We start from the raw sequence: 57671 nt of genomic DNA, 5'->3' as shown, positions 1-57671 counted from the left end.
ACGGGAACCGGGACGAAAGCCCTCACAAACCAACAGTAGAGCCTGCTGTCGAATGCTGATTTTCAGCATTCAAGGCTGCCCTGGCGGCGCTTTCAGCATCCTCGTCTGTGGCGACACAATAGACTGAAGCCTGTCTCGGAACAGGACTCGACCATGCTCAACAATCGCCTGAAAGACCCCAGCCTGCTGGTAGAACTCGCTTACATCGACGGTCAGTGGATCAGCGCCGACAACGCCGCCACCCTGGACGTTATCGACCCGGCCAGCGGCCAGTTGCTCGCCCGCGTACCCGCGATGCAAGGCAGCGAAACCCGACGCGCCATCGACGCTGCCGAACGCGCTTGGCCGGCCTGGCGCGCACGCCCGGCGGCAGAACGGGCGGCGCTGCTGGAACGCTGGTATCAGGCGATGATCGACAACCTGGACGATCTCGCGTTGATCATGACCTGCGAGCAAGGCAAGCCGCTGAATGAAGCCAAGGGCGAGGTCCGCTATGGCGCCAGTTTCGTCAAATGGTTCGCCGAAGAAGCCCGTCGGGTTTACGGCGAAACCATCCCGGCACCCAGCGGCGACCGCCGCCTGCTCACGCTTAAGCAGCCGGTTGGCGTCTGCGCCGCGATCACCCCGTGGAACTTCCCCAACGCGATGATCACCCGCAAATGCGCACCCGCTTTGGCGGCCGGCTGCCCGGTCATCGTCAAACCCTCGGATCTGACTCCACTGTCCGCCCTGGCTCTGGCGGTGCTCGCCGAGCGCGTCGGCATTCCGGCCGGGGTGTTCAACGTAGTGACCGGTATGCCCGCCGGCATCGGCGAAGAACTGACCGGCAACCCGACGGTGCGCAAGATCTCCTTCACCGGTTCCACCGCTGTCGGCCGGCTGCTGATGCGCCAGAGCGCCGAACACATCAAGCGCTTGAGTCTGGAACTGGGCGGTAATGCTCCGTTCATTGTGTTCGACGACGCTGATCTGGAGCAGGCAGTGGCGGGCATCATGCTCAGCAAGTTCCGCAACGCTGGCCAGACCTGCGTTTGCGCTAACCGGATTCTGGTGCAGGACGGGATCTACGAGCGCTTCGCCCAGCGCCTGGTGGAGGAGGTGGGCAAACTCAAGGTCGGCAATGGCCTGGACGCCGACGTCACCATCGGTCCACTGATCAATGCGGCGGCGGTGAGCAAGGTTGCCCGGCATATCGACGATGCGTTGAGTCAGGGAGCCCGTCTGCTCTGTGGCGGCGTCCCCGAGGGCGACAGCCAGTTCGTCCAGCCGACGGTGCTCGGTGAGGCCCATGCCGGGATGTTGCTGGCCAACGAAGAAACTTTCGGCCCAGTCGCACCGCTGATGCGCTTTACCAGTGAAGAAGAAGCGCTGACCCTGGCCAATGCCACGCCTTATGGCTTGGGCGCCTATTTCTTCACCCAGGATTTGCGCCGTTCATGGCGCTTCGGTGAGGCGCTGGAGTTTGGCATGATCGGTCTCAACACCGGGCTCATCTCCATGGAAGTCGCCCCATTCGGCGGTATCAAACAATCGGGTCTGGGCCGTGAAGGCAGCAAATACGGCCTGGATGAATACCTGGAAGTCAAAGCCTTCCACATCGGTGGGCTGTGATCCGGTCACCGTTTGAACAGGATATTGAGGAGCCACGATTGATGAGTAAACCATTCAGAATCGCCGCGATTGCCGGCGATGGTATCGGCAAGGAAGTCTTGCCTGAAGGGCTGCGGGTACTGGAGCAGGCCGCGAAGAAATGGCAGCTGGACTTGAGCATCGAAGTGCTCGATTGGGCCCACTGCGATTACTATCTGGAACACGGGCAGATGATGCCTGCCGACTGGTTCGAACAACTCAAGGGCTTCGATGCGATTTACTTTGGCGCCGTGGGCTGGCCAGATAAAGTGCCGGATCACATTTCCCTGTGGGGTTCGCTGCTGAAGTTTCGCCGTGACTTCGATCAATACGTGAATATCCGTCCGGTGCGGCTGTTTCCTGGTGTGCCGTGCCCGCTGGCCGGGCGCGAAGCCGGGGACATCGATTTCGTGGTGATCCGCGAGAACACCGAGGGCGAGTATTCGTCGGTCGGCGGCAAGATGTTCGAAGGCACCGAGCATGAGTTCGTGCTGCAGGAGTCGGTGTTCACCCGGCGCGGCGTGGACCGGATTCTCAAGTTCGCTTTCGATCTGGCCCAGACCCGGCCGCGCAAACGTCTGACTGCGGCCACCAAGTCCAACGGCATTTCCATCAGCATGCCTTATTGGGACGAGCGCACCGCGCTAATGGCGCAGCATTACCCGGAGGTCAGCTGGGACAAGCAACACATCGACATTCTCTGTGCACGCTTCGTGTTGCAGCCGGATCGTTTCGATGTGGTGGTGGCGTCGAATTTGTTTGGCGACATTCTGTCCGACCTGGGGCCTGCCTGCGCCGGGACCATCGGCATCGCCCCCTCTGCCAACCTCGATCCGGAGCGGCGCTTTCCCTCGCTGTTCGAACCGGTCCATGGCTCGGCGCCGGATATCTATGGACAGAACATCGCTAACCCGATTGCGATGATCTGGTCCGGTGCCTTGATGCTGGACTTCCTGGGCAATGGCGATGAGCGCTACCGTGCGGCCCATGACGGCATTCTCAAGGCTATCGAGCAGGTCATCTCCGAGGGGCCGATCACCCCTGATTTGGGTGGACAAGGCTCGACCCAGGATGTCGGTATGGCCATCGCTGCGGCGCTTTAACTCCAGATAACAACAGGTCGGCAGGAGAGCTCCACTCATTCCTGTGTATCACCCTTCTAGCCCGTCTCACTGCGGGCTTTTTTTATCGCGCGCAAATACCCCTCTGACAGTCTCTGCTCAAAGTGGCCTACCGGGCGCCTGCGCAGTGGAACCGCTTCGAACGGCTCTTTCCAGTATTGCGAAGGGCCAGCGAAGAGGGATCAAAGGAATGTGAAGGAAGTTGAGTATGCGGATGTTATTGATGGTTTTGGTGGGCTGCGCTATGCACGCCAAGAGTTGGGCGGGGTCCCCCATAGACGTGGTCATTCTCTGTGACGCCGGCTACCCGCCTTATAGCTATGCCGAGGGTGATGAGGCCAAGGGGCTTTACACCGATATTCTGCGCACCGCCTTTACCCGCATGCCGGAATATAACGTGCACATTCGTCCTGTGCCTTGGGCGCGCGGTCTGGCGGAAGTGGCCAGCGGCCGCGCCTTTGCTCTTTATCCACCCTACCATCGACCCAGCGCACGGCCCTGGATGGACTTCTCGCGGCCTATATTGAGGGAGAAGGTAGTCGTCTTTGTGCGAGCAGAATTGGCGCGAATACGACCGGTCGAACACTTCCCGTTCGGCTATAGCGGTCTGCGTATTGGCGTGAACAGAGGGTTCATGAGCATTGACGACCAGGACTACCAAAGCATGCTCGCTACAGGGGCCCTGAAGCAGAGTTATGCCAACGACAATCGTAGCAACCTGGCCAGGCTCTATCATGGACGAATAGATGTCTATATCAATGACCGCCTTTCGGTCCAATGGGAACTTGAGCAGATGCAACGCGAGGGCGTCTTTGCCCAGAACGATCTCAACTGGCTAGTCGAAGGACCTTGGCTCTCCGGTGAGGCGGGGTACCTTGGTTATACCCGGCTCAATGCTTCGGCTTATCCTTACAAGCCCCAGTTCATGCAGCGTCTCGATAAGGTTCTGGCGGAGTTGGAGCGTGATGGCAGCATCGAGCGCCTGACAAAGAATTACGATTTGGTTAACCCTTTGTACTCCTCGGGTGATGGCATCTAGCAGCGGTGGGGGGAACACACCCAAGCTGCCTTCAGGGGCCACTGCCTCTGCGGGTCTCAAGTGTATCCCCTGGCCCGCCGGGGTTACCTGCTTGCAACCACCTGCTTTAGCGCCTCAACAAAGCGGCTTAGATCGCTCTTCTTCGTGTAGATGCTCGGCGACACCCGAAGTCCGCTGATGTGCCTGATCTGGCGGAACTTGACATGCACCTGGTGGGTTTTTCGAAGCTCCTGTTCAACCCATCGAGCATCACATTGATCGATAGAGAACAGGCTTACTGCGCCCAGCTCGACGGTATCAAGTGGCGTGTGGAGCCTGAAACCAGGAATGTCTTTGGCGAGGTCAACCCAGTAGCGGGTCAGCTCCTGTAGGCGTGCGTGAATGACTCGCGTGCCGATTTGTGTATGGAAACGGATAGCCGGGGCAATGCCCGCCTGTATCGCCGAGTTATAGGTGCCGAGATTCCAGTGGTCGAATTTGTCGATTTGAAGCGGCGGCGGATCGAAAGGCCCCAGCAACGGCCAAGTGCTGTCGATTCGGTCGCGCCTGACAATTAGCATGCCATTGCCGACCGGCGCCCCCAGCCATTTGTGGAGGCTGGTGATGAAGTAGTCGCAATCCAGTTCGCGGAAGCTGAGCGGCATCTGCGCAAACGTCTGGGCACCGTCCACCACAGTGACAATTGCCCGCGCTCTGGCTAGCGCACAGATGCGCTTGACCGGCAGGACTCGCCCGGTCCAATGAAGCATGTGGGTCAGCTGGATCACCCGTGTACGCGGGGTAATTGCCTGTGCATACGCTTGCACGATGACATTCTCATCGTCCATCAGGTCGAAGTCGACGGTCACCACTTCGATGCCTTCGCGCTGCTGACGCTGCAACCATCCGGCTATTACGCTCGGATAGTCCCACAGTGAGACCAGCACTTGGTCGCCGGCCTTCAATGGAATGCCGAAGATGGCTGTCGACAAGCCTTCGGATGAGTTGCGGTTCAGGGCGATCTCATCGGGATCGCAATCGGCCATGTCAGCCAGCTGTTGCTTGATCGTGGGGAGCTCGGCGTCGAGCTTGCTCCACATATTGACGTCCGGGTTGTGGCTGATCAGCCGATAGGCATCAATCATAGCCTGCTCTACCACCAGCGGTGGCGGACTCACTGCCGCGTTGTTCAGGTTCAATAAGGGGCGCTGCTCAGGATAGGCTGCGCACACGCGCTCCCAGAATGCTTCCTCAGTGACAGACTTGTCTGACATCAGCTGCACTTCCATTCTCGCTTCTCACCTCTGTTTGAATTGTTTACTTGGGCTTGGGCATTCGCCACGCCGACGAGCTTCAATGGCACGATTAGTGATCTCTTCAGAGCTGTCTGGACCACCAATAGCCGTTCGCTAAAGACGATATAGATTAGGGGTTAGTATTTTTTTACCGAGTCTTCGAGCGTGCGTGCCTGAGCGTCAATGGGTGGGTCCCTGGGCTGCTCAGTGACTGGCTTATCGTCGCCCATGGATTTGCGGAACCCCCTTATCGTGTCGCCGAGATCTGACCCCAAGCCTTTCAGGCGCCTGGTTCCGAACAGCATGATCACGATCAACAGGATGATCAGGAGTTTTCCGGTACTGAAGCCACCCAATCCCATTGTCTGTACTCCGCAAGCGATTGATCTGTTTTGTGGTGGGCCGGTGAAGGAGAAATCCATCTGCGGCGCTAAGGCGGTTCGAGTTACTTGACGACGTAGAACTTGCGCACATAGGTGCTGCTGTTCCAGGCGCATGGTGCGCCTCGGGGCACGAACACTGTATCGCCAGTGTTGACCGTCAGATGCGTCCCGTCCGCTATCTGGAGGGTCACACTGCCTTCGAGCAGGTTCATCAGTTCATGCAGCATGTGCGGCCTCGCCTTGCGGGTATAGGGTGTCGAGTCCCAGACGCCGATACGCAGGTTGGTCGCTTCTTCGACAAACACATTGTGCGAGCGACATTGAGGTGCCGGGCTTAGCAGGATTTCTGCATCCGGTGCTGCCGAGGGAGATAGCAGGGTTAGCGGGGGGAGAGGCGTTAATCCGGGATTGCACGCGGCAACGAGCTGAGTATCGGCGCAGAATGCCCAGAGAGAGTTGGGTTGCGCTTCGACTTGAAGAGATGTACCCCGGGCAATCACTGCGCTATCACCGGGATTGAGTTGGAGCGTGCCATCCTGACTCTGCAGGGTGACTTGTCCTGTGTGTACCACGATCATTTCGCTGTAGGGATATTCATTGACGCTGAATTGTCCACTCGCCTGGACCACGCCGGCAGCAATGTCATCCGTCCCGACATATGCAATGTGTCTGTCGAACGGATCGTTGGCCCCTAGCGAGCCGGGGGTAAATTTTGTTGAAACGGGGCTGCCATCGGCGTGTGCCAGCAGCACTGCAGTGAGCTCTTGCATGAAGGAGTTGCTCCAGAAATATGCGTCGTGTGGCGTTGTATGGATTTGCGGGGGGGGGTAGTCAGCCGATGGCCTGAGTCACCAGCGCAAACTGGCGGACTGCGCCGATAGCCTGCGGTGGGGTGCCACGAACCATTTGCGCAACGGTGTCGACCTGCTTCAGCCCGGCTTCTTCCAGCCAAGGGGCCAGTCCGCTATCGGACGGTATATCCATGCGCACGAATGCGTCCGGAACTCGGGCCAACAACACCGCGATCAAGTGCTTGGCCTGCTCTGGACTTTCCGCGATGACCGGGCCGATGCAGCGACCACGGCCGAATGGGCGCAGCATGGCGAAGGCGCGTAGCTGACCCTCGCGCTCGATGCCGACCGAGTGTTCGACAACATCGAATAGATCATTGAGCACGGCGTGCCTGTTCAGGCCGCTGCCGTCGTTGGCCAGTACGACTTGATCGTTTCTATCGGCTTCGGTCAGCGGACGGCAGCGCTCATCGGCTGGAAGAACATTTGGTACAGGGGAGAGCGCATGCCCCTGATGTTGTTGAATATGTCCAAAGTCAATGAATCCCTGGCTGGCATAAAGTGGGGCACCGGCCAGCGTCGCATTGAGCATGGCGGTACGTGATCCGCAAGCCTCAAGTGCCAGTTCCATCAGCTTGCGACCGATACCCTGGCCCTGGTACTCATCACTGACGATCACCAGGCCGATAGTGGCGTAATCTCCCTGCGCACAGGTGAACGCGGTACCTATCAGGCGACCTCCATCTTCTACGACAAAACCCTGCGCGATGCGCTGCAACATGGCCCATTCCTCCAGGCGGTGGGGCCATTTCAGCTGTACGGACAAGGCGTGGGCCAACGGCACATCGGCCGTGGTCATGGGGCGATAGCTATACGTAGGGCGTTGCGAGTTGGACATGACAGATCTCCGTATACAGGGAGCGTGACCGGTCGGATTTCTCCGTGGAAAGTATTTGTATCTCACCTGCTGCGAGGCCTGACAAGAGGCCTCCATTGATTCGGTAGATTCTTTAAGCGATAGCTTTGCAGGCCACATTTACTGCTCAAATGAGAAGCAGTATCGGCAGCAAATACTGGATCGACTTTCAGGATGCGGAGCAAAGCAAAAGCCACTTCTGATGGGGAGATTGGAAAAAAAGGCGCCCGGATGGGCGCCTCAAGGTAAAGGGAGCGTGGAGCAGACCTTCAATAAAACCGGCCGGCCCACAGGTAAACCGGCCAGGACCTAACGTTACAGAATGCTCAGCGGGTACTCGATGATCAGGCGGACTTCGTCGATATCGCTCTCAAACGAGGTCGCGCGATGCGTAGCCTGGCGCACGCGGAAGGACAGGTCCTTGGCGGCCCCTGCCTGGACCACGTATTTGGCTTCCAGGTCACGCTCCCACTCCTTCTGGTCGTCGCCCACCTTGTTGGCATAGGCACCGTGCGGATCGGCCTTGGTGCCATCGATTTGATCACCTTTGACATAGCGGGCCATGAAGCTCAGCCCCGGTATGCCGAACGTGGCCATATTCAGGTCATAACGAGCCTGGATGGAGCGCTCGTTGGGGGCGTTGAAGTCGGAGTACTGAATCGAGTTGGCCAACCAGATCGAGTCCACACCGATGTAGTCGAAATACTCGTCGCCATCGATCTTCTGATAAGCCAGGGTGAACTTGTGGGCCCCCAAGGAATAGGCCGCCTTTGCCGACCAGCTCGTGGTGTCCAGTTTACCGGCACGCGCTTCGCCTTGGTCCTGGGTCTTATAGGCTGTCAAGCCAAAATTCATCGATTGCTGATCAGTCAGAGGGATCGTATAGGAGGCACTGCCGAAGTGCTGACGCCAGACATTGACTGCCTCACTGGTGTACGCCATCAGGCTGAGGTTGCTGTTGACTTTATAGGTGCCGCCAATGAAGTCGACGCTGTCAGCTTCGGTCCCACCGTAAGTGGTGAGCAGTTTGTCATCGGAGTTGGTCGAGGCTCGATTGTTGAATGCGGTGAAGTGGCCAGCCTCGAAAGAAACTGCGTCGAACTCTTTGCTCGACAGTTGGAAGCCGGTAGCGGTTTCCGGCAGTAAGCGGTTGTCGCCGGTGGCGAATACCGGAGCGGTCGGGCGTTGTTCGCCGTACTTCAGCACGGTAGAGGAAATGCGCATTTTCACTGCGCCGCCGATCTCGCCGTAGCTGTCCGGCACTTCAGCTTCGGCGGTGCGGTTGTTGCTGATCGGCAGCAGGCCATTGCCGGCCCGGCCGCGGCCAGTGTCCAGTTTGACCCCGCCGTACGCGTAGGCATCGGTGCCGAAACCGATGGTGCCCTGGGTGAAACCAGAGGCGAAGTTGAGCATGGCCCCCTGTGCCCACTCCTCGCGAAAGCCATTGCGCTCGCTGGCCGGCTTGGAGCCGTTAGTACCTTGGCTATTGCTGCCGCCATTGCGGAAGTCGCGATTCATATAGAAATTACGATTGAGCAACCCGAGGCTGCTGTCTTCAATGAAGCCATTGGCTTCCTGTTGCTGACCAGCTATTGCCAGTTGCGTGGTGGCGGCAATGACAGCCAAGGAGAGAGAGCTAAGTTTTGCGATGTTCATCGCTTACTCCATGAGTTCTTATTAGTGTTCGTTGCCTGCGCGGCAAGCAACGCTCTTGCGGCAGCTCAGGTAAACCACTGCGAAGTAAACCCGGGAGAGTCCTGTCGATCAGCGCCTTACGGTGGACTTGACCAGCAGTCGGGGCTGCGCAGCGGTGGCTGTATCGCAGTTACGGCGAGACCTGACAATGGGGTGCAGTCAATTCGGTAGATTGCATAAGTTGCGACTTCACGAGCCGCAATAACTACTCAATCGGGGAGGGGGATCAGCAGCAAATGTCGGCTGATTTTTTTGGGTGGGTATGCACAAAAACAGCAAAGTGGGATGAATAACTGGTTTGCTTTGTATAGCGCCAGATTTGCCTCAGAGAAGTAAAAAATCTGGCGCCGGTTGGTTGTTACCGGTGGGTTGGCAGTCGTTGGTCAGTAACTTCGCTCGCGGTCAACCTGGCCAAGCATTGACTCACCGCGTTGATGACGGCGGATATTTTCCAGCAACACGCTAAACGCACTTTCCGGTTGGGTCATCGCAGCGATATGCGGTGTCAGCAATATCTGCGGGTGGTGCCAGAAGGGATGGTCCGGCGCCGCTGGCTCCTGTTGCAGTACGTCTAGCACCGCCGCGCTGAGCTGGCCGCTGGCCAAAGCCTCAAGCAGATCCTCTTCTATCAGGTGCCCACCCCTTCCCATGTTGACCAAGGCAGCGCCTTTGGGGAGGTGCTGGAACAACTGACGGTTGAGAATCCCTTTGGTCTGCTCGGTCAATGGCAGGACACAAAGCACTATGTCGCACTGACGGAGGAAAGCTGGAAGTTGTTCGGTACCCGCAAAGCAATCCACCCCGGCAATGTGATGCTCGCTGCGTGCCCAGCCCGATAAATCGAATCCAAAGGTCTGCAAGGTGGCCAGAATCTGTTGAGCTTGTGTGCCGAGCCCCATGACACCTACTCGACGTTTGGCTGCCGGTTGCAGCAAGTGAGCCTGCCAGCACCGAGCCATTTGTTGCTGGCGATAACGGAGCATATCCCGGTGCAGGCTAAGCACCGCAAAACTGGCGTACTCGCACATGCCCCGAGTGATGCTCGGGTCGAGTAAACGTACCACCGGCAGGGTCGTTGGCAGGCGGTCAAGGTCAAGTTGGTCGACCCCGGCTGACAAGGCGAACAGTACCTGCAGGTTTGGCAACAATGTTTCGAGATCATCCGGCGCCTGCCAGGCCGCCAGGTAGCGAATATCCTTCGGATCGCCGATGTCCGGCCAGGCACGCCATTCGATTTCCGGAGCGTGCTCAGCGAATAGACACTTCCATTGTTCGCCGCGCACCGGGTCAGCTTTATAGAGCAGGGCCATGGGTAGCTTCTCGCATTAAGTAGGGAGTATCCAGCATGCCCGAGTGGCAGAGCAGGATATGTCGAAAGAATCTGCTTAAACGCATAACGTTGCGTTGTATGGGGCGCATGTCGGCAGATTCCATGGGGCTGGCTACAGCTGAAGGATTCTGCTGTTTACGGGGGTGAAAACAGTCGATCCGAATTTCTCAGAGGCCAAGTTCGGCTTAGACAATTGCGTCGAAAGCTTAACCTTTGGAACACATTGCAGCCGTTTCCCGGTTGCCAGGTTCACTATGGGAGATGCCATGAACAGTAAAGTCGAAGAAACCCCGAGTTTGCTCCGTCAGCGCGATCAATTCGTGCCACGGGGTTTGGTCACGGCACACCCGTTGGTCATCGACCGGGCCCAGGGTTCTGAGGTGTGGGACGTAGACGGGACGCGCTACCTGGACTTCGTCGGCGGCATTGGCGTTTTGAACATCGGTCACAATCACCCGAAGGTGGTCGCGGCAGTGCAGACTCAGTTGCAAAAGATCAGCCATGCTTGCTTCCAGGTGGTGGCCTACAAACCTTATATCGACCTGGTGCAGCGTTTGTGCGAGTTGGTGGGTGGTCAAGAAGCCTACAAGGCAGCGCTGTTTACCTCCGGTGCAGAGGCTGTGGAGAACGCGGTGAAGATCGCCCGCGCACATACCAATCGTCCAGCCGTTATCTCCTTTCGTGGCGGTTTCCATGGGCGTACTTTACTGGGTACGACGCTGACGGGCATGAGCCAACCCTACAAGCAGAACTTCGGGCCCTTCGCTCCCGAAGTCTTCCATACCCCATACCCTAACGCCTATCGCGGTTTCAGCAGCGAGATGGCGCTGCAAGCTCTGAACGAATTGCTGGCGACCCAAGTCGCTCCGGATCGGGTAGCTGCGATCATCATCGAGCCAGTGCAGGGCGATGGAGGCTTCCTTAGCGCGCCGCCGGAGTTTCTCCAGGCGCTGCGAGCTCTGACCGAACAACATGGCATCGTGCTCATTCTGGATGAAATTCAGACCGGTTTCGGCCGTACCGGCAAATGGTTCGGTTTCCAGCACGCCGGGATTCAGCCGGATCTGGTCACAGTCGCCAAGAGCCTCGCCGGTGGTTTGCCCATATCGGGTGTGGTGGGTCGTGCACACATCATGGACGCGCCATTACCTGGTGGTCTCGGTGGTACTTACGGCGGTAACGCCCTGGCTTGTGCAGCGGCGTTGGCGGTGATCGAAACTTACGAACAGGATCAGTTGCTCGAGCGTGGTGAGGTATTGGGCGAGCGGCTGCGTCAGGGCCTGCTGCGCTTGCAGGCACGTCACCCTCGTATTGGTGACGTGCGCGGCACCGGCTTCATGCTGGCAATCGAATTGATCAAGGACGATGAGGTCCGCAGCCCCGATGCAGAGCTCACCCAACAACTGATCGATCAGGCCAGGGTTGGCGGGCTGTTGGTGATCAAATGCGGGGTGTACCGAAATGTGCTGCGCTTCCTTGCTCCTCTGGTAACCGAAGAAAATCAGATCGACGAAGCGCTGACAATTCTTGAAGCGGCATTGTTGCGAGTGTTGGATTAATCTCAGGTCTCGGTTGGCGCAATGTAGCAATGCGCCGACCGAGGGCATTTAGAGCACATGGATTGATGAATGCATCATGGGAGGCTACACACCATGTACCTGACTGATTATCGTGCACTGCTGATCGATTGCGACGAAGTCCTGGTCGATCGGGATTCCGGTATCTGGACGGCCCTGCAACCTTTGCTCGAAAACCATCCGGGCATGCCAGGCAGGGAAGAGGTATTGGCTGAGTTTGACGAGGCGGAGCGCACGCTCTATCCACGTTTTTCCGAGCTGGGCTTCAGTGGCTTGTTGTGCTTTGCCCATCGTCAGCTGGCAGAGCGTTTTGGGCTCAAGGCCAGTTGGGAAGAGGGTATGAGTTTCGCCCGTTCGGCATGCAACTGGTCGCTGTTCGAGGACGCGCCCGGTGCCATGCTGTATCTGCGCAAATTCTATCGGCTGCTGGTGTACTGCGATCGTGATGCCGAGGATCGCGAACAGCTCTGCGAGCGTTTGGGGATCCTGCCCGAAGACTTGCATCCCCGAGCCAGTAATCCATTGGAGGACAGCGAATGGTTGCTGGCCAACAACCTGGAGCCCAAAAATATTCTGCAGGTTTCCAGGCCTCCTGCGCAGCCGCCAAAAGCAGCTGGTTTGTGCCTGATCCGTCGTGGCCATGAGAATTATACTCAGGAATATTCAGCAGAATTTTACATCACTAGCATGGCTGACCTGGTCGCTCAGCATCAGCTATCTTTGCGACGTTGAGTTTGCTAAAACCACTGTCTAACTGAACGGCAATCAAGAGGTACCCGATGGAAGGTTTAATTAAACTAGACCGAATTGATATCAGTATCCTGGTTGAACTTCAAAAAGACGGCCGAATGACCAACGTCAGTCTGGCCGATGCGGTGGGGCTGTCATCCAGCCCATGCTTACAGCGGGTAAAGCGGCTTGAGTCGGCCGGCTATATTTCCGGGTATAGAGCTCATCTAAACCTTGCCAAGATCACCGATTCGGTCACGGTATTTACTGAGATCACGCTCAGCGACCATAAACGTGAGGACTTCGCCAAGTTTGAATCCAATATTCGTTTGGTCGATGAGGTACTTGAGTGCCATTTAGTCAGTGGCGGTTACGATTACCTGGTGCGCTTCATGACCTGCAGTATTCAGCATTATCAGGAAGTAATCGAAGGGCTGCTGGACAAGAATATCGGTATCTCCAAGTACTTCAGTTATATCGTAATTAAATCCCCAGTACTTAAAGATGGGGTCCCGCTGCGTCGGCTATTACGTCACTGATGCCACTCCGGTCACTTCATGTCTGCTGATTTCCCTGGCGGCTTAATCTCGAATGCCAATGAGACGGATATTGGTGCAATTATTTGTGCATTTAGCACTTTTATTTGAAAGTAAGAGCTATTAAGTGAGAATGGGGATTCATAGCATTAATCGCAATTCCTGCCGGCTCTTGATGTGCTTGGTATCTTCTCGAAGTTGAAGTGACCAAGGACAACGTCATCCAGTCCGGCACCCGGCTGATGAACATTCCGCAGAATAGCTTCAGCCTGCTCAAAGTCTACGAGTTCCAGGATGGCGCGTTCAAGGGGCTGGGGCTTGGCACCGGGCTCAAGTATGTCGATGAACGCGCAGGGCAGACAGCCAACATGGCGTTTTCGATGGGCAGCTACACGGTTGTCGATCTACTGAGCTACTACAAGGTCAACGACCGGATCAGGCTTAACCTGGATGTGAAGAACCTGACTGACGAAGATTATGAGGAAGGCGCTTTCGGCAATGTCTACGCCTATCCAGGGGCGCCGAGAACCGTACAGGTTGGTATTTCATACACCTTGTAGGGAGAACTTTCCTGGGGCGCGCGCGAGGGGTATTGCTCAGCCGCTTCTGGATATGACTTGTCGTTAAAAGAGCACAACACCATCACGGACTGGCTTGAGACGTCGGCTGTAGCGCTTGCGAGCCGTGCACGTTTAATCAGTGCCAAACATTTAACAAAAACAACTATTCCACCGAGGTAAGAAAGATGAGTGCGGCTTCCCTGTATCCCGTTCGTCCCGAGGTTCTGGCCAATACGCTGACCGACGAGGCGACCTACAAGGCCATGTACCAGCAGTCGGTCGTCAACCCGGACGGCTTCTGGCGCGAGCAAGCCAAGCGCCTCGACTGGATCAAGCCTTTCACCACGGTGAAGCAGACTTCCTTCGACGATCACCATGTCGACATCAAATGGTTCGCCGACGGCACCCTGAACGTTTCCTACAACTGCCTGGACCGTCATCTGGCCGAGCGCGGCGATCAGGTCGCGATCATCTGGGAGGGCGATGACCCTGCCGAAAGCCGCAACATCACTTACCGTGAACTGCACGAGCAAGTCTGCAAGTTCGCCAACGCCCTGCGTGGCCAGGACGTGCACCGCGGCGACGTGGTGACTATCTATATGCCGATGATCCCCGAAGCCGTGGTCGCCATGCTGGCCTGTACCCGGATCGGTGCGATTCACTCGGTGGTGTTCGGCGGGTTCTCGCCGGAAGCCCTGGCCGGTCGCATCATCGACTGCCGCTCGAAAGTGGTGATCACGGCCGACGAAGGCATTCGTGCCGGCAAGAAGATCCCGCTCAAGGCCAACGTCGACGACGCACTGACCAACCCGGAAACCAGCAGCATCCAGAAAGTCATCGTGTGCAAGCGCACCGGTGGCGACATCAAGTGGAACCAGCATCGCGACATCTGGTTCGAGGACCTGATGAAAGTGGCCGGCACCGTTTGCGCGCCGAAAGAGATGGGCGCCGAAGAAGCGCTGTTCATCCTGTACACCTCCGGTTCCACCGGCAAGCCGAAGGGGGTGCAGCACACCACCGGCGGCTACTTGCTGTACGCGGCCATGACCCACGAGCGCGTGTTCGACTATCGTCCGGGTGAAATCTACTGGTGCACCGCCGACGTCGGCTGGGTCACCGGCCACAGTTATATCGTCTACGGCCCGCTGGCCAACGGCGCGACCACGCTGCTGTTCGAAGGCGTGCCGAACTACCCGGACATCACCCGGGTGGCGAAGATCGTCGACAAGCACAAGGTCAACATCCTCTACACCGCACCGACCGCGATCCGCGCCATGATGGCCTCGGGCACGGCGGCTGTCGAAGGCGCTGACGGCAGCAGCCTGCGCCTGTTGGGTTCGGTCGGCGAGCCGATCAACCCGGAAGCCTGGGACTGGTACTACAAGAACGTCGGCCAATCCCGTTGCCCGATCGTCGATACCTGGTGGCAGACCGAAACCGGCGGCAACATGATGAGCCCGCTGCCGGGTGCTCACGCCCTCAAGCCTGGCTCTGCGGCGCGTCCGTTCTTCGGCGTGGTGCCGGCGCTGGTGGACAACCTGGGCAACATCGTCGAGGGCGAGGCCGAGGGTAACCTGGTGATTCTCGATTCGTGGCCAGGCCAGGCGCGGACGCTGTATGGCGACCACGACCGCTTCGTCGACACTTACTTCAAGACGTTCCGCGGCATGTACTTCACCGGTGACGGCGCCCGTCGTGATGCCGATGGTTACTACTGGATCACCGGTCGCGTGGACGACGTGCTCAACGTGTCCGGCCACCGCATGGGTACCGCCGAGATCGAAAGCGCGATGGTCGCTCACCCGAAAGTCGCCGAAGCCGCTGTGGTCGGTGTGCCGCACGACATCAAGGGGCAGGGCATCTATGTCTACATCACCCTGATCGCTGGCGAAGAGCCGAGCGAGCAACTGCGCCTGGAGCTGAAAAACTGGGTGCGTAAAGAGATTGGTCCGATTGCTTCGCCGGATGTCATCCAGTGGGCGCCGGGGCTGCCGAAGACCCGCTCGGGCAAGATCATGCGCCGGATTCTGCGCAAGATTGCCACGGCTGAGTATGAGGGGTTGGGGGATATTTCGACCCTGGCGGATCCGGGTGTGGTGCAGCATTTGATCGACACCCACAAAACCATGAGCGCTTCATAAACTACAAAAAAGCCATGTCGAGCATGAAGTTTCGACCGGTCATTTACCGGGAGGAACTTCTTTGCCGATTGCTGCCTGTCGCGAAGGGCCGCAGTCAACTGTGGACACTCAGAATGATGCGAAGAGGCGATTAACCTTTGTGCGAACCAGAACGATCCAGGGGGAGTTAAAGGCGGCGTAGAAATGACCTGACAATCGATTTCGTAGCATCGCTTGTGTCTGAGTCATGAAACGTGTTCAGAGAATGCCAAATGCACTCGATGATCTCGTTTTGAGGCGTAGCGTTTTCGGCATCTGGGACAGAGGCTTCAAAAACATGGTGGCGTGTGTTGCCTGCATCGAACTCAAAAATGTACAGGAGCTGATCAACATTTAGCCCGGTTTCTTCTTGGAGTTCCCGAGCAGCAGCTCCAGCGATAGCTTCACCAGTTTCTACCTTGCCACCAGGCAAAGCCCATTTTGACTTCGGTTTACGAACGAGCAAGATATGCCTATCTCTCTCGCATATGACTGTAGCTCTGACTTTCATCTTTTGACCCGGAAGGCATGTCATTAAATTGTAATAAAAATGTCATCTTCAAGGCGCGTTTATCGACGAACGCAGAGTTTAGAGCCAGCCAAACTCAAAAAAGTGCCAGATTGTCTTAGGAGTGAGAGATTTTGATGGGGTCTTAGCGAATGACCGATTCAGAAGGGCTGCAGTCGACCCATTGCAGGCACTCCCCAACGACTGTGATCCGGGACAAAGCTACCTGCCGAAAACGGTACCAAATGCGGACTGACCGATCGTCACCAATTGGATCAAAGCCAATGCAGGAGCGCAATGGTATACAACCAGCCGATGGCGAGGCTGATAATCAGGTAGACCACCACGAGCATCAGCGCGTAATTCCACATGACACTGACCTCCCATAACCACGGTTTGAGGCGCGTTAGGGGCGTCTGATAAACCGAGTAAACTTAGGTCAAGCCCGTACCACAGCATCCGTGCTGCTCCTGAATCGGCGGGCACTTTACCGTGCCAAACGAACAGAACACGCAGCAGTCACCAGGATTCGGGCGTAGCAGGGTTTTGCAACTGCCACACTCGTAGAAGAACTGACAGGCGTCCGTGGGCATGGCTTCCTGTTTGGCGAAACCGCAATGTGGGCAGGTCAACACGGATTCGAAGATGACGGTGCTCATGGTTGCCTCGTTTGTGCACGATGGAGGGATAACTCGCCTTCGTCGTCGCTTTGGTTAACGCCTCAGGATCCGCCGATCTGTTGAGTCATCGTTTTCTCCATTGAATCGATCTAACCTAGAGTCACTCTACACTCCGTATCCCAGTACAGAATCAAGGGGCGTGTGATGGCGATAGGGCTGAGTATCGGCAAGTTGGCGGAAGTTGTTGGGGTGAAGACCATTCGCTATTACCAGCGGCGCGGCCTGCTGGATGAACCGCCAAAGCCGCTCGGCGGTTATCGGCGCTATCTACCGGAGCAGGTCAAACGGCTGCGCTTCATTACCTGGGCTTAGTGTGGGGGCCAATTGAACGAATGTCCCGTTACTGGTAAAGCGTGGGACTTCCTACGCGACGGTAAATCCGCCCGACTTTGGCGCGGCGTTGTCTTTGGGCTTACCCACCACGTAGTGCACTTGGATGCGCGCCGGGTCGGTCACGCTCGATGCTGACATCACCGCCAACAGCTTCCAGCCGTCCTGTAACGCCATGTTCACCTCGCGGTAATTGGTCAATTCATTCACGACGTGGGCTTCATGTAACTGCATCGTTCTGCCTCCTGGGTATACTCTCAGCGTAGCAGGGTCTCGGCTAGCGGTGCGGGGGGGGCCTTTCTGGTTGAGCGAAGTGGGGGTTCTCACTTCGGTTCGGGTCGTTACGGGTAAGCGAACCAATACTAATTGCCCGTGAGGCTTGACCATATAACACCCAAGCAATTTGCCTGCTCTTGGCTAAAAAGCCGAAAGAAGCACCAGATTGCGGTGTGTGAAGACGCAATGAACCGAAAGTTCGCACAACACACAAACTATCGCATACCCAAATTGCTGAAGCGTCGAAAGACGAGTCGGCACACCGAATTTCTTGACGACCATAGAGCGTTGGAACCACCTGATCCCATCCCGAACTCAGCAGTGAAACGATGCATCGCCGATGGTAGTGTGGGGTGTCCCCATGTGAGAGTAGGTCATCGTCAAGATTAAATTCCGAAACCCCTATTTGCGCATACAGGTAGCGATCCGCGAGAGTGCTTACTCTGGCATTGTCCAGGATTGTAGCTTGTAGCCCTCCTGGCTCAACTCGACTCGCACCTCTTCCAGCAGGCTTTCCAGCTGCGCCGGGTCGGAATAGGCACTGCTTGGAATATGTTTGCGACAAATAGGAGTGTTGGCCCGGTCGATGACGGTCAGGCTCAGTTCGCCATTACCGTCTTGCGGAGCCCAGGCGACGCATTGAAGAGGTTCGAATGCGTGGCCGGCAATCAAAAGTGCTTCATTGATACGGAGCGGGGTGCTCATGGGTCGTCTCTCCTTGTACCGAAACAAATGATGTGCCGTCGGGTGGGCTTGCCGGTCGGCTGTTTATTAGTGGGGGGGCGGGTCACACGTAGTAATAACGTTGTATAAATTTCATTTCACTCACAAAAATTAACCCGCGATTGTGAAAGTTGAATGGACGGTAGTAATTCATTAGGGAAACTCTGAAAAGACTTCCAGGTTTGGTGAGATTGTTGGCGCTGATTGAAAACTGCCCCACCCTGCCGATTGAAATTTGACCCAGGGCGGATTGCTGATTGTGCAGCGGCAATTGTGGATAAACCTGGCAGCGTGCCGATCACATGAGCCGCGGAAGACCTGCTGCATGCAGTCATGCAGCAGGGCATCTCCACAACTACAGTCAAAATAGCTGGCCTTCCTCCGTACCAACCTCGTCCTTGCGCTTACGTTTGCGTGATTTGATCTTCGTCTGTGCAATCAAACTGCTGTGTTGCAGGCGGTACGACTCGTTGCCCGATTCCGCTCATTCCTGTTTCGGCACCACCCACAATATCTCGACGCTGCCGTCATCCAGGAAGTCGAGAGTCACGTACCAGAAAGTGTCGCGCTCTGGCCCACAGCAGTTTTTCATTGTTTTACATAACTGCCTGGCGCCGGTTCCAGAGGCGGGAATTTGTCATTCCCTATGTGCGCAACCGCTGGTTGGCGCTCGCCGGAGTGTCCCGCCAGCCAGTTGAACCAATCATTCCACCAGCTACCGGGTTGCTGCTCAGCATTCTTGAACCAGGTCTCCGGGTTTTTCGTGACCCGATTATTGGTCCAGTAATGGCGCTTCTGCTTGGCCGGTGGATTGATGACGCCAGCGATATGCCCTGAAGCTCCCAATACAAAACGCTTGGCCCCGGAGAGCAGGTTGGTGCTGGCGTAGGCGCTTTTCCAGGGCACGATGTGATCGTCATGGGTGGCGAGGATGTAAGCGGGAGCGTCAATTGCACGCAAATCCAGCTTGACCCCGCAGCATTCCAGCTCGCCTGATTTCAAATCGTTTTGCAGATAGGTGTGGCGCAGGTACCAGCAGTACATCGGGCCCGGAAGGTTGGTGCTGTCGTTATTCCAGTACAGCAGATCAAGCGGAATCGGCTTTTGCCCCTTAAGGTATTTGTCGACGTTGTAGTTCCACCACAATTCGTTGGGGCGCAGCAAGGAGAAGGTATTGCCCATGTCCTCTCCACGAAACAGACCGATGGGACCATTTATGCCGCCGATTGTGCGCTCGCGGTAGGCCACCAGTTCTTCGTCGACGAAGACGTCGATGGGGCCGGTATCGAGGTAATCAAGGAACGTGGTGAACAGGCTCACGCTGGCGATCTCTCTGTCGCCACGTGCAGCCAGTACGGCCAGTGCAGTGCTCAACAGGGTGCCGCCGATGCAGAAACCCACGCAATTGAGTCGCTGCTGGCCACTGATCTCGCGGGCCACTTGCAGGGCGTCGATCACCCCGTGCTCAATCAGGTCATCCCAGGTGGTGCCAGCGTGTTCCTGGTCAAAGTTGCGCCAGGACATCAGGAATACGGGATGTCCCTTTTCCAGCAGGTGGCGGACCATCGAGTTGTCCGGACGCAGATCAAGGATGTAGTACTTGTTGATCGAAGGCGGTACGACGAATACCGGGTGCCGGTACTGGGTTTCGCTTTGCGGGTAGTACTGAATCAGCTGGAACAGGTGATTCTCGAAGACGATTTCGCCAGGGGTGCTGGCCAGATCGACGCCAACCTTGAAGGCGTCGCTATCACACTGACGCATTTTGCCTTCGTTCATGTCGCTGAGCAGATGCTGCATACCTGTGAGCAGGCTGGCACCTTGAGTCTCAACCACACGCTGGAGCGCGTCAGGGTTACTGACCAGAAAATTGCTTGGCGCACTGACGGCAATGGCTTGCTCGACCAGATAGCGCAGGCGTTGGCGCGGTTTCTTTTCGTCGATCAGCAGTTTGTCGAGCAGTTTCAGGAGAAAGCTGGAGTTGAGCAGGTAAAACGCAGCGAGGGAGCCGAACAGTGGATCACTCCAGTTACCGCTGGCGAAGCGTCGATCATCGAAGCTGAAGGGTTGGCCGGTCAGCAGTTTTTGGCCGAGGTTGCCCCATTGAACCTGGTAGTCCATTTGAAGGCTGTCCAGGGTTTCGCGAGGCAGATCGAACCAGGCGCCGTGCTCATGCCCGGAAAACCAAGGATTAGTGCTGACCCACAGGCGCAATTGTTGCACTGCATAGGACGCGATGAACGGAACCTGGCCTGACCAATAGGTTGTGAATGTATGCGCGTTATTGTCCATAAAGTTCCTTGCCCATACAGATGAGCCGGGCAGAAAAAAGCCGCGCTTTGCCGGACTCCGGCATAGCGACGGCAGGAATGCGGGCAGCGTTGTTTCACGCCAACCTGATGCGCGGAGCAAGGGGCCCAAGTCCGCGTATTGGCTATTCAGATGCCGTTGGTTAGCGCTCGATAGCCAGGCTTACGCCTTGTCCGCCACCGATGCACAACGTGGCCAGCGCCTTCTTTGCGTCGCGACGGACCAGTTCGTGCACCAGCGACACCAGAATCCGTGCCCCCGACGCGCCGATCGGATGGCCAAGGGCGATTGCACCGCCGTTGACGTTGACTTTGCTGGTGTCCCAACCCAACTCTTTGCCAACCGCCAGCGCCTGGGCGGCGAAGGCTTCGTTGGCTTCGATCAGGTCTAGGTCTTCGACGCTCCAGCCGGCCTTTTGCAGGGTCAGGCGTGTAGCCGGGACCGGGCCAATGCCCATGATCGACGGGTCCACACCGGCGCTGGCATAGGCTTTGATCCGTGCCAGTACCGGAAGGCCCAGCGCTTGTGCTTTAGCTGCGCTGGCCAGCAACAGCACGGCAGCACCATCGTTGAGGGTCGAAGCGTTGCCGGCGGTCACGCTGCCGTCTTTCTGGAATGCCGGTTTGAGTTTCGCCAAGGCTTGCGCGGTACTGTCGACACGCGGCTGCTCGTCGGTGTCGAAGACCAGTGGTTCACCCTTGCGCTGAGGAATCAGGATCGGGGTGATTTCGCTCTGGAAGCGCCCGCCCTCAATGGCGGCGGCGGCCTTCTGTTGCGAGGCGGCAGCGAAGGCATCCTGTGCTTCACGAGAGATCTCGTACTTCTGCGCCAGATTCTCGGCGGTGATGCCCATGTGGTAGTCGTTGAAGGCGTCCCACAGGCCATCCTGGATCATGCTGTCTTGCAGTTGCGCATGGCCCATACGCAGACCGGTACGTGCCTTGGGCAGAACATAGGGAGCCAGACTCATGTTTTCCTGACCGCCAGCGATCACCAGTTCCGCGTCGCCGCAACGGATTGCCTGGACGGCGAGATGGACCGCCTTGAGACCGGAGCCGCAAACCTTGTTCAAGGTCAGGGCAGGTGTGGTGTTTGGCAAGCCGGCCTTGATCGCTGTCTGGCGTGCCGGGTTTTGTCCAGCGCCGGCAGTGAGTACCTGGCCCAGGATCACTTCATCAATCTGGGCAGCATCGAGACCCGTCTGCTCCAGCAAGTTGCGAATCACTGCGGCACCCAGCTCGGTCGCGGGAATTGCAGACAAAGAACCCTGGAAACTGCCAATGGCGGTACGAGTAGCGGCAACGATTACGACTTCGTTCATGCGGGACCTCATGGAAAAGACAAAATTCGTCGAGCAAACCAGGGCATTCCTGCCCTGATCAGGGTTATTGCATGTTCATGCCGCCGTTTAAGGAGAAGTCGGCACCGGTGCTGTAGGCGGACTCATCGGACGCCAGCCAGGCCACGATCGAGGCGATCTCTTCGGGTTGGCCAAGGCGACCAACCGGTATTCCCGCGATCATGCCTTCGAGAATGTCCGGGCGAATTGCCGCAGTCATGGAGGTCTGGATGTAGCCTGGGGAAACGGTATTGACGGTCACGCCCTTGCCGGAGACTTCCCGGGCCAGTGCCATGGTGAAACCATGGATGCCAGCCTTGGCGGCGGAGTAGTTGGTCTGACCGAACTGGCCACGCTGACCGTTGATCGAGGAGATATTGATGATCCGCCCCCAACCCTTGGCCAACATGCCTTCAATGACCTGCTTGGTGGTGTTGAACAAGCCCGTCAGGTTGGTCCCGATCACGCTGTTCCAGTCTTCCGGAGTGAGCTTGCGAAAAGAGGCGTCGCGAGTGATGCCGGCGTTGTTGACCAGCACATCGATCGGGCCGAATTGTTCACGAGCCATCTCGAAAGCCTTGCGGGTCGTCTCCCAATCGGTGACGTCGCCATAGATGCACTCGAACTGATAACCCGCCTCCAGCTGGCTGGCAATCCAGTCGTTCTTGCGGCTGGAATCAGAGCTGCAGCCGACGATTACCTTGAATCCTTCCTTGTATAGACGTTGGCTGATTGCCGTACCGATACCGCCCATACCACCCGTTACCACAGCAATACGACTACGCGATTCCATACATCTACTCCATTTTTTTGCGCTGCAGGAGAGAAGATTGTTCGATATCGACGGGTCGTGCGGAAGTGTTTGAAGGTGACGATTTCCTGTCCATCGGTGCCACGCGGGTGTTCTGGCCTGATGGCAAAAAAATGAGGAGTAACCCTACTGGGATCAATTCTTAGAACTGAATGGATAGTTAATATTCTTGAAACATTATTGAAATATGTTCAACGCATGTCAGTATCGGCTCCGGACAGGACGTTCGGTTCCACAGGTCAATGAGGACGCCATGTATAGAATGAGTTCAGGTTATGCCAGCATGCTGGCGAATACGTTTTTGGCCCAAAGACTGGACCTTGCCGGTCTGTGCCAGGAGGCTGGACTGGATGTCGAGTTCGTGAATAAACCGGGAGCATTCTGCGATCGAAGTATTATCTATCGTCTTTGGGATCTGGCTGCTCAGGCTTCGGATGACCCGAATATCGGTTTGAAAGCCTACGGGGAATTCCATCCCAGCAGTTTTCAGATCGTGGGCTACACGATGATGTCCAGTTCGAACCTGAAAAGGGCGCTTGAACGTCTGGTTCGTTTCAGCCCGTTGATCGGTACCGGATTCAGCCTTTTCCTTGTCCAGGAGCAGCAGCATTACCGACTGGCCAGCCTCGATCATCAGCAACCTGGCTCGGTCAAACCCCGGCAATATACGGATGCAGCCTTGGCTTCGCTGCTGGGTTTCTGCCATTGGCTGGCCGGTGGCAAGTCACCGCAACCTTTGAGTGTGGAGTTCACTTATCCCGAACCCGAAGACACGTCGGAGCATCAGCGGCTTTTTGGCTGTCCGCTGAGTTTCGGGGCGGCGTATGACAGCATCCTGTTTGATGGCCAGGAGCTTCTGAGTCCTTTGAGCATGGCCAACGAGGCGTTGGCCACACTCCATGACAGTTTTGCCGTGGCTCAATTGGACCTGTTGTCCGGTTGCTCTATCATTGGCAGGATTCGCTCGCTGATTACCGAGCGCTTGAGCCTGGGGCAAGGCCAAGGGCCGTGTGATATGGAATCGATTGCGGCGGCACTGAACATCAGCAAGCGAACGCTTCAACGAGGCCTTGAGAAGGATGGCACGCAATTCAAGGACGTCCTGAACGATGTGCGCCGGCAGATGGCTGACTTCTATTTGCGCCATTCTCATTTCAACATGAAACATGTGACTTGCCTGCTCGGCTTCCATGATCACAGCAGCTTCCATAAGGCATGCATCCGTTGGTTCGGTATGACCCCCGGTCAGTATCGAACCGACGAGTTGTCGCCTGTGGTCGAAGAAGTCGCGCCGGTTCGACCCATGAACCCCGTCGGTCTGTACAGAGATCATAAGGTCACAGGCTTCGCCGAACGGATACACCGCTAATCCCTTGTGAAGGTTTATTGAGGTTTGGGGCCTTTTGTCTTTCTGCTCGCTTTGCGCTTCGGGGCTTTAACTACGATGGCGGGAGCGGGCGTCGGTGTGATCTGCGGCGGCAGCGTTGCTGCAAGCGGAGATGGCTGCGCAGGGGTGTCCTGCGGGATGACAACTGTTTCACTGGACGGTTGGGTCAAGCTGAAGCCCGGCAGGGGGACTTCGAGCAGCGCGTGGAGCTCACGCCAGAATTCGCCTTTTGTTCCAGTTGTCGCTAACAGTTCAGGCATCATTTGTCCAACGGCTGTCAGGACCTGTTGGCGTTCCTTTGCCTCTGATAGCAACAAGGGCAGGGTGCGCAAGCTTTCTTGCGGGTGGGCAAAAACCAGCAGGTTCTGCAAGCGGATGGCTTCGCGCAGGGCTGTAGGCTCATCACTGTAGTCCTGGACCAGCCGATGCACCTGCTGGATCAGTTTTTCGATGCTCTCCTTGCACGCCTTGTCGTTGTCGCGGCCCAGCAAAAACAGAATCCTCACCAACGCTTCCAGGGGGCCACCATGGGGTAGCGAATCCTGCAGGCGTTCGATCAGGGCCTGGTCCTGCCGGTCGGCATGTGCCTGGAGATTTCGCGCAGGCTTGTTGCCGGTGAGGGCATTCAGTGCGCCATAAATCCCGTAAAAACACAGCTCCTGAGTGGCATCACGCGCATCGCGGTACGCATTCAGGGTGTCTTGCATCTGGTTGGAGAACAGTTCCTGCCAGGCCAGCAACGGGTTGTCTTTGCGTGCGGGACGACGATCACTGCTGATTCTGGATAGGCTTGCGGCTAACCACCACAGCGCCGGATTCAGGCTGCTCCATAGCAATTGCTGCTGATGGAAGGGGTGCGTCCTGCGCATCAATTCGGCAATGGGCTCGTTGACCATCGGACGCAGCCACGGACGTATGAACCCGTCGTAAAACGCGCTGTTGATTTCAGAGATGCGCTCTACCAGAGAGAATTCGCGATCGTCATCACGGGCCGGCTCGATGTCATCATGGATATCGGCGATTCGCCTTGATTCGAATTGCACTCGGTATTGCACGTCATTGCTGCCTGGAGAGGCCGGCAGATCGTCAATCAGCATTTCATACAGCCCAGCCGGCAGCGCACTGATGGCTTCGACCGCGCCGAGCAACCCCCGGTGTTCACGCCGCGCCACCTTGGCGGAGACAAAAATGCCTAAATGGCCGATGCTGGCGTGCCGAAGGTAGACGATGGTACGTCCTGCCTCATGCAAAGCGAGATCGCTGGGATAGACATCGGCGATCCAGTTCAATGCTTGCTGGGGAGGGGTGATGTTGTCGCCGTAGGAGCAGAACACCACCACCGGTACTTCGATCCGTTTCAGGTCAATACCGCTGCTCTTGCGGTCGAGCCCGCCGGACAATTGGTTGCCGATGAAAAGATCATCGACAATCATCTCGATCTCTTCGCCATTGAGCAGAGTCGGGCTGCCCCACCAGCGTTCGAAGTCGAGGAAGCGCGCGGCCTCGCTGTCGACCTGGCTGAACAACTGGTAGTACTTGCCCCAATAGGTGTTGGCCGGGTCCAGGTTTTCGAAGTTGCTGACCAGCCAGCTACCGTCAAAACGGCCATTGCCCAAGTCGCTGCCCAGGCGAGCCAGCCAGCCGCCACCCAGCAGGCCACCGGTATAGCGCATCGGATTGCGTCCATTGGCACCGGCCCAGTATGACAGGGGGGCACCATTGATAATGATCAATCCCGGCAGTTCCGGTCGTGTTGCCGCCAGTCCCATCAAGGCCCAGCCGGCTTGGCAGTTACCAATGATGATCGGCTTGCTGTTGGCCGGGTGACGGGCGCCGACGACTTCGATGAACCGGGCCTGGGCTTCGGCGATATGGGCCAGGGTTTGCCCAGGCTGTGGTGAGTGACTGAAAGAGATGAAATAGGTGGGGTGGCCGGCTCTGAGGCTTTCACCCAATACCGAATCCTGTTTGAAACCGCCGATTCCCGAGCCGTGGCCGCCGCGTGGGTCAATGATGACCACCGGCTGGGCGTTGCTGTCGATTTCTTGCTCTGGTCCGGGGAGGATTCGCAGCAGTGAATAGTTGACCGGGTGTGGGAGCTCGGGGCCTGCGATCAGGGTTTCATGATCGAACTTGAGCAGCAGCGGATACCCGGCGCGTTCATGGGCCAGCGTATTGTCGCCGCGCTGGCGCAGGGTGTCCCAAAACAGCAGGCAGCGTTGGCCGAGGTCCGTGACATATTCCTGCCATTCAGCGGGCGTAGGTTGTCTGAGTTGACCCCGCTTCAGAGGCGCGAGGGTTTTTTCCTGGCGCTGGCGAAAAGCAAAAAGGAAGTTCAGCGTATTGAGGCGCTGCAGATGGCTCAGGTGTTCGAACAGGCCGCGTTGAGAGGAAAGTCTGTCATATTGCGATGCAATAATATCTTCCTGGCCCATGGTGATCTCCTGGTTTTATGCATGAGAAGCAGCTCGCCTGCATCTCATCATCAAAGAGGTGCTTGGCCGGCCGTTTGCCTTTCAGGAGTCTATAGCGAATGGCGGAGGGAGGTAAAAGATTTTTGTGCGCCGCACAAAAAAACATTGCCAAACGAATTTGTGCACTGCAATATCAAGGCTAGCGCGATGACCGGCAGGATCGCTATCGCGTCCTCAGGCCCACGTCGGCCTTTCAGAATCAGGAGATTCAAGTATGTCTTTTTTCAACTTGGAAAAATTGCAAGACGCTCAGAAAGCCAACCTAGACCTCCTGCAGCAAATCAGCGGCAAAATCTTCTCCAGTGTTGAACAGCTCAGCCAATTGCAGTTCAAGACCCTGCAGGCCTCCACCGAGGAGCAGTTCGACGGTTTTCGCAAACTGCTGGCGGTGCGTGATCCACAAGGGTTCGCTGAGCTCCAGGCTTCTTTCACCCAGCCTAATGTGCAAGCCGAACGCCTGGCTGAGTTCAATCGTCAAGTACACGCGCTGATTGTTGGCACCCAATCGGAAATTGCCCAACTTACCACGCGTCAGGTCGAGGCGGGCACCAAGCAGGTGCAAGAGTTCGTTGAAGAGATCAGCAAGAATGCACCGGCTGGCTCCGAGTCTGTTGTGGCCGGATTCAAGTCATCGCTGGCGAATGCCAGTACCGTTTTTGAAAGTGCACAGAAAGCCGTAAAACAGGCTGCTGACGTTGCCCAGAGCGGTTTTGGCGCAGCGACCGCCGCAGCCGGCAAAACCGCTCATGGTGCCAAGGCTACAAGCGATAGCAAATAAATCGGATTGGAACGGTTACATGATGGCGATGGGTTTATTCCCCATCGTCATTTTTTTTTGGCCCGCCCCCGGCCCCCGGCTTGCCTGCCGGCATGGCGCCGAACAGGCCGAAGAGGTTCTGAGTGTTCATGTAGAGGGCTTTTGACTGGTCGACATACTGGCGCATCAAATCCTGCATGACCGGTGCTTGCTGGTGCATGAATGCGCTCCAGGCTTCAGAGGACTGAGCGCCGGTCTGAGACTGGATGTCGATGACCGTCTGGATGCTTTTATCCAGGTAGCTGCCGAGGACACTCTGGTAGGGACCGTAGAACTGGATAATCCCCATGAGCATCTCACTGGAGAATATCGGCTCACCGCCACTTTCGGCTTCCAGAATGACCTGCAGCAAAATACTTCGGGTCAGATCCTCGCCAGTCTTGGCGTCGACCACCTCGAACGGGATTCTATCGACGACCAATTGGCGTATATCCGCAAGGGTCAAATGACTGCTGGTGTGCGTGTCATACAGACGGCGATTCGGGTACTTCTTGATCAGACGGGTGGTGTTCCGACTGTTATCTGTCATGCGGGGCTACTCACAGCGAGCCTGAATTGCAGGCATCTTATCCTACTCTGATCACTGCCACTCCAATGCCTCTGTTTCGCAGCCAACTGCGGGTAACCGCGCCCAACCAATTTCCATGCCTTCCAATTGATCGCTTGGACGACTGTGGCTCATGCGGTCTTATCGAATAGAAAAGTCGTTAGCCTCGGCCCGTGCCATCTCGCTGGTATAGAGGCCTTCCGCTGTAAACCCGGACGATTTGCAGTTTAGGTGGCGACAGCTCATTTCAATTTCTGGTGAATTGGTTTTTTTCTGCTGAACGCCTACGGCACGTCGCGTTCGGCTGTTGCTGCTGCCCTCAATTATAAGATGCCGTAATACTTCGAATAATAAATAGAAAATTGACTAATCATGGTCCGGGAACGAAAAATCATCCCCAGACCAGCGCCGCCAGAGCGCCGCGGATTTGCCGTTTCTCTCCTGCCAGAAAAATAACCAAAGGAGTCCCCCCATGAAGCCTCCCGCTTCGTCCCAGCCGCGCCGTGCGGCAGCCGCTGCCTTTATTGGCACGATGATCGAGTGGTACGACTTTTACATTTACGCCACCGCCGCCGCGCTGGTGTTCGGTGCGCTGTTCTTCCCCTCCGACGACAAACTATTCAGCACCATGGCCGCGTTCGGTACGTTCGCCGTGGGTTTCTTTGCGCGGCCGTTGGGCGGGATTGTCTTCGGCCATATTGGTGACCGCATCGGCCGCAAGAAGTCGTTGATCATCACCTTGTTGATGATGGGCGTGGTCACGGTGTGCATCGGCTTGCTGCCGACCTACGCGCAAATCGGTGCCACTGCCCCGGTGCTGCTGATTCTGCTGCGCATCGTCCAGGGCATCGCCGTGGGTGGCGAGTGGGGCGGGGCGGTGTTGATGGCCGGCGAGCATGCACCGAAAGGTCGGCGCAATTTCTTCGCTTCGTTTGCGCAATTGGGCAGCCCGGCGGGTTTGATCCTGTCGCTGCTGGCCTTCAGTGCGGTCACCCGTCTGCCGGAAGAAGACCTGATGAGCTGGGGCTGGCGCTTGCCGTTCCTCGCCAGTTCGCTGTTGCTGCTGGTGGGCCTGGCGATTCGCCTGGGGGTCAATGAGTCGCCAGAGTTTCTGGCCAGCCGCGAGCAGGCCAGCAAAAGCCAGCGCAAGGAGCAGGCGCCGGTCATGGAGGTGCTGCGTACCGCGTGGCGTCCGCTGCTGTTGTGCATCGGCGCCAACACGCTGGGGATCGCCGGGGTGTATTTCACCAACACCTTCATGATCGCCTACACCACCCAGCAGCTCGAACTTCCACGCTCCCTGATTCTGGAGTGCCTGTTCTTTGTCGCGATCATTCAGTTCTGCATTCAGCCGCTGGCGGCCTGGGTCGCCGAGAAGATCGGCGCGACCCGCTTCCTGTGCCTGGTGTCGTTGCTGGCCATGGCGTCACCGTACCCGATGTTCGTGCTGGTCAGTTCGGCCCAGGCGCCGCTGATCATCCTTGGCATTGCTTTGGCGGTGGTGTGCATGGCGTCGTTCTATGCAGTGATCGCCGGCTATGTCAGTGGCATGTTCGAGACCCGCGTGCGCTACACGGCGATTTCCCTGGCGTACCAGATTTGCGGCGCGGTAGCCGGTGGCCTGACGCCGTTGATCGGCACCCTGCTGGCGCACAGGTTCGCCGGCCAGTGGTGGCCGATGGCGGTGTTCTACAGCCTGATCGCCGCGACTTCGCTGCTGTGTGTCCTGTCCCTTGCCCGTCGCCATGCCAGCGCTGAACGCGTCGAACTGGCCCGCGCTTGATCCTGATTTTCCTGGAGAAACTCATGTTGAAGATTAATGGCGAACGCCTCTGGGCGAGTCTGATGGCGATGGCCGAAATCGGTGCCACCGCCCGTGGCGGCAGCTGCCGCCTGGCCCTGAGCGACGAGGACAAGGCCGGTCGCGAACTCTTTGCCCACTGGTGCCGCGAAGCCGGCATGACCCTGAGCGTGGATGCCATTGGCAACCTGTTCGCCCGCCGCGCCGGCACTGATCCTGATGCTGCACCGGTGATGATGGGCAGCCACCTCGACACCCAGCCCGAAGGCGGGCGGTTCGATGGCGTGTACGGCGTGCTCGCCGGCCTGGAAGTGGTGCGTTGCCTGAACGATCTGGGCATCCAGACCCGCAAGCCGCTGGAAGTGGCGGTATGGACCAACGAAGAAGGCGCACGCTTCACCCCGGCCATGTTCGGCTCGGCGGTGTTCACCGGCATCATGGATCTGGACGCTGCGCTGGCGGTGCGCGACATCGATGGCATCAGCGTCGCCGAGGCGCTGCAACGTACCGGCTATGCCGGCGAGCGCCCGCTGGGCGGTGCGGTGGATGCGTATTTTGAAGCGCACATCGAGCAAGGGCCGATCCTTGAAGACAACGCCAAGAGCATCGGCGTGGTCAGCGGCGGTCAGGCGATTCGCTGGCTCGACGTGCGGGTCGAAGGCATGGCGGCCCACGCCGGCACCACGCCGATGCCGCTGCGCAAGGATGCCTTGTACGGTGTGGCACAGATGATCCAGGCCATCGAAGGCCTGGCGTCGGACTTCGCCCCTGAAGGCCTGACCACGGTCGGTGAATTGAGCATCAACAAATCGTCGCGCAACACCATTCCGGGTCTTGTGAACTTCACCGTCGACCTGCGTCATCACCGTGATGAAACCATCGAGGCGATGGAGCAACACGTCCGTGCGCGGCTTCAGGCAATAGCCGACGATCGCGGTTTGCACCTGACGATCACCCCGCACTGGATCAGCCCGGCGACGCCGTTCGACGCTGATTGCGTGGCGGCGGTGCAACAGGCCGTGGATGCGTTGGGCTACGCTCAGCAGTCGATCGTCAGCGGTGCCGGGCATGACGCGATCCACCTGGCGCGGTTCTGCCCGACAGCCATGGTGTTCATCCCGTGCGTGGGCGGCCTGAGCCACAACGAAGCCGAAGACGTGTTGCCCGAAGATGTGCGCCAGGGCACCGATGTGCTGCTCAATGCCGTGCTGGCCCGCGCGGTAAAAACTGAATAAACGCAGCCAATGTGGGAGCGGGCTTGCTCGCGAAGGCGTCGTGTCAAACAACATTGATGTCAACTGACACTCCCTCTTCGCGAGCAAGCCCGCTCCCACAGTAGGACGCGGCCGGGTTCAAGATCCAAGTTAACTGACAGGTATTCACTCCATGCGCAGTTTTTTCCATCCCGAACAATTGCTCCACCATCCACGCAGCTACTACTCCCGTGGCCAGATGCGTACGCCGCAGGAGGTGCCGGAGCGTGTGCAGCGCCTGGTGCAGGCGTCCCGTGCGTTGGGTTTTACCGTTGAACAACCGGCCGATGCCGGTCTCGCTCCGCTGCTGGCGGTGCATGGCGCACCGTACCTGGCGTTCCTGCAGGAAGCCCATCAGCGCTGGAAAGAGATTCCCGAGGATTGGGGCGACGAGGTGATGTCGAACATCTTTGTCCGCGAGCCCAATGCCCTGCGCGGGATTCTCGCCCAGGCTGCGCGCTATCTCGCCGACGGCAGTTGCCCGGTGGGCCAGCAAACCTGGCGTTCGGCCTACTGGTCGGCGCAAAGCGCCATCGCCGGCGCCCAGGCGTTGCTCAATGGTGAGCCGGCAGCCTATGCCTTGTGCCGTCCACCGGGTCACCACGCCCGGGCCGAAGCGGCGGGTGGTTTCTGTTATGTGAACAACGCGGCGGTGGCGGCCCAGGTGTTGCGCGCCGGTTTTTCCCGGGTGGCGGTGCTGGATACCGACATGCACCACGGGCAAGGGATTCAGGAGATCTTCTACGACCGGGATGACGTGCTGTACGTTTCGGTGCACGGCGATCCGACCAACTTCTATCCGGGTGTCGCAGGCTTTGCCGAAGAACGCGGTATCGGCGCAGGAGAGGGTTTCAACCTCAACCTGCCGATGGCCCATGGCGCCAGCGAGGCGGATTTCCTGGAGCACCTGGATCTGGCACTGAGGGCGGTGACGGACTTCGGTGCCGAGGTGCTGGTGCTGTCCCTGGGCTTCGATATTTTCGAACTGGACCCGCAAAGCAAAGTGGCGGTGACCCGCGAAGGGTTTACCGTACTCGGCGAGCGGATTCGCAGCCTCGGGTTGCCGTGCCTGATCGTGCAGGAGGGTGGCTATCACCTGGAGAGTCTGGAGGATAATGCCAAGGCGTTTTTTGTGAGCCCTGAGGTGTGGCAGCTCTGATTATCTGGTGTCCGGGATGACGCCTTCGCGAGCAAGCCCGCTCCCACAGTGTCCGAGTAGAACCGCAGATTTGTGGACAACGCGAAACCTGTGGGAGCGGGCTTGCTCGCGAAGAACGATAACCCGGTCCACCTGACGGAACACAAGCGCCGTAAGGCACTTGCCATAGCCCTTACGTTAACGTAAAGATTGCGGCAGGGCGCCGACGTATGAAGGCGCAGGGCGGATGACCCGGAGCGCTTGATGACGCTAATAAAAACAAACTCCCCCAAACTGCATCGCGAAGCCCGGCTGGCCCGGGAAAAGCTGCACCTGGAAGGCGAAGTGCCGGATGGCGTCCTGCGTGCCGAAATCGATGCCTCGTGGCGACGCAGCCTCAGCCATGGCGTGCATTTCAATGCCAAGCATGAGCTGGCGCTGGAATCGAGCGCCAGCCTCGACGTGCTGCTGGCCAGCAACCGCTTGCTGATCGACGCCGCCTTGCCGTCGATCGATTACCTGGCCGAGCGTCAGGGCAAGGAAGGGCTGATCATCCTGGCCAACTCCGATGCCACCATCCTCGCCGTCGAAGGCCGCGCCGACCGCCTCAAGGGCAGCGGCCTGCAGGACATCACCCTCGGCGCCTGCTGGAGCGAAGCCGTACGCGGCACCAACGCCCTCGGCACGGCACTGGTTGAAGCCCGGCCGACCCTGATCGATTGTGGCGAACACTACCTGGACCGCCTCAGTGATTTTTCCTGCACTTCGGTGCCGATCCATTGCCCCCAGGGCGACATTCTTGGCGTCCTCGACCTGACCCGCGAAGGCCCGCTCGGCCGCGCCCACGACAGCACCGCGCTGCTGGCGATGGCGGTCAGCCAGATCGAAAGCCGGGTGTTCAATGCCAGCTATCCGGACGAAATAGTCCTGGCCTTCCACAGCCGCCGGCAATATCTGGAATCCCCGTGGCAAGGCTTGCTGGCCGTGAGCCTCGGCGGGCAGATCCTCGCGGTCAGTGCCCAGGCCTGCCAGTTGCTCCACGCCGAGCGTTCGGCCCTGGTCGGCCGGCGCTGCGAGGAGTTTCTCGGAGTCGATGGCCTGCAGTTGTTGGCGCGCCTGCATCAGGGCGGGACCGGCAGCCTGCAAACCGCCAAGGGCGAATTCTTCTACAAAACCCTGCGTGCGCCGCAACGCTCGATCAATGTCGGCAGCCCGCCGCGCACTGTTGCGAAACCGGCCAAGGCGCAACCGGATCTGGAAGCGCTGGCTGGCAGCAATACCCGCTACGCCCGCGCCTTGCGCATGGCCCGTCAAGGCCTGGCCAATGAACTGCCGGTCCTGTTGCTGGGCGAAACCGGCACCGGTAAAGAGGTGATCGCCCGCGCCCTGCACATGGCCGGAAGCCGTAGCGAAAAACCTTTCGTGGCGGTGAACTGCGCGGCGATTCCCGAAGGCCTGATCGAGTCCGAACTGTTCGGCTATCGCGAAGGCGCGTTCACCGGTTCACGCCGGGGCGGCATGGTCGGCCGCCTGCAACAGGCTCACGGCGGCACCTTGTTCCTCGATGAAATCGGCGACATGCCATTGGCCTTGCAGGCCCGGCTATTGCGGGTGTTGCAGGATCGCAAGGTCGCGCCCCTGGGCGCTGGCGAAGAGCAGGACATCGACGTCGCGCTGATCTGCGCCACCCATCGCGACCTGAAGCGCCTGGTGGAAGAAAAACACTTTCGCGAGGACCTGTTCTACCGGGTCAACGGCATCAGCGTGATGCTCCCGGCCCTGCGCGAACGCGAAGATTTCGGCGCACTGATCAGTCGCATGCTGACGACACTGGGTGCACCCACCGTTGTCCTGCACGACGATCTGAATCGCTTGCTCGGCGGTTATCACTGGCCGGGCAACATCCGCCAACTGGAGATGGTCCTGCGCACCGCACTGGCCATGCGCGAACCGGGTGAAACCGTGCTGACCCTCGATCACTTGCCCGACAGCATGCTCGACGAATTGACCGCCAGCGAACGGCCCCAGGCCGGCAGCATCCGCGAAAACGAACTGGAGCTGATTCGCCAGTCCCTGGACACCCATCAGGGCAATGTCTCGGCCGCCGCCGACGCCTTGGGCATCAGCCGCGCGACCCTGTATCGCAAGCTCAAACAGTTGCGCTCGTGATGCTGCGCCTGATCGTTCGGCTGATCGACAACCAGAACCCCGAGGCGCTGCAAGCGTCGCTGCGCTGGCTGTACAGTTTTGTGCGGCCCCATCGCCTGGCGATTGCCGGGCTGCTGGGTTTGTCGGTGTGCGCCTCGCTGCTGGTGCTGGTGCAACCCTGGCTGACCAAACTGTTGATCGACGACGGCCTGCTGGCGCGCAACTTCCCGATGCTGGTCATGATCGCCGGGTTGATGATCGTCGCCGGGTTGCTGGGCACGGCGCTTTCGGGCATCAACCGCTACCTGCACACGCGCCTCTCCGGGCGCATGCTGTTTGCCCTGCGCGATGACCTGTATCGGCATTTGCAAACGCTGTCGCCGAGCTTTTACGGCCAGCGGCGCATTGGTGACCTGATGTCGCGCCTTGATGGCGACGTCGCGGAAATCCAGCGGTTCGCCGTGGACTCGCTGTTCTCGGCGGTGTCGAGCGTGATCGGCCTGGTGGTTGCCATTGCGATGCTGTTGACGTTGTCCTGGAAGCTCTCGTTGCTGGCCCTGGTGCTGATTCCCCTCGATGTCCTCTGGCTGCGCTGGATGCGACGCAAGGTCGAGCGCGATGTACGGCAGTTGCGCGAGCGTTCGGCGGACATGTCGTCGTTCATGGTCGAGACGTTGCCAGTCATGAAGTTCATCCAGTCCGCCGGCCAGCAACAGCGCGAAGCGCGGCGTCTCGAGTCGCTGGGGCAGGGCTACATGAGCCAGTTGCTGCGCCTGCAGGTCACCGAGTTTTTCACCCAGGCCGTGCCCGGCACGCTGACCTCGCTGTCCCGGGCCTGCGCATTCCTGATCGGCGGATATTGGGTGGTGCAGGGCACCTGGCAGCTCGGTGCCCTGATTGCGTTTTCCACCTACCTGGGCATGGCCGTGGGGCCGGTACAGAGCCTGCTCGGGCTCTATGTCGCGATTCAGCGGATGACCGTCAGCCTCGGCCGGGTCATGGAATTGCGTGGCGAACAACCGACCGTGTTGACGCCCGCCAAGCCACGCCCGATGCCCACTGGCGGCGATCTCTGGTTCGACAGCGTGCACTTCGCCCATCCCGGTCGCCAATCGACCCTGCGCGGCATCGAAGCGCGGATTCCCTACGGTTTGAAAGTCGCCCTCAGCGGCGGCTCGGGCGTTGGAAAATCGACCCTGATCGACCTGCTGCAGCGTCATCACGATCCACAATCGGGCCGGGTGCTGCTGGGCGACGTCGATGTGCGCGAACTGGATCTGTTCCAGCTGCGGCGGCGCATTGCGGTGGTCAGCCAGGACATCGTGCTGTTTCGCGGCAGCCTCGCCGACAACCTGGCCTATGCGGTGCCGGACGCCAGCCGCGAGGCGATTGCCGAAGTGGCACGGCTGGCGCAACTCGACAGCCTGATCGAGTCCTTGCCCGAAGGTCTCGACAGTCCGCTGGGCGAGCGGGGGCAGCAGTTGTCCGGTGGGCAGAAGCAGCGTATCGCGATTGCCCGGGCGCTGTTGCAGGACCCTTTGATTCTGGTACTCGATGAAGCTACATCCGCAGTGGACGAAGCCACCGAGCGCGAAGTCATCGACGCCATCGACCGCTTGTTTGCCGGACGCACGCGCATCCTCATCAGCCATCGTCCTTCAACGCTGGCCGATGCCGATCTGCGTTTCGAGTTGCTCGACGGCGTGCTGACCTCGAAAACGGTGCTGCATGAAACCTGAGTTGCGCATTGGTGTGGTGGACAGCGGCCATTCGGCGGCACAACGGCTGCAAGTGGTCGCCGGTCGGCGCTTTTCATTGCTTGAAGGTGGCCTGGCCGAAGGCGACTTGCGCGACGATCCGCTAGGGCATGGCAGTGCGGTGATCGAGGCCATCGGCCGGCGTGCACCCTCGGCACTGTTTTGCGTGGCCCAGGTGTTCGACCAGCGGGGAGTTACCAGCGCCTTGCAGATCGCCACGGCCATTGACTGGTTGCTGACGCAGGACGTGCGACTGATCAATTTGAGCCTTGGCTTGCGTCAGGATCGCAGCCTGTTACGCGCGGCTTGCGCAACGGCGGTGGCACGGGGTGTGCTGCTGTGTGCGTCGAGTCCGGCCCAGGGCGAAGGGGTGTTTCCGGCCAACTATCCACAAGTATTGCGGGTGACCGGCGATGCGCGGTGCGCCGAGCAGGAATGGTCGTGGCTCAACAGCGCCCAGGCGGATTTCGCCGCGTGTGTGCAGGGCACCTATCCGGGGCAATCCGGGGCGAGCCTCGGTTGCGCCGCGTTGAGCGGGCACATTGCCGGGTTCCTCGCCGAACAGCCCGGCGCCAGCAATGAGCAAGTCATCGAGTGGTTGCGCGAACATGCCCGTTACCGTGGCCCTGAACGGCGATTCGGGCCATGACCGACATCGTCGTTCTGGGTGCCGGGCCGGCGGGCGCCGCTGTCGCGCTGGGGTTGCGACGGCTGGGCCATGGCGTCACGCTGATCAGTGAGTGGCGCCGGTTTGCGGCACTCGAAGGCGTGTCCGTACGGGTGCTGGAAGCCTTGCGCAGCGCTGGCCTGCAGCACGCATTGGCGGATGCGGCGTTGCCGTCACAACGCCAGGTCTCGTGGAATGGCCAGCAGCATGCGCAGAACGTCGAATACCTGCTCGACCGTCCGGTTTTTGACCGGGGCCTGCGCGAGGATCTGCGCCTGGCGGGGGTTGAGCTGATCGAAGGCCGGGTGCTGGCGGTTCAGTCATCGGCCAATGGCCATCGAATCGAAATCGACGGCCGCGAACCGTTGCTTGCAGCGTTTCTCGTCGAAGCCCGCGGACGTCAGGCTCCGGCTACCGGCAAAGGCTTGCGCGGACCTGAGACGGTCAGCTTGCTCAATCGCTGGCAGGGTTTGCCGGGCAGCACCGCCAGCGCCGTGGAAAGCCTCGAGGACGGCTGGGCGTGGATGGCGCGGCGCGCCGACGGCCAGTGTTACTGGCAATGGACGGTGGACGTGGCCAGTGCCGGATTGCCGGGCAAGACGCAGTTGCTCGACTACTGCCGACAGCGGCGCCAGGGTTCGACACTGGCCGCCGCATTTTTTGCAGGCCTGGCGGAATCTGATCTGCAACTGAACGCCCGCAGCAGCACGGCGATTCTGAGCCCGCAGGTGTGTGGCGAAAACTGGATTCGGGTCGGCGATGCGGCGATGGCCGTCGACCCGCTGTCGGGCAATGGCATCTTTCAATCCCTGTCTTCGGCATTGCAGGCGCCAGTGGTGATCAACACACTGCTCTGCAAGCCCGAACGAGCAGCCCTGGCCCAGCGTTTCCACCAACAGCGGGTGGAACAGTTGTTTTTGCGTTTTGCGCGGATCGGCCGGGATTTCTATGCCGATGAGCAGCGCTGGCCGGACCAGCCATTCTGGCAGGCACGACGGCGCTGGCCGGATGCCGAGGTGGCCCATGCCGAGGCGGATTTCAACACGCTGAGGATCGAACGGGCGCCGGTGTTGCGTGATGGTCTGGTCGACGAGGCCGAGGTGGTGATCACGGCGGATCAGCCGTTGGGCATCTGGCATGTACAGGGGGTTGAGGTGGCGCCGTTGGTGCGGCGATTGCGTAGCGAGCCGGCGGAGCAGGCGTTGGCCGGTTTGACGGTGGAGCAGGGGCGTATGGTTCGCAGCTGGTTACTGGGGCAGGGTTTCAAACCCTGAATGAAGAACGTCTGGATCCGGCGAAAAAGCCTGTTCTCCCAGCGCAAAGCATCGTAATTTACGCGCCATAACGACAAGGTTTTTTGGGGTGTAAGTGGGAGTCTATCGTCTGCTATTGGCCGTTCTGGTGGCCGTTTCTCATATGGGCAAGACGTTCATGGGGCTAAACCCCGGCGTGATCGCCGTGATTTCCTTCCTGATCATCAGCGGTTTCGTGATGACCTCGCTGATCGAGCGCAACTACACGGCGCCGGAGAAAGTCGGCCTGTTCTACCTGGACCGCGCCCTGCGGCTCTATCCTCAATTCCTGCTCTACTTCGCAGTTTCCTGTGCGGTGATCTATTTCCTGCTGCCCGGCACGCCTCAAGCCGCCGAGCTGACGCTGCGCAACATCGCCGCAAGCCTGACTATTGTGCCACTCGGCTTCTACATGTTCGGAGCGGCGGGATCGTGGATCTTGCCGCCGGCCTGGTCTTTGGGGCTTGAAATGTGCTTTTACCTGGTGATCCCTTTCCTGATCATCTACAGGGCGCGGGGCGTTGCGTTTGCTCTATCCGTCGTCGTCTTCATGGCCGCGTGCCTGGGGTTCATCAACACCGACCTGTATGGCTACCGTCTATTGCCGGGTGTGCTGTTCATGTTCCTGTGCGGCAGCTACCTGTACAAAGCGCAGCCGAAGGATCTGGCGATCGCTGCCGGCACCGCCGTGGCTGCGGCTCTGATGTTCGCGGCCATCATGGCGGGATGGATAGAGCGCCGACCGTTCAATGCCGAAGTGACCGCCGGCATAGCGCTGGGCGTGCCCGCCGTGTACCTGCTGACAAAGCTCAAGTTTCACCGGATTGACGAGTTCCTCGGCAATATCAGCTACGGCGTGTTCCTGAATCACTATGTGGTGATGTACTTCCTGCACGCTATCTGGTCGGTTGCCTACGATGAGATCATTGTTGCAACAGTGCTGGCCTTGTCGTTGCTGCTCAGCGGCGTTTCGTACTATTGCGTCGAACGGCCGGCCCTGAAGCTTCGTCACGCGCTCCGGACCGGCGCAAAAAATCGGGTGGGTCACCCACTGGACCGCGAAACAGCGGCGTAGTGGCTGGAATTGCCGCCCGCGAAGGCGGCCTAAAGAACGGCGCAAATCACAGCTTGATCAACACTGACTTCAACTCAGTGTAATGCTCGATCGCCGCATACCCCATCTCACGCCCGACCCCGGACATTTTGTAGCCGCCGAACGGCAGCGCCGGGTCCAGGGCGCTGTGGCAGTTGACCCACACCGAGCCTGACTTGATGCGCGGAATCATCCGGTGCACCGCTGCCAGGTCATTGGACCAGATGCTCGCCCCCAGACCGTAGGGGCTGTCGTTGGCCATGCGCAGGGCATCGGCTTCGTCGTCGAACGGGATGGCCACCAGCACCGGACCGAAGATTTCTTCCTGCACCAGAGAGTGCTTCTGATCGACGTCGACAATCACCGTCGGCTTGACGAAGAACCCCGGGCCGAACTGCTCACCGCCGCAGGCGATGGTCGCGCCGCTGTCCCGGCCCTTTTCGATGTACCCATAGACGCGCTCCTGTTGTCGTGCCGAGATCAACGGCCCCATTTCGACGCTAGGATCCAGGCCGTTGCCGAGTTTCATGGCGTTGGCGATATCGCTGATGTCCGCCACCACATTGTCGAAATGCTTGCGCTGTACATACAGCCGCGAGCCCGCGCAGCAGACCTGGCCCTGATTGAAGAAAATCGCGCTGGCAGCCCCGGCCGCGGCGGTTTTCAGGTCGGCGTCGGCCATGACGATGGTCGGCGATTTGCCGCCCAGTTCCAGGGTGACCCGGGTCATGGAGTCCATGGCGATCTTGCCGATCTGCTTGCCCACGGCGGTGGAGCCGGTGAAGGTCAGCTTGTCCACCAGCGGGTTGTGGGTCAGGGCGGAACCTGCGGTGATGCCGGTGCCGGTGACCACGTTGAACACGCCTTCGGGATACCCGGCTTCCAACACCAGTTCGGCGAGTTTCAGCGCGGTCAGCGGGGTTTCGTCGGCGGGTTTGAGCACCACGGTACAACCGGTGGCCAGGGCCGGACCGAGTTTCCAGCAGGCCAGCAACAGCGGGAAGTTCCAGGCGACGATGGCGCCGACCACGCCCACCGCTTCGCGACGGATGAAGCTGTGGAACTGGTCGTTGGGCATCAGCGGTGCCGATACGTCAACCGTGGAACCTTCGATCTTGGTCGCCCAACCGGCCATGTAGCGCAGGAAGTCGATGGCCAGTTGCACGTCCATCACCTGGGCCACCGCCGCGCTTTTGCCGTTGTTCAGGCATTCAAGTTGCGCCAGCAGTTCGGCGTCGCGCTGCATCAGGTCGGCGAGTTTCCACAGCAGGTTCTGCCGCTCCCGGGGACGGGTGCGGGTCCAGGCCGAATCGTCGAACGCCTGGCGGGCGGCGAGTACCGCGCGGTCGACATCTTCTGGCGTTGCCCGTGGCACCACGCACAGCACCTCACCGGTGGCCGGGTTGTGCAGGGGCATGGTCTGGCCGTCGGTGGCCTCGACCCAGTCACCGCCGATCAGCATGCGCGGAGCGCGTTGGATGAACGCCGAAGTGGCGGGAAGCACGTTTGGGAGCGACATTGGCGAGGCCTCTTGTTGTTCGTGAGAACCGGGCTTTCGCAATGGCTGTGCCAAGTCCTCCAAAGCGCCGGTCGGCCGTTGCCGGGCGGGTTTTTTCGGCTGCCGGTGAAGGCGGGCGTGTGGGGTATTTGTCGCAATTCGCGACACCCGGTGAGACGACGAGCAACCGGTTCGCGATCTTGAGAGCACCCCTGGCGAGGATTAGAATTTTCTGGTTAGGCGGGTGAAATGACGGAGCATTTTCCCGGCAGTACCTCTGGCGTGAGGGAGACAGCGATGATCCTTTCAACCCTGGAAATCCAAAACATCATTGAACACAGTTTCCTGCCATCGATATGCACCTGCAGCGTGGCGCCGGATCAGTCCCTGACCATTCGCGTGTGCGATTGCATGACCGGCAAAGTGGACCTGGTGGCGACCCGCGTTCCGCTGTGGGAGCTGGACACGCCCCACGCGATTGCAACGCTGGTGGTGCAGATGCAACAGGAAATCAACGCGCACAAAGGCGTGCACCCGACGTTTTACAGTTGAACCGGGGTCAGGCCGCACCACGCACGTGGTGCGGCGCCCGCTTTTGAAAAATCCTCCCCGGCATTCGCCCTGCATCCTTTCCCTGCTGGCTGGACAAGCCCCGTCAATCGGCGGGCGCCGAGCCGATTCTGGCCGGGCAACTATGCTGTCTCAGACTGCAACAGCTGTCGCGAAACTAGACGCCGTTCATCGCGTCCAGGCATGGCCCAATGCGGTCAAATCAACGCAAGTGATTGATAAAAAAGCTTATCAGCAAGCTGGCACGCTCTGTGTATTGCACATCTCAGACGTTTCTCTTGCCTCCGTCGGCGAATCAAAGCCGACGGCAGAAACCATAAAAACGATAAGCCACAACAATAAGAACGCACCGTGCGAGGTTCGACGTTGATGAAGAGAAAACTCCGATCAGGCATGAGCGCCAGCCTGCTGGCCGTAGCCGCTTGTGTAGCGCTGCATTCGCCTCATAGCCTGGCAGCCCGCGACGCCCAGACCATCCTCAAGGAAACCTGTCAGGGCTGTCACACCCCCGAAGCCGATAACGCCCTCAGTCGCATCAGCCATCAGCGCAAGACGCCGGAAGGCTGGCTGATGAGCATTGCCCGGATGCAGACCATGCACGGTTTGCAGGTCAGCGATGACGACCGGCGCACGCTGGTCAAGTACCTGGCCGATACCCAGGGCCTGGCGCCGAGCGAAACCGATGGCGTGCGCTATGCGCTGGAACGGCGGCTCAACACGGTCGAGAAATTTGACGACCAGCACAGCCAGATGTGCGGCCGCTGCCACTCCGGTGCGCGGGTGGCCCTGCAACGGCGCCCGGCGCAGGAGTGGGAACGCCTGGTGAACTTCCACCTCGGTCAGTGGCCGTCCCTGGAGTATCAGGCGCTGGCTCGCGACCGCGACTGGTTCGACATCGCCCGCAAAGACATGGTGCCGTTGCTGGCCAAGCGTTATCCGCTGGACAACCCGGCCTGGAAAAAATGGCAGAGCGTGGCGCCCAAGGCCGATGCGCTGGTGGGCGACTGGAGTTTCAGCGGTCACTTGCCGGGCAAGGGTGAACTGGCCGGTGTCATGACTGTGAGTGCCGATGGCAACGACACCTTCAAGGTCAGCGTCAAAGGCCAGTACGCCGACGGCAGCCCGTTCAATGGCGACGGTAGCGCGATTCTCTACACCGGCTATGAATGGCGCGGCAACGTGACCATCGATGGCGTGACCATGCGCCAGGTGTTCGCCGCCCAGGGCAATGCGATGCAGGGCCGGATGTTCGAGGCCGAGCACGACGAGCGCGGCCTGGACTTCGTCGCCGCCAAACAGGGTTCCCAGCGTTTGCTGGCGGTGCAACCGGGCTACGTGAAGGCCGGCAGCGAAACCGAAGTGACCCTGATCGGCAGTGGCCTGACCGGCAAACCGAACTTCGGCAAAGGCGTGGAAGTGCTCGAAGTCGTCTCGCAGAGTCCGGAGCAGATCAAAGTCAAACTCAAGGCTGCGGCCAATGCCCAACCGGGCGCGCGCGCGGTCACTATCGGTACGCTGAAAGGCCCGCAGCTCTCGGTCTACAGCAAGATCGATGCGGTCAAGGTCGTGCCTGAGTTCTCGGTGGCGCGGATTGGCGAGGGCGGTGGCTCGACACCGAAAGTCCAGGGCCGTTTTGACGCGGAAGCCTGGGGCAAGGGCACCGATGGCAAACCGTATCGCATCGGCGTGTTCCCGGCGCAGTGGAAGGTCGAGGCCTTCGACGACCGCGCCAAGGAAGACGAAGACGTCAAGTTCGCCGGCACCATGCAGGCCGACGCTGGCGTGTTCACCCCGGGCGATGCCGGGCCGAACCCGGCACGCAAGATGTCCACCAACAATGCCGGCAACCTCAAGGTGATCGCCGCCGTTGACGACGCAGGAAAATCCCTGACCGGCGAGGGCCATATGATCGTGACCGTGCAACGCTGGAACAATCCACCCATTCCATGAGTTGGCTGAACGTCAATCGCATCAGACACTTTTCGGAATGATCGCAAGCCCCGCAAAACGGGGCCTGCACAGGAGGTTTGCCATGGGCGCTATCTTGAATCTGGTCGAACGCAACCTGCACGAAGTGCAGGTCGATGCCGACCGCATGCTGTTTCACATTCCCAGCAGTTCGCTGTTCGCCAGCGATGAACTGACGGGCACCATCATCGATACCCTGCGCGGCCCCGGCTGCTCCTCGGACGACCTGATCCAGCGCCTGGCCGCGCGTTTCAACGGCGAGGAAATCACCGAGACCCTGCGCGAGCTGATGGCTCTGGAACTGGTCAGCGACGGCTCGCCACTGACCCCGGACATCGCCACCAAGCGGGTCGAGCGCACGGCGATCAACACCGTGGTGCTCAACGTCAACACGGGCTGCAACCTGAGCTGCACGTATTGCTACAAGGAAGACCTCGACAAGCCGTCGGCGGGCAAGAAGATGGATGTCGAAACGGCGATTGCTTCGGTGGAAATGCTGCTGCGCGAATCCCCGGACGAAGAGCGTTTCACCGTGGTGTTCTTCGGCGGCGAACCGCTGAGCAACCGCAAGCTGATCGAGTACATGGTCGATTACTGTGAGAAGCGTTTTCGCGAGGCCGGCAAGTTCGTCGAATTCGTGATGACCACCAATGCCACGCTGCTCACCGAAGAAACCGTGGACTACCTCAACGCCCACCGCTTTGGCTTGTCAGTGAGCATCGACGGTCCGAAAACCGTGCACGACCGCAACCGCATCACCGTGGGCGGGCAGGGCACCTATGACGTGGTGCGGCGCAAGGCCGAAATGCTGCTGTCGCGCTACAACAGCCGTCCGGTGGGTGCGCGGGTGACCCTGACCACCGGCGTGACCGACGTCGAAACCATCTGGGATCACCTGTTCAACGAACTGGGTTTCGCCGAAGTCGGCTTCGCCCCGGTGACCTCCGGCGACATCAGCAGCTTCAACCTCACCAGCGATGAACTGGTGCAGGTGTTCGCCAACATGAAAAAACTCGGCAAGCGTTACCTGGAGGCGGCGCTGGAGCACCGCAACATCGGCTTCTCCAACCTGCACCAGTTGATCACCGACATCCACGAAGGGCACAAGAAAGCCCTGCCCTGCGGTGCTGGCCTGAAAATGCTGGCCGTGGATCACAAGGGCGAGCTGAACCTGTGCCACCGCTTTACCGGTTCGAGCCTGCCGACCTTCGGCAACGTGCACAGCGGTGTGAAGCAGGTGGAGTTGAACGACTTCCTGTCCCAGCGCCTGGACCGCACCAACACTGGCTGCGAAGACTGTCAGATCCGCAACCTGTGCTCCGGAGGCTGTTACCACGAAAGCTACGCCCGCTACGGCGATCCGACGCACCCGACCTATCACTACTGCGAACTGATGCGTGACTGGGTCGACTTCGGCATCGAGGTCTACACCCGGATCATGGCCAATAACCCTGCGTTCATCAGCAGCTACATCACTCCGCGCAAGGCTCACTGATATGAAACATCTCAAGGCAATCAATAACAAAGCGTTGAAGCTGGATCAGGCCGCGGACGAGAACCGCATTGAAGAAGTGGTGGCGATGAGCTCCGTGGCGGGCTGTGCGTCGACCACCGACCCGGGCTGGGAAATCGATGCGTTTGGCGGTGTGTCGTCGTTGTGCCAGCCGATGGAGGCCGACCTGTATGGCTGCTCCGACCCGTGCTGGTGGCCGGCCCAGGTGCCCGACATGATGAGCACCTACCCGGACTGGAACAAGGATGCGCAAGCCTCCAACGACAACTGGCGCAACCTCGGCACTGTCTTCCCCAAAGACAAGTGATCAGATAAGAAGAAGGATTCCAGCATGCACAGCATCAAAGCCTGCGGCCTGGCCGCGTTCGCCGTCCTGAGCACCTGTTCGGTCAATGCTCTGGCTGACGAAAACACTGCTCTTCAGGATGGTCACGAGTACATGTTGACCACCAATTACCCGAACAACCTGCACGTGATCGACCTGGCCACCGACACCCTGTTCAAGACTTGCAAGATGCCCGACGCCTTCGGCCCCGGCACCGTGCAACTGTCGCCGGACCGCAAGACCGCCTACGTGCTGAACAATCACTATGCGGATGTCTACGGTGTCGAACTGGACAACTGCAAACAGGTGTTCCACGCCAGCATCACCCAGAAGCCCGGTGAGAAAGCGCGGTCCATGTTCGCCTTCACCCTCAGCCATGACGGCAAGGAACTGTTCACCATCGCCAATCCGACGCTGATGATGAACGATCACTATGAAGTGCAGCAGCCTCGACTCGATGTGTACAAGACCGACGGTGGCATGGACGCCAAACCCGTGCGCAGTTTCCCGGCGCCGCGGCAGCTGACCATCATGCAGAGCGGTGACGACGGCACGCTGTACGTGGCGGGGGCGGATGTCTACAAGGTCAACGTGCAGACCGGCAAGTTCGACGTGCTGATCCCCAGCCGGCACTGGAAACGCCCGAACTACAGCGCGCCGGACGTGCTCTACGTGTGGAACCAGCAGACGTACCGGCATGACTTCTCGCTGCTGTACACCGCGGCGAAGTTCAAGGACAAGAAGCAGGATCCGGCCACCGCTGAATACCTGTACGGCCTGTTCAGCGTCGATCTGAAGACCGGCAAGACCGAAACCACCGATTTCGGGCCCCTGACGGAAATCTACTTCAGCGGCATGCGCTCGCCCAAGGACCCGAACCTGATGTTTGGCGTGCTCAACCGACTGGCCAAGTACGACATCAAGCAGAAGAAAATGCTTCAGTCCGCCACGCTCGATCATTCCTACTACTGCATTTCCTTCAACAAGGACGGCAGCAAAATCTACCTGGCCGGGACGTTCAACGACGTGGCGATCTTCGATGCCGACAGCCTCAAGCAGATCGGCAGCATCAAGATGCCGGGCGGGGACATGGCGATTACCACGGCGCAGGTGTTTGTCCGGTAATTTGCAGCGATTGAGCTGATGCCTTCGCGAGCAAGCCCGCTCCCACATTTTGATCGCTTTCTTGCTGAAAGAACCCGGTCAACTGTGGGAGCGGGCTTGCTCGCGAAGAGGCCCTGACAGACGCTAGAGAATCAAACCCCCGGCACCGGACACGCCAAATCTCCCTCCTGACACTTCAGGTAAGTCTTGAACGTCTCCACCCGCGCCTTGGTCAACTCAGTCACGCAATTGCCGTAGATCAGCGGATACACACTCCCGCCTTCCACCCCTGACGCCGAGAACCTGCACTCGGCATCGCGAAACGCAATCCACGACCGCTGCGCTCCCACCAGCAACTTCTTGCTGTCGGGATTGCCCTTCAGGCGCGAAGTGATTTGCTGGTAAAGCGCATTCAATTCCTTGTCCGCCGCCGCATGCTGTTGCGCCGCGCACTGGTTCATCGTGGTCTGGTCGGTGGCGTTGTCGCAGTTCACGGCAGCATGGGCCAGGGAGGTGAACAACAAAGGCGTCAGTGCCAGGAGAAAACGTGCGTGCATGGCAGAAACTCGCTGTGACAGGGGAAGTTTGGGGGTGCAGTGTAGCGCTGTGGAAAGTTCAGTCATCTACGTCTGCCATTGCGGGTACTTTTTTACCGACTCATATTCAAGCCAAGGCTGCTCATGGGATGTCCAGATATGCGCCTGTGGCGTCAGTTTCGGGTCATCGTCCAGTGTCGCCACCCGAACAATCACATGGGGCTGGGTCGAACGCTCCGCCATCAGGTGTGAACCGCAGGCCGAACAGAAATGCCGAAACTTGCCCGGTGACGATTCGTAGCTCGTCAGCCGGTCTTGCCCCTTGATCCAGCGAAAGTGCTCGCGCATCACCCCGGCAGTCGATGCAAAAGCCGCTGCGTGTGCCTTGCGGCAGGTTTGGCAATGGCAGTGGCTGATGGGCATGTCGAGGCTATCAAGTTGGTATTCGATGGCCTTGCACAGGCAACTGCCGCGCAGTTTTGTCATGTAGCTATCCTTTTCGATGCTGTTTCGAGGGAGAACGTTAGCAGCTTCGTCCCTCTGACTTTGTGATTGCCCCAGAACTTATCACCGCAAATGCAACCGAATATCTCAGGTATGGTTGATTGCTCATCCCGATTGGTACAACTTTAGGGTTGGTCTTGTGGTCTTACTGACCTACTGTTCAAGTACAGGAGGTGACTTATGAACCCAGCATCTGATCGCATTGAAAGGAAAGTCCTGCTTAAAGCCAAGCGTTCACAGGTCTGGCGTGCGCTGGCCAATGCCGAAATGTTCGGACAGTGGTTTGGCGTGGCGCTGGAAGGCAAGCGCTTTGTGGCAGGCGAGTGGACCCAGGGGCAGATTACCTATCCCGGTTATGAGCATTTGCTTTGGAATGTACTGGTAGAGCGGGTCGAACCGGAACGGCTGTTTTCGTTTCGCTGGCATCCGTATGCGGTAGAGCCTGATTTCGATTACTCCCAGGAGCCCACCACACTGGTGAAATTCGAACTTGAGGATATGGACGACGGCACGTTGCTCCACGTCTCCGAGTCCGGTTTCGACCATGTTCCCCAGCATCGCCGCCTCAAGGCATTCCGTATGGACAGTCGCGGCTGGGATGAACAAATGAGCAATATCGAACAGTTTCTACTGGCCAAGGCACACGAACATCAGGGTGTTTGAGCGAAACTCGCGGCCTCCTGGCCTGAGGCGTCCAAGGGTTTTCGGAAGGTGGTTTATAGCCAATGTCTTACACGCGATGGTAGCGATATCGCCTGTTACAAATTGGATCCGATGCGTATTCTGGCCTCACCCACTGAAGCACAGGATGTGCTCAGGATCATGGATGATCGACCATATGCAAGGAACGCTGCGACAAGGAGTCGTCATGGTCTTGGAAAAACCCGCTTCGGCGGGTTTTTTTGTGGGCGCAGGAAAAGTCGTGGCGGCAGGAACCCGGTTCCTGCCGCCATTTTTCACTGTCGGTCGAGTTTCGCCGCCGCGCGCTCGGTGATCTCCGCCCGCAGCTTCAATGAGCCGGCAGCCCGCCGGCGAGCCTCATCCAGCACACTGGCCGGGGCCGTCTCGGGGCTGCCCGCGGTAAACGGTGGGGCCGGGGCGTATTCCAGTTGCAACTGCACCAGTTCGGCGGTGGCCTGGTCGAACAGCTCTGCGGCCAGGGTCAGGGCGAAGTCGATACCGGCGGTGATGCCGCCACCAGTCAACAGATTGCCGTCACGAACCACCCGATCGTTCACAGCGATTGCGCCCAGCGGCTTGAGCAATGGGTGATACGCCCAGTGAGTGGTGGCGCGTTTGCCTTTGAGCAATCCCGCCGCGCCCAGCACCAGCGAGCCGGTGCACACCGAAGTGATGTATCGGGCGTTGGCCGCCTGGGCCTTGAGAAAGCCAAGGGTCTGGTCATCCTCCATCAACGGCCCGACGCCACTGCCGCCGGGCACGCAGATCACGTCCAGCGCCGGGCAGTCTTCAAAGGTGGTGGTCGGTTTCAACAGCAGGCCGGTGCTGGCGGTGACCGGCACCAGGTCTTTCCAGACCAGATGCACTTTCACATCCGGCAGAGAGGCCAGTACGTCATAAGGGCCGGTCAGGTCCAGTTGCTGAACCTGTGGAAACAACAGAAAACCGATCTGCAGCGTCATGGTGTTTTTCTCGTGAAGTGGGTGGACGGTTTGACTGTAGGCCCGTAGGCTTTGGCGTATACGCCAATATCCCCACGAATTACGCCAAATGTCGAAAACCATCCATGTACTCGCTTTCGCCAACGTGCAAATACTCGACGTCACCGGGCCGTTGCAGGTTTTCGCTTCGGCCAACGACATAGCCCGTCAGCAAGGCCTGCCGCCACCCTACGCACCGACGGTGATTACCAGCGGCGGCGGGGCGGTGATGTCGTCGGCGGGGTTGGCGCTGTTGGCCGAGCCGTTGCCGGATGAGGGCACCGATACCCTGATCATCGCCGGTGGCTGGGGGGTTTACGCAGCGGCGCAAGATGCGCCGTTGGTCGCCTGGGTGCGCGAACATGCCCGTGGCTGCCGGCGGGTTTCCTCGGTGTGCACCGGTGCGTTTCTGCTGGCGGCCAGCGGCTGGCTCGATGGCCGGCGCGTGGTCACCCACTGGACCCGCTGCGAACAATTGGCGCAGCAGCACCCGCAACTGCACGTCGAGCCCAACCCGATCTTCATCAATGACGGCCCGGTCTGGACCTCGGCCGGGGTGACGGCCGGCATCGACCTGGCGTTGGCCATGGTCGAAGAAGACCTCGGGCGCACCATGGCCCTCGAAGTCGCCCGGCAACTGGTGGTGTTTCTCAAGCGCCCGGGTGGCCAGTCGCAATTCAGCGTTACCCTGTCACTGCAACAGGAAGGCAACCGTTTCGACGAACTTCACGCCTGGATCAGCGAAAACTTGACCCAGGACCTTGGCATCCCGACCCTGGCCTTGCAGGCCGGCATGAGCGAACGCAGTTTCGTGCGCCACTACCGCGCCGACACCGGCCAGACCCCGGCCCGGGCCATCGAACTGATCCGCGTCGAAACCGCACGGCGTCTGCTCAGCGATACCGGCGTGCCGATCAAACGGGTGGCGGTGCAATGCGGCTTCGGCAGCGAAGAAACCCTGCGCCGCAGCTTCCTGCGGGCCATGGGCGTGACGCCGCAGGCTTATCGGGAGCGGTTTTCGGTCAGTGTTGGTGCAGATCCAGTGGAGCGTTGAGCATCTTTTAGCCTGAGCCTGATGCAGTTACCCCACGGTCACCCGAACAGCACCCTTTGCCAGTGTTCTTCACTGATGATCGCGATAGGAACACCGCTCTCTCGTAGCTCAACGGCTTTTTTGATCTTGGTTCCATAAGTGCTATGAAGCCACTGATCGTTTCCGATGCTGCCCACCACGAGATAGTTGATTTTTCTGCTGACCGAACCACCGATCAGGCCACCGCGTTCGACGATCAGCGATTCACATTCCTTGCGCGGACCGTAAGCCATGACTCCGGTGAACAGGAAAACCCGATCAACCCAGTTCAGTGTGGGTGCAGGGTTGTCGAGTGGAAGACTGCAAGGCGTTGTGAAGATCTGGTCAGAGCCAACCGGCAGACCTGCAAACTGGTGCAGCATATCCAGTAGCTCTGCCGATTCTTCGGAGTCCAGCACGCCATCACTCAGCATATCGGAGAGGCGTTTGTAGAGGATGTTCACGACCGGATCACCCAAATGACACAAATGAACTTCAATCCAGCTCTTGAGAAACTCCGCTTCCTGCTGGTTGATCTGGCCATCGGCAGCGAGTCCAGCCGTAATGCCGACCAACGCGTCGGCTGAACGTCTATCAATGCGTGCTTCGTGGAAGAATCCACTGTTTTGAAATTCCTGATGCAAATCGACCATCGTCCCTGCTCCTAGGATTCAACTTCCGCTATTTGATTGAAATACTTCGCCCGATCCGGTGTAAACGTCACCACCATCCCGGTACGCGAGCAAGTCAGCGCCCGCTCCTGGTTCAAATCAACATCCAGATCTTCCCCGCGCAGCCCTTGCCACTGCGCGAGGTATTTGAGGGAGCCATATTTTTCGAGTTTCTTCAGGCTGCGGCTGACGCCACCTTTCCAGCCCAGTACCGGCAACTCGCCGGCGAGGCACTGTCGGGCGAGGTCGGGGAAGCGGGCGGCACGCTGGCGGCCGACTTCCCAGCATTTGATCAGGCCCTTGTCGTCGGCCTCCCAGAGTTCTTTGCGGTTCAAACCGGTTCGGAGAGGGGCGTCGATGCTGCGATGGATGCGTTGGGTCATTCTGGTTCCTTGAATTCGGGTGGTTCTGCACAGCTCCGCTGTACCCGTTCATCAAGGATGTTAGGTGGGGATGTCATGGCTGGCAACAAGGTATTCCGAGGGAGGCTCGCTCCCACAAAGGACTACCTGCACCAATCAAATGTGGGAGCGGGCTTGCTCGCGAAAGCGGTGTGTCAGTCGACATCATCAGTGCCTGACATAGCGCTTTCGCGAGCAAGCTCGCTCCTACAGAGTTATTCATATGGCTAATTCTTTGGGCACCCCATCCGTTTTCCAGACAGACAAACTTCGAGGAAAGCCCGGTGACCCCGCTGACATTGCTGTGCCTGCCCTATTCGGGCGCGAGTGCCATGGTCTATAGCCGCTGGCGGCGCAAGCTGCCGGAGTGGCTCACGCTGCAACCGGTGGAGCTTCCGGGTCGTGGCGCACGGTACGGCGAGCCCTTGCACACCGACATGCGCCGTCTGGCGCTGCAATTGGCCCACGAACAGAAGGCCACGCTCAAGGCGCCGTACGCATTGTTCGGGCACAGCATGGGGGCGCTGCTGGCCTGCGAGATGGCCCACGCGTTCCGCTCGCTGGGTTGCCCGGAACCGGTAGCGCTGTTCGCCTCGGGCACCGCCGCACCGACGATGCGCGCCGACTACGATCGGGGCTTTGCCCAGCCCAGGACCGACGCCGAACTGATCGAGCAATTGCGCACCCTCAACGGCACCAGCGAAGAGATCCTGGCCAATGCAGAGTTGATGAGCCTGACCCTGCCGGTATTGCGTGCGGATTTCCTGTTGTGCGGACGTTTCGAACCGGTCCGGCGCCCGTTGCTCAAGTGCCCGGTGCACGTGCTGGGCGGCAAGGCCGATCGCGCCACCACCGAGCAGTTGATCGGCTGGAGCCAGGAAACCCGTGGCAGCTTTTCGGTGGACATGCTGGCTGGCGGACACTTCTTCATCCATGAGCAAGAGGCCAGGGTGCTGCGGGTGATCAAGGATCAGCTGGAGGTGCATCATCGGCGGCATTCCATGGCAGCTGTTGGTTGACACCGCTCGCAAATTTAACCTGATTCCTGTGGGAGCGGGCTTGCTCGCGAAAGCGGTGGTTCAGCCAACATCCATGTTGAATGATGAACCGCCTTCGCGAGCAAGCCCGCTCCCACAAGGGGGGGTGGTGTTCTTGTAACCCGCGTTCTACAGCCCTCCTGATACTTGTTCCCCTCCGCTAATTTTTCCCGCCTGCATTCGTTTTATAGGGACGACGCGCCTTTGCGCCTCCTGCCTACTGATGCGGATGCTGATAGATGAATGCTGAAGACTCCTTGAAACTTGCTCGCCGGTTTATCGGGTTGCCCCTGGAAAAGCGCCAGCTGTTCCTTGCGGCCTTGCACAAGGAGGGCGTGGATTTCGCCCGTTTTCCGATTCCGGCCGGCATCGAGGCCGAGAATCGCCAGGCGCTGTCGTACGCCCAGCAACGCATGTGGTTTCTCTGGCAACTGGACCCGCACAGCGGCGCCTACAACCTGCCGGGCGCGGTACGGCTGACCGGGCGCTTGAACCTGCCGGCGCTGGAACAGGCGTTCGCCAGCCTGGTGGCGCGGCATGAAACCCTGTGCACGGTGTTCCAGCGTCAGGCCGATGACCGCTTGCAGCAAGTGCCTGCCACGGCGCCGCTGCTGATCGAACAGGTAGATTTCAGCGCACTGCCTGCCGAGGAACGCGAACGGGCCGTGGTGCAAACCGCCGAACAGCAATCGCTGCTGCCGTTCGATCTGTCGACCGGTCCGCTGCTGCGGGTCACCTTGCTCAAGCTCGCCGAACAAGAGCACGTCCTGTTGCTGACCCTGCACCACATCGTCTCCGACGGCTGGTCGATGAACGTGCTGATCGACGAATTCATCCGCTGTTACGACGCCTTCGATGCCGGCACTCAGCCGCATCTGCCACCGTTGCCGATCCAGTACAGCGACTATGCCCTGTGGCAGCGCCGCTGGCTGGAGGCGGGCGAGCAGGCGCGGCAACTGGCGTACTGGCAGGCGCAATTGGGTGATGAACATCCGGTGCTGGAATTGCCGCTGGACCATTCGCGCCCGGCGATGCCGAGCTATCGCGGCACCCGTTACGAGTTCGCGGTCGAGGCGCAACTGGCCGAGCAACTGCGCAGCACCGCGCAGAAGCACAACATCACCCTGTTCATGCTGTTGCTCGGTGCCTTCAACGCTTTGCTGCATCGCTACACCGGGCAAACCGACATCCGCGTCGGCGTGCCCATCGCCAACCGCAACCGCGCGGAAATCGAAGGCCTGATCGGTTTCTTCGTCAACACCCAGGTGCTGCGTACCCAACTGGACGGCCAGACTCGGGTCGACGACCTGCTGCGCGCCATCAAGGAAACCGCCCTCGGTGCCCAGGCCCATCAGGACCTGCCGTTCGAGCGCCTGGTCGAAGCGCTGAAACTGGAGCGCAGCCTTAGCCACACGCCTTTGTTCCAGGTGATGTACAACCACCAGCCGCACGTGGCCGACATGGCCTCGGTCAGCACCGCATCCGGCCTGGTGCTGGGCAGCATCGACTGGCAAAGCCGTACCACCCAGTTCGACCTGACCCTCGACACCTGGGAGAAGGGCGGCAAGCTGCACGCCGCGCTGACGTATGCCAGCGACCTGTTCAAGGCCGAGACGATCGCGCACATGGCCCGGCACTGGACGCGCCTGTTGCAGGCGATAGTCGACGACTCGACGCAAAAAATCGGCGAGTTGCCGATGCTGACGACGGATGAGCAGCAAGTACTGGTGCAAGACTGGAACCGCACCGCCGAGGTGTATCCGGTCGATCAGTGCCTGCATCAGTTGATCCAGGCCCAGGCCCGACGCACCCCTGACGCGCCGGCGCTGGTATTCGGCGAGCGTCAGCTCAGCTACGCGCAACTCGATGCCCGCACCAGTCAACTGGCAAACGGCCTGCGCGAGCAGGGCGTCGGCCCGGATGTGCTGGTGGGCATCTGTGTCGAGCGTTCGCTGGACATGGTCATCGGCCTGCTGGCGATTCACAAGGCCGGTGGTGCTTACGTCCCGCTGGATCCGGAGTACCCGGCGGATCGCCTGGCCTACATGATCGACGATAGCGCGATTGGCCTGCTGCTCACGCAAAGCTCGTTGCTCGGTACACTGCCCACCAAGGGTGTCAAGGTCATCGCCCTGGACCAGGCGCAAGACTGGATTGATGGCTACAGCGAGACTTGCCCGCAGGTTGACGTGCATCCGTTGAACCTGGCCTATGTGATCTACACCTCTGGTTCCACCGGCAAGCCCAAAGGTGCCGGCAACAGTCACGCGGCGCTGGTCAACCGCTTGTGCTGGATGCAACAGGCTTATTCAATCGACGGCAGCGACTCGGTGCTGCAGAAAACCCCGTTCAGTTTCGACGTTTCGGTCTGGGAGTTTTTCTGGCCGCTGATGACCGGCGCACGCCTGGTGGTGGCGCCGCCGGGGGCGCACCGTGAACCGGCGCAGTTGATCCGCCTCATCGGTGGCTGCGACATCAGTACGCTGCACTTCGTGCCGTCGATGCTCCAGGCGTTCATCCACGAGCCGGGTGTCGAGGCTTGCACTGGCCTCAAGCGCATCGTGTGCAGCGGCGAAGCCTTGCCGCTGGATGCCCAGTTGCAGGTCTTCAAGAAGCTGCCGGGCGCCGGCTTGTACAACCTGTACGGGCCGACCGAGGCGGCCATCGACGTCACCCACTGGACCTGCATCGACGAGGGTGCCGCCAGCGTGCCCATCGGCCGGCCCATCGCCAACCTGCGCACCCATGTGCTGGATGCGCAATTGCTGCCGGTTCCGGCCGGCGTGGCGGGTGAGTTGTTCCTTGGCGGCGCCGGCCTGGCGCGCAGTTATCACCGGCGTCCGGCGCTCACCGCCGAGCGTTTCGTGCCGTGCCCGTTCCATGACGGCGCGCGCTTGTACCGCACCGGCGACCGAGTTCGGCAGCGCGCCGATGGGGTGATCGAATACCTCGGGCGTCTCGACCATCAAGTCAAAATGCGCGGCCTGCGCATCGAGCTGGGGGAAATCGAGACTCGGCTGATGCAGCATGCGCTGGTGCGCGAGGCCGTGGTGCTGGTGCAGGGCGGCAAGCATCTGGTGGCGTATCTGGTGCTGGACAACGCCAGTGCCGACCCGCAGTGGCCACAAACCCTCAAGGCCTGGCTGCTCGGCAGCCTGCCGGAATACATGGTGCCTACCTACCTGATGCCGCTGGACGCCTTGCCGGTGACCGCCAACGGCAAGCTCGACCGCAAGACTTTGCCGCAACCCGACGCCGCGCCACAGCAGGCATTCGTCGCGCCGCAAGATGCGATGCAGTCCGCGCTGGCGCAGATCTGGCAGGACGTACTGGGCGCAGAACGTGTGGGCCTTGAAGACAATTTCTTCGAGCTCGGCGGCGACTCGATCATTTCCATCCAGGTGGTCAGCCGCGCCCGCCAGGTTGGCATTCGCCTCAGTCCGCGTGACCTGTTCCAGTACCAGACCGTACGCAGCCTGGCGCTGGTCGCGGCGTTCGACAGCCGCAGCACCATCGATCAAGGCCCGGTCAGTGGCGAGGTGATCCTGACCCCGGCGCAGCATTACTTCTTCGAACAGGCCATCGCCCAGCGTCAGCACTGGAACCAGTCGCTGCTGCTGACGCCCCGGGAAGTGCTGAATCCGCAAGCGCTGGAACGGGCGTTGGTCGCCGTCATCAACCACCACGATGCCTTGCGCCTGCGCTTCATCGACGGTACCGAAGGCTGGCAGCAACGCCATGCAGCGCCGGTCGAGTGCGCTGGATTGTGGCTGCGTCGGGCGTCTTCGAGCGAAGCCTTGACCGCCCTGTGCGATGAGGCGCAACGCAGCCTCGATCTGGCAAGCGGGCCGCTGCTGCGCGCCTTGCTGGTCAGCCTCGACGATGGCAGCCAACGACTGCTGCTGGTGGTCCATCACCTGGCGGTGGACGGGGTGTCGTGGCGGGTGTTGCTCGAAGATTTGCAACAGGCTTACCGGCAAGTGGCGTTGCCCGAGAAAACCAGCGCTTATCAAGCCTGGGCCGTTCATCTGCAACAACATGCCGGCACAGTCGGTGCGCAAATGCCGTACTGGCAGGCGCAATTGGCGGATGCCCGGGACCTGCCGTGTGACAACCCGCAGGGCAGTTTGCAGTATCGCCACGGGCACAGGATCGAATCGCAACTGGACGCCGAACTGACCCGCCAGTTGCTGCAACAGGCACCAGCGGCCTATCGCACCCAGGTCAATGATCTGTTGCTCACAGCGTTGGCGCGGGTCATCTGCCGCTGGAGCGGGCAGGGCTCGACGCTGATCCAGCTTGAAGGCCACGGCCGCGAAGACCTGTCCGACGACCTCGACCTGAGCCGCACCGTCGGCTGGTTCACCAGCCTGTTTCCGGTGCGCCTGCAACCCGAGGCCGGGGCGGCCAGTTCAATCAAGTCGATCAAGGAGCAGCTGCGCGCCATTCCCGGTAAAGGCCTGGGGTACGGCGTGCTGCGTTACCTCGGTGAACCGGCGCAGCGCGAAGCCTTGCAACATTTGCCGGCACCGCGCATCACCTTCAACTACCTGGGGCAGTTCGACCGTCAGTTCGATGACGCTGCGCTGTTCGTACCGGCCGCGGAAAGCGGCGGCCAGGCTCAGGGCGACGATGCACCGTTGGCCAACTGGTTGACGGTGGAAGGCCAGGTGTATGGCGGGCAGCTCTCGCTGCAATGGGGTTTCAGCCGCGACATGTTTGCCGAATCCACGGTGCAGCAACTGGCCGACGCTTACACCGAAGAGCTCAAGGCGCTGATCGAACATTGCTGCACGACAGCGGCAGGCCAGGTCACACCGTCGGACTTCCCGCTGGCGCGCATCACTCAGGCCCAGCTCGATGCCTTGCCTGTCCCGGCACCGGCTATCGAGGACGTTTACCCGCTGACGCCGATGCAACAGGGCATGCTGTTCCACACCCTGTACGAACCCCAGGCCGAGGCCTACATCAATCAATTGCGCCTGGATATCCAGGGGCTGGAACTGGCGGCATTCGGCCGGGCCTGGCAGGCGGCGATCAACCGTCACGACATCCTGCGCAGCAGCTTCCACTGGCTGGGACTGGAGTCTGCGCACCAGGTGATTCATCGCCAGGTCGACCTGCAACTGCAAGTGATCGAAGCGGCCGACGTTGACCTCGATGCGTTGGCCGCCGAGGAGCGCAGCTGTGGCTTTGAGCTCGGTGCCGCGCCGTTGTTCCGTCTGATGCTGGTGCGTCAGGGTGCGCAAGACTGGCACCTGATCTACACCAGCCATCACATCCTCATGGACGGCTGGAGCAACGCCCAGTTGCTCGGCGAAGTGCTCCAGCATTATGCCGGCCAGACGTTGGCCAAGCCGTTGGGGCAATACCGCGATTATCTGGGCTGGATTCAACAGCAGCCGCTGCTGGCCGCTGAGCAGTACTGGAAGCAAGCGCTGGCGGCGCTGGAAACGCCGACGCTGCTGGCGCAAGCCTTGCCGACGCACGCCGATGGACGCGGCATGGGCGAACATCAATTGACCCTTGAGAATGCCGCGCTACAGCGTCTGAGCGACTTCGCCCGCCAGCAGAAAATCACTCTCAACACCTTGCTGCAAGGTGCTTGGGGCCTGTTGTTGCAGCGCTACACCGGCCAGGCCTGTGTGGCGTTCGGTGCAACGATTGCCGGACGATCCGCACCACTGCCGGGCATCGAGCAGCAGTTGGGGCTGTTCATCA

At 59.6% G+C, this 57671-nt stretch carries 47 protein-coding genes, 1 rRNA gene and 3 pseudogenes (1 of these 51 cut by a window edge); 29 read left to right on the top strand and 22 right to left on the bottom strand.

What is annotated here, in order from left to right; genetic code table 11:
* Positions 1-153 precede the first annotated feature (153 nt).
* The 3 genes from AC06G5_RS21495 (at position 154) to AC06G5_RS21485 (ending at position 3789) form a co-directional block, all read left to right on the top strand.
* Positions 154-1611: an NAD-dependent succinate-semialdehyde dehydrogenase gene (locus AC06G5_RS21495; protein WP_413704314.1), complete on the top strand. Its 1458-nt coding sequence runs from the start codon at positions 154-156 to the stop codon at positions 1609-1611.
* A 41-nt stretch (positions 1612-1652) separates the two neighbouring features.
* The gene (locus AC06G5_RS21490; protein WP_413704315.1) at positions 1653-2732 is read left to right on the top strand and encodes a tartrate dehydrogenase; all 1080 of its coding nucleotides are present in this window, start codon (positions 1653-1655) and stop codon (positions 2730-2732) included.
* A gap of 226 nt (positions 2733-2958) precedes the next feature.
* On the top strand, positions 2959-3789 hold the full coding sequence (locus AC06G5_RS21485; protein ID WP_413704316.1) for a substrate-binding periplasmic protein: 831 nt from the start codon (positions 2959-2961) through the stop codon (positions 3787-3789).
* Positions 3790-3872: 83 nt separating this feature from the next.
* On the opposite strand, the gene AC06G5_RS21480 is transcribed toward AC06G5_RS21485, so the two are convergent.
* The 6 genes from AC06G5_RS21480 to AC06G5_RS21455 all read right to left on the bottom strand — a co-directional run bounded on the left by AC06G5_RS21480 (position 3873) and on the right by AC06G5_RS21455 (position 10158).
* A complete protein-coding gene (locus tag AC06G5_RS21480) occupies positions 3873-5057 on the bottom strand; it encodes an aminotransferase class V-fold PLP-dependent enzyme (protein WP_413704317.1) in 1185 nt (394 codons plus the stop codon).
* A 143-nt stretch (positions 5058-5200) separates the two neighbouring features.
* Positions 5201-5425 carry a twin-arginine translocase TatA/TatE family subunit gene (gene tatA, locus AC06G5_RS21475; protein WP_008017102.1) on the bottom strand — a complete coding sequence of 75 codons (225 nt, stop codon included), beginning with the start codon at positions 5423-5425 and terminating at the stop codon, positions 5201-5203.
* 83 nt (positions 5426-5508) lie between these two features.
* A complete protein-coding gene (locus AC06G5_RS21470) occupies positions 5509-6216 on the bottom strand; it encodes a cupin domain-containing protein (protein ID WP_413704318.1) in 708 nt (235 codons plus the stop codon).
* A 61-nt stretch (positions 6217-6277) separates the two neighbouring features.
* Positions 6278-7135, bottom strand: coding sequence for a GNAT family N-acetyltransferase (locus tag AC06G5_RS21465; RefSeq protein ID WP_008017097.1), 858 nt, complete (start codon positions 7133-7135; stop codon positions 6278-6280).
* A gap of 333 nt (positions 7136-7468) precedes the next feature.
* Positions 7469-8809 (bottom strand): OprD family porin, encoded by a 1341-nt coding sequence (locus AC06G5_RS21460; RefSeq protein ID WP_413704319.1) that lies wholly within the window; start codon positions 8807-8809, stop codon positions 7469-7471.
* Between the two features lie 422 nt (positions 8810-9231).
* Positions 9232-10158 carry a 2-hydroxyacid dehydrogenase gene (locus AC06G5_RS21455; RefSeq protein WP_413704320.1) on the bottom strand — a complete coding sequence of 309 codons (927 nt, stop codon included), beginning with the start codon at positions 10156-10158 and terminating at the stop codon, positions 9232-9234.
* A gap of 286 nt (positions 10159-10444) precedes the next feature.
* On the opposite strand from AC06G5_RS21455, the gene gabT reads away from it, so the two are divergent.
* The 5 genes and pseudogenes from gabT (at position 10445) to acs (ending at position 15721) form a co-directional block, all read left to right on the top strand.
* Positions 10445-11737 (top strand): 4-aminobutyrate--2-oxoglutarate transaminase, encoded by a 1293-nt coding sequence (gabT, locus tag AC06G5_RS21450; protein WP_413704321.1) that lies wholly within the window; start codon positions 10445-10447, stop codon positions 11735-11737.
* 93 nt (positions 11738-11830) lie between these two features.
* The gene (locus AC06G5_RS21445; protein WP_413704322.1) at positions 11831-12487 is read left to right on the top strand and encodes an HAD family hydrolase; all 657 of its coding nucleotides are present in this window, start codon (positions 11831-11833) and stop codon (positions 12485-12487) included.
* Between the two features lie 47 nt (positions 12488-12534).
* Positions 12535-13023 carry an Lrp/AsnC family transcriptional regulator gene (locus AC06G5_RS21440; RefSeq protein WP_008017091.1) on the top strand — a complete coding sequence of 163 codons (489 nt, stop codon included), beginning with the start codon at positions 12535-12537 and terminating at the stop codon, positions 13021-13023.
* Positions 13024-13211: 188 nt separating this feature from the next.
* Positions 13212-13580: pseudogene (locus tag AC06G5_RS21435) on the top strand (TonB-dependent receptor domain-containing protein); the annotation flags it as partial.
* A 185-nt stretch (positions 13581-13765) separates the two neighbouring features.
* Positions 13766-15721, top strand: coding sequence for an acetate--CoA ligase (gene acs, locus AC06G5_RS21430; protein ID WP_480458280.1), 1956 nt, complete (start codon positions 13766-13768; stop codon positions 15719-15721).
* A 166-nt stretch (positions 15722-15887) separates the two neighbouring features.
* Here the strand turns inward: acs and AC06G5_RS21425 are convergent, their stop codons facing one another.
* Together AC06G5_RS21425 and AC06G5_RS21420 are read right to left on the bottom strand one after the other, a co-directional pair.
* Positions 15888-16250, bottom strand: coding sequence for an NUDIX hydrolase (locus AC06G5_RS21425; RefSeq protein WP_120130105.1), 363 nt, complete (start codon positions 16248-16250; stop codon positions 15888-15890).
* Between the two features lie 431 nt (positions 16251-16681).
* Positions 16682-16906: a GDCCVxC domain-containing (seleno)protein gene (locus AC06G5_RS21420; protein ID WP_413704324.1), complete on the bottom strand. Its 225-nt coding sequence runs from the start codon at positions 16904-16906 to the stop codon at positions 16682-16684.
* A gap of 165 nt (positions 16907-17071) precedes the next feature.
* Here AC06G5_RS21420 and AC06G5_RS21415 point away from each other — a divergent pair.
* Positions 17072-17227, top strand: a pseudogene (locus AC06G5_RS21415) (MerR family transcriptional regulator); the annotation flags it as partial.
* Between the two features lie 63 nt (positions 17228-17290).
* Here AC06G5_RS21415 and AC06G5_RS21410 read toward each other — a convergent pair.
* Positions 17291-17491 carry a hypothetical protein gene (locus AC06G5_RS21410; RefSeq protein ID WP_413704325.1) on the bottom strand — a complete coding sequence of 67 codons (201 nt, stop codon included), beginning with the start codon at positions 17489-17491 and terminating at the stop codon, positions 17291-17293.
* Between the two features lie 312 nt (positions 17492-17803).
* On the opposite strand from AC06G5_RS21410, the gene rrf reads away from it, so the two are divergent.
* Positions 17804-17919, top strand: a 5S ribosomal RNA gene (gene rrf, locus AC06G5_RS21405).
* A gap of 52 nt (positions 17920-17971) precedes the next feature.
* Here the strand turns inward: rrf and AC06G5_RS21400 are convergent.
* From AC06G5_RS21400 to phbB, 5 genes and pseudogenes are all read right to left on the bottom strand, one after another.
* A complete protein-coding gene (locus AC06G5_RS21400; protein WP_413704326.1) occupies positions 17972-18238 on the bottom strand; it encodes a hypothetical protein in 267 nt (88 codons plus the stop codon).
* A 379-nt stretch (positions 18239-18617) separates the two neighbouring features.
* Positions 18618-18737: pseudogene (locus AC06G5_RS21395) on the bottom strand (AAA family ATPase); the annotation flags it as partial.
* Between the two features lie 107 nt (positions 18738-18844).
* Positions 18845-20548: a class I poly(R)-hydroxyalkanoic acid synthase gene (gene phaC, locus AC06G5_RS21390; protein WP_480458279.1), complete on the bottom strand. Its 1704-nt coding sequence runs from the start codon at positions 20546-20548 to the stop codon at positions 18845-18847.
* A gap of 160 nt (positions 20549-20708) precedes the next feature.
* Complete coding sequence (locus AC06G5_RS21385) at positions 20709-21887, bottom strand: acetyl-CoA C-acetyltransferase (protein WP_413422499.1); 1179 nt, start codon at positions 21885-21887, stop codon at positions 20709-20711.
* Between the two features lie 64 nt (positions 21888-21951).
* The gene (gene phbB, locus AC06G5_RS21380; RefSeq protein WP_413422501.1) at positions 21952-22698 is read right to left on the bottom strand and encodes an acetoacetyl-CoA reductase; all 747 of its coding nucleotides are present in this window, start codon (positions 22696-22698) and stop codon (positions 21952-21954) included.
* Positions 22699-22969: 271 nt separating this feature from the next.
* Here phbB and AC06G5_RS21375 point away from each other — a divergent pair, with 271 nt between their 5' ends.
* The gene (locus tag AC06G5_RS21375) at positions 22970-24085 is read left to right on the top strand and encodes an AraC family transcriptional regulator (protein WP_413422503.1); all 1116 of its coding nucleotides are present in this window, start codon (positions 22970-22972) and stop codon (positions 24083-24085) included.
* Between the two features lie 14 nt (positions 24086-24099).
* Here AC06G5_RS21375 and AC06G5_RS21370 read toward each other — a convergent pair whose 3' ends face one another.
* Entirely contained in the window at positions 24100-26538 is a 2439-nt protein-coding gene (locus tag AC06G5_RS21370; protein ID WP_413422505.1) for a DUF3141 domain-containing protein, read from the bottom strand.
* 253 nt (positions 26539-26791) lie between these two features.
* Here AC06G5_RS21370 and phaP point away from each other — a divergent pair, with 253 nt between their 5' ends.
* Complete coding sequence (gene phaP / locus AC06G5_RS21365) at positions 26792-27355, top strand: TIGR01841 family phasin (protein ID WP_413704327.1); 564 nt, start codon at positions 26792-26794, stop codon at positions 27353-27355.
* A 34-nt stretch (positions 27356-27389) separates the two neighbouring features.
* Here the strand turns inward: phaP and phaR are convergent, their stop codons facing one another.
* Positions 27390-27923: a polyhydroxyalkanoate synthesis repressor PhaR gene (gene phaR / locus AC06G5_RS21360; protein WP_223531605.1), complete on the bottom strand. Its 534-nt coding sequence runs from the start codon at positions 27921-27923 to the stop codon at positions 27390-27392.
* Positions 27924-28413: 490 nt separating this feature from the next.
* Here phaR and AC06G5_RS21355 point away from each other — a divergent pair, with 490 nt between their 5' ends.
* From AC06G5_RS21355 to AC06G5_RS21320, 8 genes are all read left to right on the top strand, one after another.
* Positions 28414-29724 (top strand): MFS transporter, encoded by a 1311-nt coding sequence (locus AC06G5_RS21355; RefSeq protein ID WP_322615306.1) that lies wholly within the window; start codon positions 28414-28416, stop codon positions 29722-29724.
* A 23-nt stretch (positions 29725-29747) separates the two neighbouring features.
* Positions 29748-30977 carry a Zn-dependent hydrolase gene (locus AC06G5_RS21350; protein ID WP_413422510.1) on the top strand — a complete coding sequence of 410 codons (1230 nt, stop codon included), beginning with the start codon at positions 29748-29750 and terminating at the stop codon, positions 30975-30977.
* 151 nt (positions 30978-31128) lie between these two features.
* The gene (locus AC06G5_RS21345) at positions 31129-32154 is read left to right on the top strand and encodes a histone deacetylase family protein (protein WP_413422512.1); all 1026 of its coding nucleotides are present in this window, start codon (positions 31129-31131) and stop codon (positions 32152-32154) included.
* Between the two features lie 243 nt (positions 32155-32397).
* Positions 32398-34302, top strand: a complete 1905-nt coding sequence (locus tag AC06G5_RS21340) for a sigma-54-dependent Fis family transcriptional regulator (protein WP_413422514.1) — start codon at positions 32398-32400, stop codon at positions 34300-34302.
* Entirely contained in the window at positions 34302-36020 is a 1719-nt protein-coding gene (locus AC06G5_RS21335) for an ABC transporter ATP-binding protein (protein ID WP_480458278.1), read from the top strand. Before AC06G5_RS21340 ends, AC06G5_RS21335 begins: the two co-directional genes overlap by 1 nt.
* Positions 36010-36687 carry a subtilisin-like serine protease QhpE gene (gene qhpE / locus AC06G5_RS21330; RefSeq protein ID WP_413422518.1) on the top strand — a complete coding sequence of 226 codons (678 nt, stop codon included), beginning with the start codon at positions 36010-36012 and terminating at the stop codon, positions 36685-36687. Before AC06G5_RS21335 ends, qhpE begins: the two co-directional genes overlap by 11 nt.
* Positions 36684-37979 carry a flavin-dependent monooxygenase QhpG gene (qhpG, locus tag AC06G5_RS21325; RefSeq protein ID WP_480458277.1) on the top strand — a complete coding sequence of 432 codons (1296 nt, stop codon included), beginning with the start codon at positions 36684-36686 and terminating at the stop codon, positions 37977-37979. The genes qhpE and qhpG overlap by 4 nt, the downstream gene beginning before the upstream one ends.
* Positions 37980-38073: 94 nt before the next feature.
* Positions 38074-39072: an acyltransferase family protein gene (locus tag AC06G5_RS21320; RefSeq protein ID WP_413422522.1), complete on the top strand. Its 999-nt coding sequence runs from the start codon at positions 38074-38076 to the stop codon at positions 39070-39072.
* Positions 39073-39118: 46 nt separating this feature from the next.
* Here the strand turns inward: AC06G5_RS21320 and AC06G5_RS21315 are convergent, their stop codons facing one another.
* Positions 39119-40609, bottom strand: a complete 1491-nt coding sequence (locus tag AC06G5_RS21315) for an aldehyde dehydrogenase family protein (protein WP_413422524.1) — start codon at positions 40607-40609, stop codon at positions 39119-39121.
* A 276-nt stretch (positions 40610-40885) separates the two neighbouring features.
* On the opposite strand from AC06G5_RS21315, the gene AC06G5_RS21310 reads away from it, so the two are divergent.
* The 5 genes from AC06G5_RS21310 (at position 40886) to peaD (ending at position 46089) form a co-directional block, all read left to right on the top strand.
* Positions 40886-41140, top strand: coding sequence for a DUF1652 domain-containing protein (locus AC06G5_RS21310; RefSeq protein WP_413422526.1), 255 nt, complete (start codon positions 40886-40888; stop codon positions 41138-41140).
* A gap of 387 nt (positions 41141-41527) precedes the next feature.
* Positions 41528-43108: a quinohemoprotein amine dehydrogenase subunit alpha gene (gene peaA / locus AC06G5_RS21305; RefSeq protein ID WP_413422528.1), complete on the top strand. Its 1581-nt coding sequence runs from the start codon at positions 41528-41530 to the stop codon at positions 43106-43108.
* An 82-nt stretch (positions 43109-43190) separates the two neighbouring features.
* The gene (peaB, locus tag AC06G5_RS21300) at positions 43191-44621 is read left to right on the top strand and encodes a quinohemoprotein amine dehydrogenase maturation protein (protein WP_108231965.1); all 1431 of its coding nucleotides are present in this window, start codon (positions 43191-43193) and stop codon (positions 44619-44621) included.
* 1 nt (position 44622) lies between these two features.
* Positions 44623-44946 (top strand): quinohemoprotein amine dehydrogenase subunit gamma, encoded by a 324-nt coding sequence (qhpC, locus tag AC06G5_RS21295; protein WP_008016081.1) that lies wholly within the window; start codon positions 44623-44625, stop codon positions 44944-44946.
* A gap of 24 nt (positions 44947-44970) precedes the next feature.
* Complete coding sequence (gene peaD, locus AC06G5_RS21290) at positions 44971-46089, top strand: quinohemoprotein amine dehydrogenase subunit beta (RefSeq protein WP_413422531.1); 1119 nt, start codon at positions 44971-44973, stop codon at positions 46087-46089.
* Positions 46090-46220: 131 nt separating this feature from the next.
* Here the strand turns inward: peaD and AC06G5_RS21285 are convergent, their stop codons facing one another.
* Both AC06G5_RS21285 and AC06G5_RS21280 read right to left on the bottom strand, forming a co-directional pair.
* The gene (locus AC06G5_RS21285; protein ID WP_413422533.1) at positions 46221-46625 is read right to left on the bottom strand and encodes a lysozyme inhibitor LprI family protein; all 405 of its coding nucleotides are present in this window, start codon (positions 46623-46625) and stop codon (positions 46221-46223) included.
* 66 nt (positions 46626-46691) lie between these two features.
* On the bottom strand, positions 46692-47090 hold the full coding sequence (locus tag AC06G5_RS21280) for a GFA family protein (RefSeq protein WP_413422535.1): 399 nt from the start codon (positions 47088-47090) through the stop codon (positions 46692-46694).
* Positions 47091-47288: 198 nt separating this feature from the next.
* On the opposite strand from AC06G5_RS21280, the gene AC06G5_RS21275 reads away from it, so the two are divergent.
* Positions 47289-47771, top strand: a complete 483-nt coding sequence (locus AC06G5_RS21275) for an SRPBCC family protein (protein WP_413422537.1) — start codon at positions 47289-47291, stop codon at positions 47769-47771.
* 293 nt (positions 47772-48064) lie between these two features.
* On the opposite strand, the gene inhA is transcribed toward AC06G5_RS21275, so the two are convergent.
* Complete coding sequence (gene inhA / locus AC06G5_RS21270) at positions 48065-48751, bottom strand: isonitrile hydratase (RefSeq protein ID WP_413422539.1); 687 nt, start codon at positions 48749-48751, stop codon at positions 48065-48067.
* 88 nt (positions 48752-48839) lie between these two features.
* On the opposite strand from inhA, the gene AC06G5_RS21265 reads away from it, so the two are divergent.
* Positions 48840-49823: a GlxA family transcriptional regulator gene (locus tag AC06G5_RS21265; protein WP_413422541.1), complete on the top strand. Its 984-nt coding sequence runs from the start codon at positions 48840-48842 to the stop codon at positions 49821-49823.
* A 38-nt stretch (positions 49824-49861) separates the two neighbouring features.
* Here the strand turns inward: AC06G5_RS21265 and AC06G5_RS21260 are convergent, their stop codons facing one another.
* Entirely contained in the window at positions 49862-50494 is a 633-nt protein-coding gene (locus AC06G5_RS21260; protein ID WP_480458276.1) for a BRCT domain-containing protein, read from the bottom strand.
* Positions 50495-50505: 11 nt separating this feature from the next.
* Positions 50506-50895, bottom strand: coding sequence for a hypothetical protein (locus AC06G5_RS21255; RefSeq protein WP_480458275.1), 390 nt, complete (start codon positions 50893-50895; stop codon positions 50506-50508).
* 302 nt (positions 50896-51197) lie between these two features.
* Between AC06G5_RS21255 and AC06G5_RS21250 the strand changes: the two genes are divergently transcribed.
* Both AC06G5_RS21250 and AC06G5_RS21245 read left to right on the top strand, forming a co-directional pair.
* Entirely contained in the window at positions 51198-51932 is a 735-nt protein-coding gene (locus AC06G5_RS21250; RefSeq protein ID WP_413422547.1) for a thioesterase II family protein, read from the top strand.
* A gap of 257 nt (positions 51933-52189) precedes the next feature.
* On the top strand, positions 52190-57671 hold the 5' portion of the coding sequence (locus AC06G5_RS21245) for an amino acid adenylation domain-containing protein (protein ID WP_480458274.1). Its footprint extends 3752 nt past the window's final position; 5482 of the gene's 9234 nt are visible here — the first part of the coding sequence; the start codon lies at positions 52190-52192; its stop codon lies off the right edge, out of view.

The organism is Pseudomonas sp. WT-JTC (genome assembly GCF_056711565.1).
Note: the sequence above shows the minus strand (reverse complement) of the source record. Positions and strands in the feature narration are given on the sequence as shown.

Coding starts and splice junctions, on each gene's coding strand:
- AC06G5_RS21495 (WP_413704314.1), top strand. CDS start 154: ATGCTCAACAATCGCCTGAAAGACCCCAGCCTGCTGGTAGAACTCGCT.
- AC06G5_RS21490 (WP_413704315.1), top strand. CDS start 1,653: ATGAGTAAACCATTCAGAATCGCCGCGATTGCCGGCGATGGTATCGGC.
- AC06G5_RS21485 (WP_413704316.1), top strand. CDS start 2,959: ATGCGGATGTTATTGATGGTTTTGGTGGGCTGCGCTATGCACGCCAAG.
- AC06G5_RS21480 (WP_413704317.1), bottom strand. CDS start 5,057: ATGGAAGTGCAGCTGATGTCAGACAAGTCTGTCACTGAGGAAGCATTC.
- tatA (WP_008017102.1), bottom strand. CDS start 5,425: ATGGGATTGGGTGGCTTCAGTACCGGAAAACTCCTGATCATCCTGTTG.
- AC06G5_RS21470 (WP_413704318.1), bottom strand. CDS start 6,216: ATGCAAGAGCTCACTGCAGTGCTGCTGGCACACGCCGATGGCAGCCCC.
- AC06G5_RS21465 (WP_008017097.1), bottom strand. CDS start 7,135: ATGTCCAACTCGCAACGCCCTACGTATAGCTATCGCCCCATGACCACG.
- AC06G5_RS21460 (WP_413704319.1), bottom strand. CDS start 8,809: ATGAACATCGCAAAACTTAGCTCTCTCTCCTTGGCTGTCATTGCCGCC.
- AC06G5_RS21455 (WP_413704320.1), bottom strand. CDS start 10,158: ATGGCCCTGCTCTATAAAGCTGACCCGGTGCGCGGCGAACAATGGAAG.
- gabT (WP_413704321.1), top strand. CDS start 10,445: ATGAACAGTAAAGTCGAAGAAACCCCGAGTTTGCTCCGTCAGCGCGAT.
- AC06G5_RS21445 (WP_413704322.1), top strand. CDS start 11,831: ATGTACCTGACTGATTATCGTGCACTGCTGATCGATTGCGACGAAGTC.
- AC06G5_RS21440 (WP_008017091.1), top strand. CDS start 12,535: ATGGAAGGTTTAATTAAACTAGACCGAATTGATATCAGTATCCTGGTT.
- acs (WP_480458280.1), top strand. CDS start 13,766: ATGAGTGCGGCTTCCCTGTATCCCGTTCGTCCCGAGGTTCTGGCCAAT.
- AC06G5_RS21425 (WP_120130105.1), bottom strand. CDS start 16,250: ATGAAAGTCAGAGCTACAGTCATATGCGAGAGAGATAGGCATATCTTG.
- AC06G5_RS21420 (WP_413704324.1), bottom strand. CDS start 16,906: ATGAGCACCGTCATCTTCGAATCCGTGTTGACCTGCCCACATTGCGGT.
- AC06G5_RS21410 (WP_413704325.1), bottom strand. CDS start 17,491: ATGCAGTTACATGAAGCCCACGTCGTGAATGAATTGACCAATTACCGC.
- AC06G5_RS21400 (WP_413704326.1), bottom strand. CDS start 18,238: ATGAGCACCCCGCTCCGTATCAATGAAGCACTTTTGATTGCCGGCCAC.
- phaC (WP_480458279.1), bottom strand. CDS start 20,548: ATGGACAATAACGCGCATACATTCACAACCTATTGGTCAGGCCAGGTT.
- AC06G5_RS21385 (WP_413422499.1), bottom strand. CDS start 21,887: ATGAACGAAGTCGTAATCGTTGCCGCTACTCGTACCGCCATTGGCAGT.
- phbB (WP_413422501.1), bottom strand. CDS start 22,698: ATGGAATCGCGTAGTCGTATTGCTGTGGTAACGGGTGGTATGGGCGGT.
- AC06G5_RS21375 (WP_413422503.1), top strand. CDS start 22,970: ATGTATAGAATGAGTTCAGGTTATGCCAGCATGCTGGCGAATACGTTT.
- AC06G5_RS21370 (WP_413422505.1), bottom strand. CDS start 26,538: ATGGGCCAGGAAGATATTATTGCATCGCAATATGACAGACTTTCCTCT.
- phaP (WP_413704327.1), top strand. CDS start 26,792: ATGTCTTTTTTCAACTTGGAAAAATTGCAAGACGCTCAGAAAGCCAAC.
- phaR (WP_223531605.1), bottom strand. CDS start 27,923: ATGACAGATAACAGTCGGAACACCACCCGTCTGATCAAGAAGTACCCG.
- AC06G5_RS21355 (WP_322615306.1), top strand. CDS start 28,414: ATGAAGCCTCCCGCTTCGTCCCAGCCGCGCCGTGCGGCAGCCGCTGCC.
- AC06G5_RS21350 (WP_413422510.1), top strand. CDS start 29,748: ATGTTGAAGATTAATGGCGAACGCCTCTGGGCGAGTCTGATGGCGATG.
- AC06G5_RS21345 (WP_413422512.1), top strand. CDS start 31,129: ATGCGCAGTTTTTTCCATCCCGAACAATTGCTCCACCATCCACGCAGC.
- AC06G5_RS21340 (WP_413422514.1), top strand. CDS start 32,398: ATGACGCTAATAAAAACAAACTCCCCCAAACTGCATCGCGAAGCCCGG.
- AC06G5_RS21335 (WP_480458278.1), top strand. CDS start 34,302: ATGCTGCGCCTGATCGTTCGGCTGATCGACAACCAGAACCCCGAGGCG.
- qhpE (WP_413422518.1), top strand. CDS start 36,010: ATGAAACCTGAGTTGCGCATTGGTGTGGTGGACAGCGGCCATTCGGCG.
- qhpG (WP_480458277.1), top strand. CDS start 36,684: ATGACCGACATCGTCGTTCTGGGTGCCGGGCCGGCGGGCGCCGCTGTC.
- AC06G5_RS21315 (WP_413422524.1), bottom strand. CDS start 40,609: ATGTCGCTCCCAAACGTGCTTCCCGCCACTTCGGCGTTCATCCAACGC.
- AC06G5_RS21310 (WP_413422526.1), top strand. CDS start 40,886: ATGATCCTTTCAACCCTGGAAATCCAAAACATCATTGAACACAGTTTC.
- peaA (WP_413422528.1), top strand. CDS start 41,528: ATGAAGAGAAAACTCCGATCAGGCATGAGCGCCAGCCTGCTGGCCGTA.
- peaB (WP_108231965.1), top strand. CDS start 43,191: ATGGGCGCTATCTTGAATCTGGTCGAACGCAACCTGCACGAAGTGCAG.
- qhpC (WP_008016081.1), top strand. CDS start 44,623: ATGAAACATCTCAAGGCAATCAATAACAAAGCGTTGAAGCTGGATCAG.
- peaD (WP_413422531.1), top strand. CDS start 44,971: ATGCACAGCATCAAAGCCTGCGGCCTGGCCGCGTTCGCCGTCCTGAGC.
- AC06G5_RS21285 (WP_413422533.1), bottom strand. CDS start 46,625: ATGCACGCACGTTTTCTCCTGGCACTGACGCCTTTGTTGTTCACCTCC.
- AC06G5_RS21280 (WP_413422535.1), bottom strand. CDS start 47,090: ATGACAAAACTGCGCGGCAGTTGCCTGTGCAAGGCCATCGAATACCAA.
- AC06G5_RS21275 (WP_413422537.1), top strand. CDS start 47,289: ATGAACCCAGCATCTGATCGCATTGAAAGGAAAGTCCTGCTTAAAGCC.
- inhA (WP_413422539.1), bottom strand. CDS start 48,751: ATGACGCTGCAGATCGGTTTTCTGTTGTTTCCACAGGTTCAGCAACTG.
- AC06G5_RS21265 (WP_413422541.1), top strand. CDS start 48,840: ATGTCGAAAACCATCCATGTACTCGCTTTCGCCAACGTGCAAATACTC.
- AC06G5_RS21260 (WP_480458276.1), bottom strand. CDS start 50,494: ATGGTCGATTTGCATCAGGAATTTCAAAACAGTGGATTCTTCCACGAA.
- AC06G5_RS21255 (WP_480458275.1), bottom strand. CDS start 50,895: ATGACCCAACGCATCCATCGCAGCATCGACGCCCCTCTCCGAACCGGT.